This window comes from Hwangdonia seohaensis (genome assembly GCF_031932625.1).
GTDB lineage: Bacteria > Bacteroidota > Bacteroidia > Flavobacteriales > Flavobacteriaceae > Hwangdonia > Hwangdonia seohaensis.
Map to the genome: position 1 here is coordinate 1 of NZ_JAVSCK010000004.1, position 57,671 is coordinate 57,671.

The 57,671-nt window shown below is 35.7% G+C and carries 53 protein-coding genes, 2 tRNA genes and 1 rRNA gene (1 of these 56 running past the window's edge); 39 read left to right on the forward strand and 17 right to left on the reverse strand.

What is annotated here, in order from left to right; translation table 11 throughout:
• A 5S ribosomal RNA gene (rrf, locus tag RNZ47_RS16285) occupies positions 1–73 on the forward strand; the annotation flags it as partial.
• 263 nt (positions 74–336) lie between these two features.
• Here rrf and RNZ47_RS12660 read toward each other — a convergent pair.
• Positions 337–1,887 carry an FG-GAP repeat domain-containing protein gene (locus RNZ47_RS12660; protein ID WP_311940605.1) on the reverse strand — a complete coding sequence of 517 codons (1,551 nt, stop codon included), beginning with the start codon at positions 1,885–1,887 and terminating at the stop codon, positions 337–339.
• Positions 1,888–2,325: 438 nt separating this feature from the next.
• Between RNZ47_RS12660 and RNZ47_RS12665 the strand changes: the two genes are divergently transcribed.
• The 6 genes from RNZ47_RS12665 to RNZ47_RS12690 all read left to right on the forward strand — a co-directional run bounded on the left by RNZ47_RS12665 (position 2,326) and on the right by RNZ47_RS12690 (position 6,476).
• Entirely contained in the window at positions 2,326–3,672 is a 1,347-nt protein-coding gene (locus RNZ47_RS12665) for a site-specific integrase (RefSeq protein ID WP_311940609.1), read from the forward strand.
• 23 nt (positions 3,673–3,695) lie between these two features.
• On the forward strand, positions 3,696–4,469 hold the full coding sequence (locus tag RNZ47_RS12670) for a hypothetical protein (RefSeq protein WP_311940613.1): 774 nt from the start codon (positions 3,696–3,698) through the stop codon (positions 4,467–4,469).
• Between the two features lie 98 nt (positions 4,470–4,567).
• Complete coding sequence (locus tag RNZ47_RS12675) at positions 4,568–4,849, forward strand: helix-turn-helix domain-containing protein (protein WP_311940616.1); 282 nt, start codon at positions 4,568–4,570, stop codon at positions 4,847–4,849.
• Positions 4,850–4,852: 3 nt separating this feature from the next.
• Positions 4,853–5,371 (forward strand): hypothetical protein, encoded by a 519-nt coding sequence (locus tag RNZ47_RS12680; RefSeq protein WP_311940619.1) that lies wholly within the window; start codon positions 4,853–4,855, stop codon positions 5,369–5,371.
• Positions 5,361–6,002 (forward strand): hypothetical protein, encoded by a 642-nt coding sequence (locus RNZ47_RS12685; RefSeq protein WP_311940624.1) that lies wholly within the window; start codon positions 5,361–5,363, stop codon positions 6,000–6,002. The genes RNZ47_RS12680 and RNZ47_RS12685 overlap by 11 nt, the downstream gene beginning before the upstream one ends.
• 297 nt (positions 6,003–6,299) lie before the next feature.
• Positions 6,300–6,476: a hypothetical protein gene (locus RNZ47_RS12690; RefSeq protein WP_311940628.1), complete on the forward strand. Its 177-nt coding sequence runs from the start codon at positions 6,300–6,302 to the stop codon at positions 6,474–6,476.
• Between the two features lie 201 nt (positions 6,477–6,677).
• Here RNZ47_RS12690 and RNZ47_RS12695 read toward each other — a convergent pair.
• A tRNA-Phe gene (locus RNZ47_RS12695) sits at positions 6,678–6,750 on the reverse strand.
• A 173-nt stretch (positions 6,751–6,923) separates the two neighbouring features.
• On the opposite strand from RNZ47_RS12695, the gene RNZ47_RS12700 reads away from it, so the two are divergent.
• From RNZ47_RS12700 to RNZ47_RS12730, 7 genes are all read left to right on the forward strand, one after another.
• The gene (locus RNZ47_RS12700; protein WP_311940631.1) at positions 6,924–7,652 is read left to right on the forward strand and encodes a type III pantothenate kinase; all 729 of its coding nucleotides are present in this window, start codon (positions 6,924–6,926) and stop codon (positions 7,650–7,652) included.
• Positions 7,652–8,971, forward strand: coding sequence for a BamG family beta-barrel-assembly machinery protein (gene bamG / locus RNZ47_RS12705; RefSeq protein ID WP_311940634.1), 1,320 nt, complete (start codon positions 7,652–7,654; stop codon positions 8,969–8,971). Before RNZ47_RS12700 ends, bamG begins: the two co-directional genes overlap by 1 nt.
• An 18-nt stretch (positions 8,972–8,989) precedes the next feature.
• Positions 8,990–10,369: a tetratricopeptide repeat protein gene (locus tag RNZ47_RS12710; RefSeq protein WP_311940637.1), complete on the forward strand. Its 1,380-nt coding sequence runs from the start codon at positions 8,990–8,992 to the stop codon at positions 10,367–10,369.
• Positions 10,370–10,409: 40 nt separating this feature from the next.
• A complete protein-coding gene (lptC, locus tag RNZ47_RS12715) occupies positions 10,410–10,964 on the forward strand; it encodes an LPS export ABC transporter periplasmic protein LptC (RefSeq protein ID WP_311940641.1) in 555 nt (184 codons plus the stop codon).
• A gap of 68 nt (positions 10,965–11,032) precedes the next feature.
• Entirely contained in the window at positions 11,033–11,227 is a 195-nt protein-coding gene (locus RNZ47_RS12720; RefSeq protein ID WP_311940644.1) for a hypothetical protein, read from the forward strand.
• On the forward strand, positions 11,228–12,517 hold the full coding sequence (locus RNZ47_RS12725; protein WP_311940647.1) for a hemolysin family protein: 1,290 nt from the start codon (positions 11,228–11,230) through the stop codon (positions 12,515–12,517).
• Between the two features lie 214 nt (positions 12,518–12,731).
• A complete protein-coding gene (locus RNZ47_RS12730; protein ID WP_311940650.1) occupies positions 12,732–14,888 on the forward strand; it encodes a peptidylprolyl isomerase in 2,157 nt (718 codons plus the stop codon).
• 53 nt (positions 14,889–14,941) lie between these two features.
• Here the strand turns inward: RNZ47_RS12730 and RNZ47_RS12735 are convergent, their stop codons facing one another.
• A complete protein-coding gene (locus RNZ47_RS12735; protein WP_311940652.1) occupies positions 14,942–15,970 on the reverse strand; it encodes a helix-turn-helix domain-containing protein in 1,029 nt (342 codons plus the stop codon).
• A 6-nt stretch (positions 15,971–15,976) separates the two neighbouring features.
• Complete coding sequence (locus RNZ47_RS12740; protein ID WP_311940654.1) at positions 15,977–16,588, reverse strand: DUF2652 domain-containing protein; 612 nt, start codon at positions 16,586–16,588, stop codon at positions 15,977–15,979.
• A 192-nt stretch (positions 16,589–16,780) separates the two neighbouring features.
• Here RNZ47_RS12740 and RNZ47_RS12745 point away from each other — a divergent pair, with 192 nt between their 5' ends.
• The 4 genes from RNZ47_RS12745 (at position 16,781) to RNZ47_RS12760 (ending at position 18,474) form a co-directional block, all read left to right on the forward strand.
• Positions 16,781–17,218, forward strand: coding sequence for a hemerythrin domain-containing protein (locus RNZ47_RS12745; RefSeq protein WP_311940658.1), 438 nt, complete (start codon positions 16,781–16,783; stop codon positions 17,216–17,218).
• 165 nt (positions 17,219–17,383) lie between these two features.
• Positions 17,384–17,833 (forward strand): ferritin-like domain-containing protein, encoded by a 450-nt coding sequence (locus tag RNZ47_RS12750; protein ID WP_311940661.1) that lies wholly within the window; start codon positions 17,384–17,386, stop codon positions 17,831–17,833.
• Positions 17,834–18,132: 299 nt separating this feature from the next.
• Positions 18,133–18,294, forward strand: coding sequence for a DUF1328 family protein (locus RNZ47_RS12755; protein WP_311940662.1), 162 nt, complete (start codon positions 18,133–18,135; stop codon positions 18,292–18,294).
• A 42-nt stretch (positions 18,295–18,336) separates the two neighbouring features.
• Positions 18,337–18,474: a hypothetical protein gene (locus RNZ47_RS12760; protein WP_311940665.1), complete on the forward strand. Its 138-nt coding sequence runs from the start codon at positions 18,337–18,339 to the stop codon at positions 18,472–18,474.
• A 77-nt stretch (positions 18,475–18,551) separates the two neighbouring features.
• Here RNZ47_RS12760 and RNZ47_RS12765 read toward each other — a convergent pair whose 3' ends face one another.
• The 3 genes from RNZ47_RS12765 to RNZ47_RS12775 all read right to left on the reverse strand — a co-directional run bounded on the left by RNZ47_RS12765 (position 18,552) and on the right by RNZ47_RS12775 (position 21,243).
• Positions 18,552–19,538, reverse strand: a complete 987-nt coding sequence (locus tag RNZ47_RS12765; protein ID WP_311940668.1) for a GYDIA family GHMP kinase — start codon at positions 19,536–19,538, stop codon at positions 18,552–18,554.
• Positions 19,539–19,659: 121 nt separating this feature from the next.
• On the reverse strand, positions 19,660–19,893 hold the full coding sequence (locus tag RNZ47_RS12770; protein WP_311940671.1) for a GIY-YIG nuclease family protein: 234 nt from the start codon (positions 19,891–19,893) through the stop codon (positions 19,660–19,662).
• A gap of 27 nt (positions 19,894–19,920) precedes the next feature.
• The gene (locus RNZ47_RS12775) at positions 19,921–21,243 is read right to left on the reverse strand and encodes a hydroxymethylglutaryl-CoA reductase, degradative (protein WP_311940674.1); all 1,323 of its coding nucleotides are present in this window, start codon (positions 21,241–21,243) and stop codon (positions 19,921–19,923) included.
• 150 nt (positions 21,244–21,393) lie between these two features.
• Between RNZ47_RS12775 and RNZ47_RS12780 the strand changes: the two genes are divergently transcribed.
• From RNZ47_RS12780 to RNZ47_RS12795, 4 genes are all read left to right on the forward strand, one after another.
• Entirely contained in the window at positions 21,394–23,625 is a 2,232-nt protein-coding gene (locus tag RNZ47_RS12780; RefSeq protein ID WP_311940677.1) for a S9 family peptidase, read from the forward strand.
• 26 nt (positions 23,626–23,651) lie between these two features.
• A complete protein-coding gene (locus RNZ47_RS12785; protein ID WP_311940680.1) occupies positions 23,652–25,040 on the forward strand; it encodes a peptide MFS transporter in 1,389 nt (462 codons plus the stop codon).
• Positions 25,041–25,105: 65 nt separating this feature from the next.
• The gene (locus RNZ47_RS12790) at positions 25,106–26,890 is read left to right on the forward strand and encodes a peptide MFS transporter (protein ID WP_311940684.1); all 1,785 of its coding nucleotides are present in this window, start codon (positions 25,106–25,108) and stop codon (positions 26,888–26,890) included.
• 88 nt (positions 26,891–26,978) lie between these two features.
• Entirely contained in the window at positions 26,979–27,527 is a 549-nt protein-coding gene (locus RNZ47_RS12795; RefSeq protein WP_311940687.1) for a thioredoxin family protein, read from the forward strand.
• Between the two features lie 72 nt (positions 27,528–27,599).
• On the opposite strand, the gene RNZ47_RS12800 is transcribed toward RNZ47_RS12795, so the two are convergent.
• From RNZ47_RS12800 to surE, 5 genes are all read right to left on the reverse strand, one after another.
• Positions 27,600–29,639, reverse strand: a complete 2,040-nt coding sequence (locus RNZ47_RS12800) for a ComEC/Rec2 family competence protein (protein WP_311940690.1) — start codon at positions 29,637–29,639, stop codon at positions 27,600–27,602.
• A gap of 188 nt (positions 29,640–29,827) precedes the next feature.
• Positions 29,828–30,328 (reverse strand): C40 family peptidase, encoded by a 501-nt coding sequence (locus RNZ47_RS12805; protein ID WP_311940694.1) that lies wholly within the window; start codon positions 30,326–30,328, stop codon positions 29,828–29,830.
• Between the two features lie 2 nt (positions 30,329–30,330).
• Positions 30,331–31,446 carry a lipid-A-disaccharide synthase gene (gene lpxB / locus RNZ47_RS12810; RefSeq protein ID WP_311940698.1) on the reverse strand — a complete coding sequence of 372 codons (1,116 nt, stop codon included), beginning with the start codon at positions 31,444–31,446 and terminating at the stop codon, positions 30,331–30,333.
• Positions 31,447–31,482: 36 nt separating this feature from the next.
• Complete coding sequence (locus RNZ47_RS12815) at positions 31,483–31,764, reverse strand: hypothetical protein (protein ID WP_311940701.1); 282 nt, start codon at positions 31,762–31,764, stop codon at positions 31,483–31,485.
• Between the two features lie 66 nt (positions 31,765–31,830).
• Positions 31,831–32,607: a 5'/3'-nucleotidase SurE gene (gene surE / locus RNZ47_RS12820; protein ID WP_311940704.1), complete on the reverse strand. Its 777-nt coding sequence runs from the start codon at positions 32,605–32,607 to the stop codon at positions 31,831–31,833.
• 199 nt (positions 32,608–32,806) lie between these two features.
• Between surE and RNZ47_RS12825 the strand changes: the two genes are divergently transcribed.
• Entirely contained in the window at positions 32,807–34,942 is a 2,136-nt protein-coding gene (locus tag RNZ47_RS12825; RefSeq protein WP_311941905.1) for a carboxy terminal-processing peptidase, read from the forward strand.
• A 91-nt stretch (positions 34,943–35,033) separates the two neighbouring features.
• On the opposite strand, the gene RNZ47_RS12830 is transcribed toward RNZ47_RS12825, so the two are convergent.
• From RNZ47_RS12830 to RNZ47_RS12845, 4 genes are all read right to left on the reverse strand, one after another.
• Entirely contained in the window at positions 35,034–36,239 is a 1,206-nt protein-coding gene (locus tag RNZ47_RS12830) for a C40 family peptidase (RefSeq protein WP_311940707.1), read from the reverse strand.
• 190 nt (positions 36,240–36,429) lie between these two features.
• Positions 36,430–37,074 (reverse strand): DUF1801 domain-containing protein, encoded by a 645-nt coding sequence (locus RNZ47_RS12835; RefSeq protein WP_311940712.1) that lies wholly within the window; start codon positions 37,072–37,074, stop codon positions 36,430–36,432.
• 112 nt (positions 37,075–37,186) lie between these two features.
• A complete protein-coding gene (gene yihA / locus RNZ47_RS12840) occupies positions 37,187–37,798 on the reverse strand; it encodes a ribosome biogenesis GTP-binding protein YihA/YsxC (RefSeq protein WP_311940715.1) in 612 nt (203 codons plus the stop codon).
• 66 nt (positions 37,799–37,864) lie between these two features.
• Complete coding sequence (locus tag RNZ47_RS12845) at positions 37,865–38,629, reverse strand: alpha/beta fold hydrolase (protein ID WP_311940718.1); 765 nt, start codon at positions 38,627–38,629, stop codon at positions 37,865–37,867.
• 295 nt (positions 38,630–38,924) lie between these two features.
• On the opposite strand from RNZ47_RS12845, the gene mraZ reads away from it, so the two are divergent.
• The 15 genes from mraZ (at position 38,925) to RNZ47_RS12920 (ending at position 55,456) form a co-directional block, all read left to right on the forward strand.
• Positions 38,925–39,395: a division/cell wall cluster transcriptional repressor MraZ gene (gene mraZ, locus RNZ47_RS12850; RefSeq protein ID WP_311940722.1), complete on the forward strand. Its 471-nt coding sequence runs from the start codon at positions 38,925–38,927 to the stop codon at positions 39,393–39,395.
• Entirely contained in the window at positions 39,382–40,278 is an 897-nt protein-coding gene (gene rsmH / locus RNZ47_RS12855; protein ID WP_311940726.1) for a 16S rRNA (cytosine(1402)-N(4))-methyltransferase RsmH, read from the forward strand. The genes mraZ and rsmH overlap by 14 nt, the downstream gene beginning before the upstream one ends.
• Before the next feature lie 132 nt (positions 40,279–40,410).
• A complete protein-coding gene (locus RNZ47_RS12860; RefSeq protein ID WP_311940730.1) occupies positions 40,411–40,728 on the forward strand; it encodes an FtsL-like putative cell division protein in 318 nt (105 codons plus the stop codon).
• 64 nt (positions 40,729–40,792) lie between these two features.
• Positions 40,793–42,754, forward strand: a complete 1,962-nt coding sequence (locus RNZ47_RS12865) for a PASTA domain-containing penicillin-binding protein (protein WP_311941910.1) — start codon at positions 40,793–40,795, stop codon at positions 42,752–42,754.
• Positions 42,751–44,214: a UDP-N-acetylmuramoyl-L-alanyl-D-glutamate--2,6-diaminopimelate ligase gene (locus RNZ47_RS12870; RefSeq protein WP_311940733.1), complete on the forward strand. Its 1,464-nt coding sequence runs from the start codon at positions 42,751–42,753 to the stop codon at positions 44,212–44,214. Before RNZ47_RS12865 ends, RNZ47_RS12870 begins: the two co-directional genes overlap by 4 nt.
• Before the next feature lie 69 nt (positions 44,215–44,283).
• Positions 44,284–45,525 carry a phospho-N-acetylmuramoyl-pentapeptide-transferase gene (gene mraY / locus RNZ47_RS12875; RefSeq protein ID WP_311940736.1) on the forward strand — a complete coding sequence of 414 codons (1,242 nt, stop codon included), beginning with the start codon at positions 44,284–44,286 and terminating at the stop codon, positions 45,523–45,525.
• A complete protein-coding gene (gene murD / locus RNZ47_RS12880; protein ID WP_311940739.1) occupies positions 45,526–46,857 on the forward strand; it encodes a UDP-N-acetylmuramoyl-L-alanine--D-glutamate ligase in 1,332 nt (443 codons plus the stop codon).
• 5 nt (positions 46,858–46,862) lie between these two features.
• Positions 46,863–48,056 carry an FtsW/RodA/SpoVE family cell cycle protein gene (locus RNZ47_RS12885; RefSeq protein WP_311940743.1) on the forward strand — a complete coding sequence of 398 codons (1,194 nt, stop codon included), beginning with the start codon at positions 46,863–46,865 and terminating at the stop codon, positions 48,054–48,056.
• 58 nt (positions 48,057–48,114) lie between these two features.
• Entirely contained in the window at positions 48,115–49,218 is a 1,104-nt protein-coding gene (gene murG, locus RNZ47_RS12890) for an undecaprenyldiphospho-muramoylpentapeptide beta-N-acetylglucosaminyltransferase (RefSeq protein WP_311940746.1), read from the forward strand.
• On the forward strand, positions 49,219–50,571 hold the full coding sequence (murC, locus tag RNZ47_RS12895) for a UDP-N-acetylmuramate--L-alanine ligase (protein WP_311940749.1): 1,353 nt from the start codon (positions 49,219–49,221) through the stop codon (positions 50,569–50,571). It abuts the gene before it with no gap.
• Between the two features lie 16 nt (positions 50,572–50,587).
• Positions 50,588–51,283 (forward strand): cell division protein FtsQ/DivIB, encoded by a 696-nt coding sequence (locus RNZ47_RS12900; RefSeq protein WP_311940753.1) that lies wholly within the window; start codon positions 50,588–50,590, stop codon positions 51,281–51,283.
• A 63-nt stretch (positions 51,284–51,346) separates the two neighbouring features.
• The gene (gene ftsA / locus RNZ47_RS12905; protein ID WP_311940757.1) at positions 51,347–52,657 is read left to right on the forward strand and encodes a cell division protein FtsA; all 1,311 of its coding nucleotides are present in this window, start codon (positions 51,347–51,349) and stop codon (positions 52,655–52,657) included.
• Positions 52,658–52,713: 56 nt separating this feature from the next.
• The gene (gene ftsZ / locus RNZ47_RS12910; protein WP_311940760.1) at positions 52,714–54,702 is read left to right on the forward strand and encodes a cell division protein FtsZ; all 1,989 of its coding nucleotides are present in this window, start codon (positions 52,714–52,716) and stop codon (positions 54,700–54,702) included.
• A gap of 215 nt (positions 54,703–54,917) precedes the next feature.
• Positions 54,918–55,367 carry a GatB/YqeY domain-containing protein gene (locus RNZ47_RS12915; RefSeq protein WP_311940765.1) on the forward strand — a complete coding sequence of 150 codons (450 nt, stop codon included), beginning with the start codon at positions 54,918–54,920 and terminating at the stop codon, positions 55,365–55,367.
• A gap of 15 nt (positions 55,368–55,382) precedes the next feature.
• Positions 55,383–55,456, forward strand: a tRNA-Arg gene (locus RNZ47_RS12920).
• Positions 55,457–55,702: 246 nt separating this feature from the next.
• Here RNZ47_RS12920 and RNZ47_RS12925 read toward each other — a convergent pair.
• Entirely contained in the window at positions 55,703–57,352 is a 1,650-nt protein-coding gene (locus tag RNZ47_RS12925) for a sodium/sugar symporter (protein WP_311940767.1), read from the reverse strand.
• A gap of 141 nt (positions 57,353–57,493) precedes the next feature.
• On the opposite strand from RNZ47_RS12925, the gene RNZ47_RS12930 reads away from it, so the two are divergent.
• Positions 57,494–57,671, forward strand: the start of a protein-coding gene (locus RNZ47_RS12930) for a GntR family transcriptional regulator (protein WP_311940770.1). 815 nt of this gene lie beyond the right edge of the window; the window shows 178 of its 993 coding nt (coding positions 1–178); the start codon lies at positions 57,494–57,496; its stop codon lies beyond the right edge, outside the window.

The following is a 57,671-nucleotide window of genomic DNA, read 5'->3' on the forward strand; positions in this document are numbered from 1 at the left end:
ATTCCGAACAGAGAAGTTAAGCCCGTTAGCGCCGATGGTACTGCATTTGTGGGAGAGTAGGTCGTTGCCTTTTTTGATCCTAAACCCGGTTTGGGATTTGTAAATCCCCAACATTGATTTGTTGGGGATTTTTTTTGTGCCAAACCGAAGCGGAAACGAGGGCACGTTAATCAAGCACGGGCCCTGGCGGACGGGCGCGGGAGCGATAGCAGTGGTCAGCTTTTGTAAAACTTCCATTTAAGGTTTTGCAAAACTGGTAACGGATAGCGCGGTTTTAGTTTTCTTAAAACCCGCCATAATAAATAATTCTGAAACCTTTACTTTGTGATTAAATGCTTATTCTTCTAAATTGTTTGTAAGAACCAATAATTGCGGGAAATCTGAAACTCCTTTTGAAACTTGTTTGAAGTATTCCCCAAATGTATGGAAATAGGATCCTAAAAAAATATCGATATCGCCATCATTATCATAGTCTGCGGCATCCATAGTTAGCCATTTTCCCGAGGCTGCTTCGGGGGTGGCATGCGCTTTAAACCCCATGTTTCCTTCGTTTGATAAATATATAAAGGACTGTTCTGGTTTATCGTGATCGTTGTAAAAGGCCGAGGCGGCAATATCTAAATCGCCATCGTTGTCGAAATCCCTTGCCAAGGCTTTACTTGCACCGTATAGTGGGTAAAAAAAGGTGTTTTCGAAATTGTCGTGGCCATCATTTATATATATTCTAACGCCATGGTAGTTTTTCCTAATTATGGAATAATCCCAATTATCGCCATTTGTCAACAGAATATCTTGATGGCCATCATTGTTGAAATCTGCCAATTCCAAATAACTCACGCCGTAAACTGGAGGAAATTTTAAAACCACCTTTTCTTCAAACATATTATTTCCCAAATTATAAAAAACGGATACTTGCTCGAATGCCTGCGCCATTAAAACGACAAGGTCTGGTTTGCCATCATGGTTTAAATCGGTAATTTCTACTTTTCTTGCTCCGGGCACGTTCTTTAATACATGTTCTTTTTCTGGGTTAAAGTTGTCGTACCAAAACAGTTTGCCCGTGTTATGGCCAAAACCGCAAATTACAACATCTTCTTTGTGGTCAGCATTTAAATCGGCCGTAGTAAAACTTACAGGTCTGGGTAAATTTTTAAGACTAGTGCTATTATAGAGTAGGCTCCCTAACTTTTGGTCGGAAGGACTAAATTTACCAATAGTTAATATTCTTGGAGAATTATTGGCTGGAAAGTCAATGTCTACCGCAGGACTTGGCATTTTCCAGGTTTTTTTGACAGACATTGTATTATCCAAAACATAAATTAAGTTGCTGGCATCGCCCACGTACAATAGGTTTTTTGACTCATCGAATTTCAACATGGACGTTCTTGGGAAGCCTTTGTTGTTGATAAAAACCTTTTTGGTTTGGAATAAAGAAAGGTAGTCAATTTTTTTAGATTCTAAGTTTTGTTTTAGGGGTTTATTCGGAGCTTCGTTTAAATAGTAGTCCGTAATTTTTGCCCATTGTTCCTCGGTTATTATTGGCTCATCGGGGTAAATGCCTAACGATTTTACTAAATCGAGATCTTCTTTTGGTGTGCCCGCAAATGGATCTACGCCGGGAATTTTAATCCCCATTCTCATTCCCATATTGGGAAGCACATGGTTAGCCCAAGTGCCTTTATCAAGTAATTCTGGTTCTGGAAATTGATGACAGATTTTACAATAAATTTGTGCTAATTCCTTACCGGAACGTACAGTGTCTTGCGTGTATATCCTGTTTTGTAGGCTATATATTTCGGTTGTTTTACGGTTGTTAAAGAAAAATAAGTTTATTAAAATTAGAATAAAAATTATAAAAGCAAAATTTGCTGTTTTTAAAAATGCCATTGGTATGCTTATTTATAATTTAAATATAAAATAAAATTATTCAAAATGGGCTACTTAAATATATTTAAAACATATAAACCGGCTTTGACTTATTTAGAGTTTGTTGGGAAATTAGGAATAGATTGCTTGGTGCTTAATGAAGTGCTTTTTGCTTGTCCAAACAAGAAGGCGTATTTAAAAACAAAAAATCCCGTAAACATAAATGTTTCGGGATTTTTTTGTGGTACCTCCAGGAATAAAACCCTATTAATTATATCTTTTTTTGAAACAGGTATATAATGCCTTAAACCCCTATAAAATTAAATACTTTAGAGGGGTTTTTATTTTATTTACATTAAGTAGCATTAATAAATATTAAATGTTTTTAATAAAATGTAACCCCCAAACGTAACCCCCAATTAATATTTTGATTATATTTAAATGTTCAAAACTTATATTATGGCAAAAGTTAATTTTTACATTAATAAAAAGAATCCTGACAAGGAATACACTATTAATGTTTTTCTGCAAAATGGCAGAAAAGGAAAGTTTAAAAAATCTACAGGATTAAAAATTATTGGGAAGCATTGGGATGATTTGAAACAAGCTCCACTACCTGAATCTAAAACAGGGGAAAGAAATTATTATCAACTTAGACGAAAGTTGCCTAAACTAAAGGCGAAAATTTTAGAATCAACTATTGAAGCTAATTATAACAATGAAACCATAAATAGTGAATGGTTATCAAAAGTAATTGAAGTATTTTTTGGCAGGTCATCTGCAGATATCGATTTTATTTACTTGTCTGACTATGCTAATCACTTTATAGATATTTTGCCTTATCGTATTCAAAAGAATGGTGTTACTGGAGTAAGTGAAAGTACAGTTAAATTATATGTAACTACACTTAATAAAATTATAGAGTTTGAAAAACTAAAAAGAAAACGTTTTAAAATTGAGGAGGTAAATCTTAAATTTCATACTGACTTTATACAATTTTTAAGTAAAGTTCAAAAGCTTAACTTAAACACTATAGGCAAGTATATTAAATGTTTAAAAACTATTTTAAAAAATGCTAAGCAATACGGTCTTAAAATTAATAAGGAAGTCGAAAGTGATGCGTTTAGAAGTACTAAAGAAGATATTTATTTTGTAACACTAAATACTGATGAGATAGATAAAATATTTAATCTCGATTTGACTAATACTCCATATTTAGACAATGCTAGAAATTGGTTAATAATTGGGGTTTGGACTGGTGCAAGGGTTAGCGATTTATTAAAGTTAGATAATTCAAATATCAATAATAACTTCATAGAGTATAAATCACAAAAAACAAAGCAAAAAATAATACTACCAATTCATTGGCAAGTGCAAAGCGTTATTGATCGAAACGAGGGAAATTTTCCACACAAAATATCTAACCAACGTTATAACGATTGGATAAAAGAAGTTTGTAAACTAGCAGGAATTAACGAAGTATGCAAAGGATCTGTTTTTATTACTAAGAAAACAAAAAGCAATAAAAAAGAGAAAACACCTCAACGCAAAAAAGTAGGTACCTATCCAAAATGGAAATTAGTAAGTACTCATACTGCAAGAAGATCGTTTGCAACTAATCATTATGGAGTTTTACCAACTCCAGTCATAATGTCTGCCACCGGTCATACTACAGAAAGAATGTTGTTAGCTTATATTAGGAAAACCGCAAAAGATAATGCTTTAGTATTCCAGGAGTTTTGGAAAAAAGAAAAAATGAAACAACAAAAGGAAACAAAACTAAAAGTTATAAAAACCGCTAATTAATTCTAATCGTTCAAAACATAATAATGAGCTTAAAAAAAACAGTGGAAGATTGGAAACGTCAAAACAATGATCCATTAGGGTATTGGTTATCTCAACTGGATGAAAATCAATTAAAGTTAATGGAGGAAGTTAAAAATCGTTTTAACTCGCGTATAGATTGGTTTAGTGAATTAACATTACAGGAGTTAAGGTGTAAAATAGATATGCACATATCTTATGAAGCAAAAAGGCAGGTTTTAAATAAAATTCATTCAAAAATAATAGATAAGGAGGAGTTTATTCCTCGTTTTAGAGATATTATAAATAGGGATGATTATGGGTTAATTAATGAAGAGTTATACCCGGAGTTTATATTTGATAAACAGGTTATAGGTTTGTCGTCGCCTTGGGTATTTGAAGAAAACGAAATTATAGCTATTGAGTATTTAGAAAATGTTATAGTGGTTAATGCAGTAGAGAGATTACTTGATATTTTAAAGGATGAGGAAATCAATGGGGATACAAGATTTATGGATTTACCTAAATGGAAAAAAGTTTTACTAAAATTAGGCAATAGATTTACATATAGGGAGGGGAAATATCCAACTGCTAAATATTCTATTATACATATTTGGATGAATGATAATAAATTATTAAATGAAGTTACTTTTAATGATTACAGACAATTTTTAAAGGTAAATTTTAAAGAAGAATTAGTAGATTATGAATTTACTAGATTGGATAAAAATATAGAAAGAAGTAGTGCTCAATATACTAATAATGAAAAAGAGTTAAGCTTTATTTATAATAATAAATAATTATATAAAATTACTCATTAAGAAATGAGTAAAGATGAGTTTTAATAAAGTAAATCGTCGCGCACCTTTGATGTTAAATTTTAAAAACATTAAAAATTATGGCAGACGTAACACAAACACACAACACAACTCCGGAGGAATTAATAGAGAAATTTTTAAAGGGAGTAGATGAAAGATTTGAAGATCTTAAGAAAAACTTCACACCGCGTGAACCAGATGAATTATTAACAACTAAGGAGTTAGAGAAAGAATTAAAAATTAGTGCAGTAACTCGTTGGAATTGGGAAAAAAAGAAAATACTAACCCCTAGAAAAATTGGAGCGCGCACCTACTATTTAAGAAGTGAAATAAAGGAACTTTTATTAAACTCTAATAAGTAGGTTATGGATGCACAATTAAAAAACTTTCATTTTACGAGGTGGGTATATGATGTTAAATATTTAGGTAAGGTTTTTATCGAATTTAGATTAGATCAACGTATTGATATTTATAGCACACTTAAACACGAAAGGTATGAACTAGCAATACGAACAGAATTAGAACCTTTTAAAAAAATTAACTCAAAAACTAAAGGAGCTAATTTATATTTTAGGAGTTGTTTTCCGCATGACCCTAAGGATGAAACCGCCTTGTTTCCCACACAATATGAAAATATTTTTTATGGGGATATTATATATTTTACAAATAATGAAAAAAGAAAAGTGTTAGTGTTTTTTCAGTTGGTTTTTGATGAAAACAGAATGATAGTTGATGTCTTTGATGATTTTTATACAAAAGCAGCTGCAGAAAGAAATAAGCTTTTAAACTGGCATCCTTGGTATGTAAAAAAAGCACCCCTAAGGAGTGCTTTGAAGTCGTTCAAAACTTTAATGGCCTATAATAAAAAACCATATGCAAGATAATAAAAACAACGGAGCAATACCACAAACACATTATTATTATGGAGGGTATATTAATTTTAAAGCTTTTAGAGATTACCATTTAAATAATGGATTGGATGATAATTATTTTAAATCAAATCACTGTTTAGTTTTAGCATTTATAGTTGAGAAGTTTCATAAACATGATAATACCCCGCATATAATTCATAACAATAAAAAATACATCTTAGTAAACACTAATTTTATAGTGGATAATCTAATTTATTTAAAGGTAAAAAGTAGAACAGTAAAAAATTATTTAGAAGCTTTCAAGAAGAATAACTTAATTAGTGTAGAAGTTAGAAATGAAAATAGTCGCTATGTCAATGTTAATAGTGAATTAATAAAGCTTTGTTATGATATTCATTATGCAATAAGGCCAATTAACTTTTTACAAAAGAATAAACCGGAGTTGTGGAAAATGTTTATGAATGAATGGGAAGTTTATTTTGAATCTAAACAAAGCTTTAAAAAGTTTGTGGATGATTTTAATGATACTAGAGATATTGAAGAATATAGTTATAATACAAAAACTATATACGAACATCTTTTAAATTCTGTACATTATCATATCTATGGGAAAGGAAAAGTAAGGGAGTTAAAAAATAATTAGCTATGCAAACAAATGCACACCTCCTATGCAATGAAATGCACACCTCCTATGCAATGAAATGCACCAATAATATATATATTAAATAAGTAAATAAAAAGGAGTATATAAAAGGTTTGATGCACATCTTTTAATGTTTTAAAATTAAAAGGGGGGGTAAGGTAAAATCCTTCGAATTGAATAATAGTGTACATCGCCACTTAATCAAAATTTTACTCGGTGTAACTTTTGAGGGGGGGGTTGTAAGCAGTGAATATATCTTTAAATTATGAATAATTATTAATCTTAAATATTATATCTATGAAAACACAAAACACAAAAAACAATGATGTTATTTTCTTTGAAAATTTTTATAATCATTTGCCATTTTGCCGAACAGTACATGAAGCGTTTTTTAAGGCAAATAAAGACTATTTTAATTTACATAAGTCTTTCAAATATTTGTCATATGAACAATTTAAAAAAAACAATGCTTAATATCTTAATTTAAGTAAAACCGTTGTTTAAACGAGCGTTTTAAACAATGCTTTAACGTTGTTTCTTTTTGATTTGGATATATTGTATGCTAGCTCCAACAAAATGCAGACAAATTAACGCTAAAGAAGAAATTTAAAAGAATGTAACCCCCAAACGTAACCCCTAAACAACAAAAAACCCCTATAAATAGGGGTTTGTATGTGGTACCTCCAGGAATCGAACCAGGGACACAAGGATTTTCAGTCCTTTGCTCTACCAACTGAGCTAAGGTACCTCGCCAAAGCGGTTGCAAATATATATTCATTTTTGTTATTCGCCAAAATAAAAATACAAAAAATTATGGTTTTGTGGTATATAATTGATGCAAGAGTCTTTAAAAATTAATATTATAATATAATTAAGAATTTAATTGTTACCGGTTTTGTAAATTTAGCGTTTTAATTGGATATGAATTTAATTGTAGATGTTGGTAATACTTATGTGAAACTTGCTGTTTTTAAGGGTGATGCTATTAAAAGAAAGGATGTGATTAAACTTAATCACCTTTTAAACCATATTGAATTATTGAAAAAGGAATATAATTCGATTACAAAAGTAATTATATCCTCGGTAGGAAAGTTAAAGAAGGAAACCGTTAATCACATCGATAAACACTATAATGTAATACTCTTAAATTCTGATACCAAACTGCCTTTTACAAATTTATACAGCACACCAAAAACCTTGGGCATAGATAGAATAGCATTGGTTAGTGCATCGGTACATCAATTTCCGGATAATAACGCTTTAATAATTGATGCGGGTACCTGCATTACTTATGATTTTGTTAGCAACAAAAACGAATATTTGGGAGGCGCCATATCGCCAGGGATTCGGATGCGCTATAAATCGTTACATAATTTAACGGCCAATTTGCCGTTATTAGAAACAGAAATCCCAAATTCCATAACAGGAAACTCCACAAACGCTTCAATACATTCTGGAGTAGTGCATGGCGTTTTAAAAGAAATTGAAGGGGTGATAAAGGAATATGAACAAAAATATTCAGATTTAACAGTTATTTTAACAGGAGGCGATGCTAATTTCTTGTCAAAACAATTAAAAAGTAGCATATTTGCCAACTCTAATTTTCTTTTAGAGGGACTAAACTATATTTTACAATTTAATTCAAACTAATGATAAAAAAACTTGTAATAGTTTTTATTGCGTTTTTTGCAATTCAGAGTTACGCTCAACAAGGTACTGCTTCGCCATATTCGTTTTATGGAATTGGGAGCCTTAAATTTAAAGGCACTGTTGAAAATAGAAGTATGGGCGGATTGAGCATTTATACCGATAGTATTCATATTAATTTACGAAATCCGGCGTCGTATGCGAGCGAAAATTTAGCTTTTTACAATAACGAAACACGACCTGTTAAATTTACGGTTGGCGGCAGTTATTCAAGCATAGATTTAAAAAGCAATTCGGGCAACGATAAAGCTACGGCAACCACATTTGATTATTTGGCCTTGTCTGTGCCTATGGGCAAGTTCGGTTTGGGTTTTGGTTTAATGCCATACACGGCAGTGGGCTATAAGCTGGAATCGCTTAACGATTCCGGAGATCCCGTAAACAGGTTTAGAGGCGAAGGCGGTGTTAATAAAGCATATATAGGACTTGGGTACTTGCTCGCAAAAGGTTTGAGTGTTGGCGTTGATGCCCATTATAACTTCGGAAATGTCCAGAATGCAACCATTGAGTTTCTTTATGATGATGAAGGCGTGCTTACCCAATATCAATCCCGTGAAGCTAACCGATCGGATTTAAGCGGATTGAGTTTTAATATTGGTTTATCCTATAAAAAGATGTTATCGGAAAAACTAGAGCTGGTTTCCGGTATTACATTTTCACCCGAAAGCAGTTTAACATCGCAAAACAAGCGTACGTTTTCTGCAATAACAATCAATCCCACTACCGGACAGGAATTTGCAAACCCGGGAAGCACTATTGATGTGGACCTTGAAGCCATTGGTTTAAAAGAAACCGATTTAATTATTCCATCTAAATTTTCATTTGGTGCCGGAATTGGCGAACCGAGAAAATGGTTTATTGGTGGTGAGTATACATCTCAAAAAACCAGTAATTTTTCTAATGCACTTTACAGTAGCAGCGCTACCCAATATGAAGATGCATCAACAATTTCGTTTGGTGGATTTTTTATTCCTAACTACAATACGCTCGACGGCTACTTTAAACGCGTTGTTTATAGAGCAGGTATTCGATCGGAAAAAACAGGATTAAATATAAATAACGAATCCATAAAAGAGTTTGGCATATCTTTTGGAGTAGGTTTACCAGTTGGAGATATTAGAGTGTTTTCTAATGCCAATATAGGTTTCGAAATAGGTAAGCGCGGAACCAAAAACAGTAACTTAATTCAAGAGAATTTTGTAAATTTCCAATTAAGCTTATCTTTGAACGATAGATGGTTCAATAAAAGGAAGTATGACTAACAACATAAAACTATTATCATGAAGGCGAAAATTACACTATTAACATTATTATTCTTAGGATTGAGCATTGGTTTTGCCCAACAAAATGAAGAGGATATGGCTACCCTGTCGATTATGACAGAGTACGCTAAAGCAAAAAACTACGAGGCCGCTTATAAACCATTTATGGAGCTTAGGCAGCGTAATCCTAAATTTAACAGGGCTATTTACGTATACGGTGAGAAAATTTTAGATGATAAAATTGAAAAATCTACCGGAGCAGACAAAGTAGCCTATGTAAACGACCTTGTAAAACTATGGGAAGAAAGAGGCACGTACTTTGCCAGCAAAACGCCTAAAGGTGAATATGCTGCAAAAGCTTGTCAACTCATGTACGATAATAAGGATATTTTAAATAAAACTGATGCAGAGCTTTACGAGTGTTTCGATGCGGCTTATAAGCTAGATAAAGCCACATTTACAAACCCTAAAAGTTTATACACCTATTTTTCTTTAATGGTAGAATTGTTTGATGCCGGTAAAAAACCCGCTCAAGATTTATTTAATAAATACGATGATGTTGTTGAAAAGATTGAAGGCGAAATTGAAAACTACTCTGAAAAACTAAATAAATTAGTTGAAAAAGAAGATGCCGGAACTCCATTAACAAGTAAAGAAGGCAGATATAAAAAATCGTATTCTAGCTATTTAAGAGCTTACGATAAAATTTCAGAAAGTGTTGATAGTAAATTGGGTAAAAGAGCAAATTGCGAAAACCTAATTCCGCTGTATCAAAGAGACTTTGAAACCTTTAAAAATGATGCCGTTTGGTTAAGACGTGCCGTAAGCAGAATGTTTAATAAAGAATGTACCGATGACCCTTTATATATTAAACTGGTAAAAGCTTATGATGAAACGGCTCCTTCTGCAGACACAAAATACTTTGTTGCAGGATTGTTATTAAAAGAAAACAAAGAAACCGAGGCAATTAGCTATTTCAAACAGTCGTTCGATTTAGAAAAGGACGATTATAAAAAAGGTAAATTGGCTTATAGAATAGGCACTATTCTTAAAAGCAAAGGGAGATATGGGCAAGCCAGAGGATATTTTAGAGATGCTTTAAAACTCAATCCTTCAAATGGCCGTCCGCATTTATCAATTGCAGCTATGTATGCAGCAAGTGCCAATAGTTGTGGCGATACCACTTTTAATAAAAGAGCCGTGTATTGGTTAGCAGCAGACGAGGCAAGAAAAGCAGGACGTGTAGACCCAACATTAAAAAGTGCAGCAGCACAATCGGCTACAAGTTATTCGGCCAAAGCACCTTCTAAATCAGATATATTTAGTGCCGCCAATTCTGGTGAAGTTATTAAAATTGGTTGTTGGATTGGGGCTTCTGTTACCGTGCCATCGGTTTGAAAAAAGAACTAAAGTATTGAATATGTATTCAATATAGTTAATGAAAAGAACATATAAATATTACATTTTAAACATAGTCACAGCAATTGTTGTGGCTATGTTTTTTTCGTGTAAAGACAACTTTAAAGAGGTGCAGAAAATGGGCATATCTGAAAACGAGCCCATAGGCATTGCCGAAAACATTAATTTAGTACACACAGATTCTGGTAAGGTTAAGGCCATTCTATTAAGCCCGAAAATGTTAAACTATCAAAACAGGGATTTCCCTTTTTTTGAATTCCCCAATGGAATTACTTTGGATTTATTGGATGACGAAAACAAAAAAAATGTGGTTGTGGCCGATTACGCCATTAATTACAGTGAAACTAACCTTATAGATTTGCAAGGCAATGTAAAAATAACAACCAGTACAAACGACACCTTGTATGCCGAACAATTGTTTTACGACCAGAAAAAAGAATGGTTATTTACAAATAAACCAGTAACTTTTATAACGGGTTTAGACGTAATAAACGGCAATGGTTTCGATTCCAATAAAAATTTTACTAATGCCGAAGTCCTTGAGGTAACGGGTACAATTACACTTGACGAATAAGTGGGGCTCATCAAATTCCGCATCCCTATTTTAATTATCTTTGCGGTAATTTAATTTAAGATTCAAAAATGAAATATTCTAAGATTTTTCAATACGCTTATTTAGTATTTGCCGTTTTATTTATTTACGATGGGATTTCAAAATGGAATGACGGCACAAACGGCGCCTATGTTTCATTTGCGTTGGCAGCATTGGCTGTTTTTATATTCTTCTTTAGAAGAAAATTTGCCAAAAAAATCGAAAAAAGCAACAACTCAAAATAAATGAGCATTTATGCCATTATCATAATTGTATCATTATTGCTATCGGCCTTTTTTTCGGGTATGGAGATTGCTTACATATCGTCAAACAAAATCCATATCGAAATTGAAAAAAAGCAAGACGGTATCCTCGCAAAGATATTAAGTAGGCTTACGGCAAAACCATCAAAGTTTATTACAACCATGCTAATTGGCAACAATATAGCGCTGGTGGTATATGGCTTTTTTATGGGCGATGTATTGGTTAATTGGTTTCAGTCTTTACTGCCCACCACTTCGGGTTTTGTAAATTACATGCTTACCGATTTAAGTTTATTATCGCAAACCGTTATATCAACCCTTGTTATTTTAATAACTGCAGAGTTTTTGCCCAAAGTATTCTTTCAAATTTATTCAAACACACTTATTAAAGTGCTGGCAGTTCCTGCTTATATTTTTTATGTGCTGTTTACCTTTATTTCAGATTTTGTTATTTGGATTTCAGATTTTTTACTCAAACATCTTTTTAAAACCGAAGGCGATCAAATTCAATTGGCTTTTACAAAAATAGAATTGGGCAATTATATTAGTGAGCAAATGGAATCGGTTGAAGCGCATGACGATGTGGATTCCGAGATTCAAATATTTCAAAACGCCTTGGAGTTTTCCGATGTTAAAGCACGCGAAGTGATGATACCCAGAACCGAGATTATCGCCGTGGAAATTAACGAGTCGATTAAAACCCTTAACGCACTTTTTACCGAAACAGGTTGCACCAAAATTTTGGTGTACAAAGAAACGGTGGACGATATTTTAGGCTACGTGCATTCCTTCGAGCTGTTTAAAAAACCCAAAACCATAAAATCTGCCATGTTACCGGTGGAGTATATTCCGGAAACGGTGCTCATAAAAGATGTGCTAAATGTACTCACTAAAAAGCGCAAAAGTATAGCTGTTGTTTTGGATGAATATGGCGGAACATCGGGCATTATGACGGTTGAGGATATTGTTGAAGAGCTTTTTGGCGAGATTGAAGATGAGCACGATACCGTAGATTTAATTGAAGAGAAAATTGATGAGGATACCTTTACGCTTTCGGCGCGATTGGAAGTCGATTATTTAAATGAAACCTACAAATTGAATCTTCCCGAAAATGAAAATTACGAGACTTTAGGCGGTTTGATTGTTAACCAAACCGAACAAATTCCGGCTCAAGCCGATATTGTTATTATCGAGGGGTTTCAGTTTACTGTTTTAGAGGTATCAACCACTAAAATCGATTTGGTAGAGCTAAAATGTTTGGATGAAGATTGATGTTGTTGGCAGTGTTCAGTAAACGGTTTTCAGTCATCGGTCTTCAGTCAATCAATCTTCCATCTTATAAGTAAACAAATCCCAAATAACGCTTTCATTATTAAATAGAAAATGGTATTTTCGCGCACTGTATTTTATCAATATAACAGATTTTATATACTAACAACTTAATAAGCTAAATCCCAAATCAGGATTTTTTAAATTTTAATTACAAATGGCAGTTTTAAATAAGATTAGACAACGTTCACTATTTTTAATATTAATTATAGCATTGGCATTATTTTCTTTTGTTTTGGCAGATTTATTTAAAAATAGCGATGCGCTAACATCTAAATCGCAAAATATCGTAGCGACTATAAACGGTAAGGATATTACTCGCGAAGACTTTTTACAAAAAGTGGAAATAGCACAAAAACGTGCAGGCGCATCGGCGACAAATACACAAGTAATGAACAGTGTTTGGGAGCAAGAAGTGAGACAAGCCGTAATGGAAACGCAATACGAAGCCTTAGGGATTTCTATTGAAAAAGATCAAATGCGTGATTTGTTAAAAACAGCTATGGCAACCAATCCTGAGTTTTTAAATGAAGCGGGTATGTTTGACGAAAACAAGTTAAACGAATTTATTGCCAACCTTAAAGAGCTTTCGCCGCAACCCGGTTTTATTGGTGGTCAGCCATTAACCTTTGCCGATTGGGTAAATTACGAGAAGCAATTAGCTAACAATGCCCTAAATCAAAACTACTTTAACTTGGTAAAAGCAGGTTTAACAGGTACGCTTGCCGAAGGTGCAATAGAGCATAAGTTACAAGGCGATAAAGTAGATATTAAGTATGTGCAAGTGCCTTTTTCATCGGTTGCAGATAGCACGATTAAGGTTTCAAAATCTGATATTTCAGAGTATATCAAAAAACACAAAAAGCAATTTGAAGTTGAAGCTTCAAGAGACATCAGATATGTTGAGTTTAAAGAGGCGGCAACCATTGAAGATGAAAATGCTATAAAAGAAGAATTAACAAAACTATTAAACGATAGAGAAGAATATAGCGAAGGCCTAAAGGCTAACGAAACCATTGCAGGATTTTCTAAAACAGAGGATAACGAAAGGTTTGTTAACTCAAACTCCGATATTAAATTTGATAGTCGTTTTGTTTTTAAATCGTCGTTACCAACAAGCGTTGCCGACAGTATTTTTAACCTTAACGAAGGTGAGATTTACGGGCCATATAAAGACAATGGGTATTTTAAAGTATCTAAAGTTGCGGCGGTTAAACAAATTCCAGATTCAGCAAAAGTACGTCATATATTGATTCCGTTTTTAGGAGCCCAATCGGCTGCACCGGATGTTACACAATCTGAAGCGCAAGCTAAAGCTACTGCCGATAGTCTTTTAACTGTTTTAAAATCTAACAAATCTAAGTTTGGCGATTTTGTAAAAGAATATTCTTCAGACCAAGGAAGCATTCAAAACGAAGGACGTTACGATTGGCATCCGTACAACACCATGGTGCCGGAATTCAACGATTTTGAATTTGAAGGTAAAGTAGGTGATTTGGGTGTGGTTAAAACGATTTTCGGTTATCATATTATTGAAATCGAAGGACAAAAGAACAAAAAGAGAGCCGTACAAGTTGCTACCATAGCACGTAAAATCGAACCGTCTGAAGCCACAATTTCAAAAGTGTTTAGAGATGCCGCCAACTTTGAAAGAAAAGCAGCAGAAAACGATTTTCAAGAGATAGCCACCGAAAACAAATTTACGGTGCGACCCGTAAACGGTATAAAAGCATTGGACGAAAATATCCCTGGCGTCGGTAACCAACGACCAATTGTACGTTGGACTTTTGAAGAAGGTGTAGAAGTAGGCGCGATTAAGCGTTTTAACGTGACTGACGGTTATGTTATTGCACAATTGGTGGCAAAGCATAAAGAAGGGCTGCAAAGCGTTGAGGATGCGTCGGCAATTGCTATACCTGCGATACGTAAAGAGAAAAAAGCTAAAATTATTAGAGATAGAATAACCGTAAATACTTTAGAGGATTTGGCTGCTGCCGAAAACACCACGGTAAGAACGGCTTCGGCGGTTACCATGAAATCCCCAACCCTTGCGGGTGCCGGTAGAGAGCCTATTATTGTTGGGGCTGCTTTTGGATTGAACGAAGGCGAAACTTCTCAGTTAATTGATGGCGCCAATGGTGTTTACATGATTCAAGTTACAAAGGTAACACCAGCGGTTGAGTTGGACAATTACCAAACCTATGCCAATCAAGTAGAAGCTCAAAAAGTAAGTGTTGTAACGGCTAAATTATATACTGCTTTAAAGGAAGCTGCTGCTATTGAAGATAATAGAGCTAAAACTCAAATTCAATAAAAAAATAGCACATAGATTATATAAAAAAGCCTCGTTTATCGAGGCTTTTTTTATTAAACAGCTATCGGGGTTACTATTTGTTTTTTGTATTCATTTGGTGTTATATCGTATTTTTCCTTAAATATTTTCGAAAAATAGCTTCGGCTGGTAAAGCCAATGGTATAAACTATTTGAGAAATGTTTAAGTCTGTTGTCAATATTAAATTTCGTGCGGATTCTAACCTAACATGTCTAATATATTCTGTTACGGTTCGCGTGTATAAAAATTTAAAACCATCTTGGAGCTTTGCTTGAGATAAGCCGGTGTCTGATGCCAATTGTTCTAAAGAATAATTTTTTGCAGGATTTTTTAATATGGCTTCACCAAGTTTTCTAACCTTAATAAGCTCACTTTTAATTAGCGAAGTTGGTAAGGGCACACCTTGCTGAAGTTTGTTATGTCGCTGAATGTGCAAGGTTAAAATCTCATAAACCTTAGCTTCAATTTTTAAAACCCGGAGCATGCCTTTGGCTTTAAGATTTCGAGTTTTTTTAACCAGGTCTGCCATTTTTAGGTTTAAAGTACCATAGTGGATAAACCTGTTTTCATGATCTGTGTCCAGAAAAATTTCATAAAGCTTTTTGTTTAGTGTAGAGACATTGGTGGTCCGCTTTTTCAAAAAGCGTTTTCGTATAATTTGAATAACATTAATTTCTAGTTTGGTATCCTTAGGAAAATGAATATAGTTAATGCCGCTGCTTTTGTTTGTGAATATTAAAGAATGGTATGGTTCTACCAACTCTTCTCTGTTATCTACGCCAAATCGATGTTTAAAGCTACCGCTTAAAGCATAAATAAACCTAATGGGGTTGTAGGCATCGGCATGCATTTTAAGCCTTATTTCATCTTTAAATGTAATGTTGTAATCCAAAAGGTTTACGCCCCAATCGTAGGGTATAAAACGGATGCTGCCTTCTGCCAAATCGTTATCAACAATTAAGGTACATTCGCTCCACAGTTCAAGTATGGTGCCGCCAATATGGTTCTGAATGTCTTCAAGAATTTCTTTTGAATTGTTGGCTTTGATTTCAATTTCTATCATAAAAAACTATGTGTTTAAATGTAACAGAGGCTCTAAGTCTATATACGTGTAATTAATTTCTCCCAGATGTTCATATACATTTTCACCTTTTTTTAAATCGCCCCAATATAAATTATTGTCCAATTCATTCATATCGTATTGCCGCAGTAAATTTTCAGATATTAATAAATATTCGTCTTTTGGCACTTTATTTTTAAGTAGCTTATGGGCAATAATAACATCTTCTCCCATAAGTTTTATGTGTTTTCCTATTTGCACGGTATCAATCTCATGCCCATAGTGCAAAATAATTTTTAACCCCAGGGTTTTTGGTGTTTTATGGCTGTCTTCGTTGTTATCGTGCGTTACTTTTAAGATATGTAATTGCTTGTAAAATTCTTTGTAAAAATAAATGCATTGATTTACCAATATTTTTAAAGGCGGTAATTTACCGGCTTTATAAAACAAAACAGCATCGCCTTCAATTTCTGAAACCTTTAAACCAATTTCGTTTGAATAAATAATTTTATTCAATAAAGCAGGAATAATTTTAGAGCTTAAATCAGAATCTGTTTCGCTCATAAATTGTGTAAAACCACTTATATCCGGAATACATATTAACATTGGGCTTTGCTTCATTTAATTGCTTATTTAATAAAAAATAAGCTAAAGATAGTTTATTAAACGATTAATAAAAGTGCAAGTTCGGAAAAAGCTAATAAAAATAGCATTAGAGTTAATCATTATTTTGATTGAACAAAGCCTAAACTACTAAGTGTTTTAATTTTGGGTAATAAGCAAAATGAGACAAGAAAACATAAATAAAACAAAATGAAGAACATATTTGAAGCCATAAGAAAAGACCACGACACGCAAAGAAAATTACTCAAAAAATTAGTTGAGACCTCTGGAGATACAAAAGAAGGGAAACAAACTTTTAAAGCGCTTAAAAACGAATTGGAAGTGCATGCCAATGCAGAAGAGCGTCATTTTTACAAACCCTTAATTAGTAATGATATGATGCAGGAAAAAGCGAGACACGGTATTGCAGAGCATCATGAAATTGACGAATTAATTGAGAAGTTGGAGGAAACAGAATTTGATTCTCCAGCTTGGTTAAAGTATGCCAAAGATTTAAAACACAAAGTAGAGCACCATTTAGAAGATGAGGAGCATACGTTTTTTCAATTAGCAGGCAAGGTATTTTCTGAAACCAAAAAGGAAAGTTTAGCAAAAGATTACACCAATTATATGCATGCTAATCTGTAGCATTTTATTGATATGAGTTAATAACTAATGGATTTGCACTAAATAAAAGCCATGCCATTAGCTAATTTTACAATAGCAAACAAAAGTAAATGTGTTGTTATTAACACAGATGTAAACCAGTAGGCATCTTAAAATAAATTACTGCTAATATAAAAACATATAATTATGAGTACTTACACAGAAGAAATTGGAGATAAGTTAAATGACTTATTGGAGAAAACCTACGATGCCGAAAAAGGGTTTAAAAAGGCAGCAGATAAAGTTGATAACGCGGCTTTGAAATCTTATTTTAAACAAAAAGCACAAGAGCGTTATGGTTTTGGGCACGAATTAAAATCTGAAATAAAAACTTTTGGACAAGATGTAGACAAAGGCGGAAGCCTTAAAGGATCGGCACACAGAACCTGGATGGATGTAAAAGCCTTATTCTCATCCGATAATGAAGAGTCGATGCTCGAAGAAGCCATTCGAGGTGAAAAATCGGCCATTGAAGAGTATAGCGATGTTATTAATGAAACAAGCTTGCCCATGAGCACAAAATCAATTTTAGAGTCCCAAAAAAATAAAATTGAAAACGGCTTATCTAAAATTAAAACTTTAGAGGATTTAAGCTAAAATCCGCATAAATTTTAAAAAGACAATTTATTATTTTATTACAGTTAAAAGTTTGGCTATTTGAGTCAACAAAAACTATATAATAACACTAATATTGAACTTGGTTGGTTAGTGAATGAGACCTTGGTGTATTTCTAATATATCAGGGTCTTTTTGTATTTCAATAAAAAGGATATTCTTTTTATTTGCGTTAACATCAACCTTATAAGAGTTAACCTAACTTTAAATAAAATGCCACATTTGTAATATGGAATTCGATAGTCGGATTTCTTAATATTAACCATTAAAACCATATAATTATGTTACGTTGGACAATAATATTTATAATCATCGCAGTAATCGCTGGAGTTTTAGGATTTGGAGGCATCGCGGGAGCATCTGCAGGTATTGCAAAAATTTTCTTCTTTATTTTTATAGTTCTTTTTATTTTATCATTACTAAAAGGTGTTATTAAAAAGTAGATAGAACACTAAGCCAATTATTAACTTTAAAACACAATCACAATGAAAAAAATAGCAAAAGTATTTTTAATTTTATTTACCATTTCAACGGTATTTACAAGTTGTAGAGAAACAACAGGCGACAAGGTAGAGGATGCCGTAGAAGATGTAGCCGATGATGTTGAAGATGCTGTAGATTAATTAAACAATAAAAACAAAGCATATCAAATAGAACTTATTTTTAATAGGTTCTATTTTTTTTATGCACATGCTGTAATTTATAAAATCATATCCTCAAACGGAATGATGGTTTTAAATCCTTTTTGGCTAAAATAATGTGTAGGATTGTTAAGGGAAGCCACTAAAATAAAATCGCCTCCCCAAGCGCCAAGGCTTTTTATGCCGCCATTAAAATCGTTAAACAAGCTTGCTTTTACAGGACTTTGTTTTATGATTTTTGAAATGATGTTTTCGTGTTTTTCGATAAGAAATATAAAATTTTCAAGTGTTTTACAAGAGATGATATTTTGGGTAATGTCGTTTATTTCTGAAATAGAGTCCGATAAATTTGATCTATAGTTTTTATATTGCGCAATCCCATCCCGACTATTTTGTTTTTCATTGAGATACACAAAATATAGGTGGTTTTTAAATGAAGGATTAAAATCTATTTCGTCAATGTTTCTCTTTTTGTCGTGTTTTATCGTGTCACCTTGAGCGCAGTCGAAAGGTTTTTTTAGTATTCCTTCGTTAAATAATTGATAGGTAATTGCAGTATTGTGTTGCGCACAAGCAATATCGTAGCCGCTACCGCCAAAGGTGTTTTCTAAAAGTTTATAGGCATCAACTTGCGCCCATTGTGCCATATTGTTTACTAAGGTAGAGGAGGTGCCCAACCCCCAATGTCTTGGAAAATCTAGTTTTGTAGTGATTTTGAATCCTCCATTACTATTTAAAAAATCAGGGTTGAGTTGTTTTGTGGCATTTAATATTTGAAGCAATCTATCTGAAATAGTGTTGTTATTTCGAACGGAGTGAGAAATCTCATTTTTTATAATTTCAAAAGTATCCTCAAACCAAACACTTCCTTTTTCATCCAAACTTCTCCAAATAAGTTTGGATTCGTTTATGGGTTCAACCTCTAACGATTGTCCGTATTTAGTTGGTATGGCTAACGATAAAGCACCGTCGAGCACCACGTATTCGCCCGTTAATAAAAGTTTTCCGTTTGAATTAAATGTTATATTGTTTAAGTTTTCAGCCATTTGAGGTGTTGTATTTGAAATTTTCGTGGTGTCTGAGGCACTCGTGGTGTCTGAGGCACTGAAGACACCTTATCTCGATAAGCTAAAGATAAATAAGGCAATTTTTCAAAATTATTTTCTATTAAAGTTTCTTTCTTTTCTCTACTCCATCCTTGTATTTGTTTTTCCTATAAAACGCTTCGCCTATGTTTTCAAATTCCTCACAATAAACTAGTTTTATTGGGAGCCTTTTTCTTGTATGATTTGCACCTAAACCGTTTTGATGTTGTTGAATTTTTAGTTCTAAATCAATAGTGCTTCCAGTGTAATAACTTCCGTCGCTACATTCTAATATGTAAACGTATCCTTTTTGCATTTTAGTTGGTTTGTGCCTTCGAGAGCCTCAGGCACCATTACGTAACTTATTTAAAGCCTCAACAACTGCACTATGGGTTACCGTATTGGTTTTAAAATGTTCGGTTAATAAGATCTTTTCGTTATCGCTAGCTTCAAATTGGTTTAGGATATTCATCAAATGCATTTTCATGTGGCCCTGTTGGATGCCCGTTGTGGTTAACGAACGCAGTGCCGCAAAATTTTGTGCTAAACCAGCAACGGCAACAATTTGCATCAACTCTTTAGCAGAGGGTTTATGTAACAATTCTAAAGCTAGTTTTACTAACGGATGCAAGCCTGTAAGGCCGCCAACAGTACCGAGCGCCAAGGGGATTTCCATCCAAAATGTAAATATGCCACCCTCAATTTTTGAATGCGATAAGCTGCTGTATGTTCCATGCCGCGATGCGTAAGCGTGCACCCCAGCTTCAACAGCTCTAAAGTCATTTCCGGTTGCCAAAACCACAGCATCAATACCATTCATTATACCTTTGTTGTGCGTTACGGCACGGTAGGGTTCTATCTCGGCAATGTTAACAGCTTGCACAAATTTAGTGGCGAAATCTTCTCCCGAAATCGAATCGTCTTCCTTCAAATCTTCAACCTTACAGCTAACTTCGGCGCGCACTAAACAATCGGGAACGTAATTGGATAAAATGCTCATAACGATTTGAATGTGCTTTTCATCTTCAGAAAAACCGTCAAATACTAAAGCTTCGTTTTTAAAAGTATCCGCAAACTGTTCTAAACACGAATTTATAAAATTGGCGCCCATGGCATCTAAGGTCTCAAAAGATCCGTGCAATTGGTAATACCCTTTTATATCGTTGGTTTTATCGCGCAATTCAATATCAATAATACCACCGCCTCGGGCTTCCATGTTTTTGGTAATGGGTTTTGCATCCTCAATAAGCTTTGGTTTTACATGCTTAAAAAAACGTTGTAATTTATTAAAATCGCCATGGTACATAAAGTGGACTTGCCCAATTTTGGTTGTAGACATAACGGTGGCTTTAAAGCCGCCTCTATCCAACCAAAATTTTGCCGCTTTACTTGCGGCTGCCACCACCGAACTTTCCTCGATTGCCATGGGTATGGTATAAAGCGTGTTGTTTATTAAAAAATTTGGCGCTACACCAAGTGGCAAATAATAATTGGTTATGGTGTTTTCGATAAACTCGTCGTGCAATTGTTGCAGTTTTTCGTTGCTGCTCCAATACTGTTTTAAAACGCGTTTTGCTTCTTCGGTATTTGAAAAATAGGTGTTTACAATCCAATCAATTTTTTTTGATTTTGAAAGCTTAGAAAACCCAGAAATTGTTTTGCTCATTTATTAACTCATTTACAGCACAAATATACCATTCTTGGTATGAAAATTGAAGGCTTAGTTTTCACATTCGTCCATTTAACTGTTAATAGTGTCGGTTTTTTGCATAATTTTTAGTAAACTTGACATCGTTTTGTCAAAAAAATAATTTAAATGAAAATTCTACGATTGCCCTTATTTATTTGTCTTTTCACTACCTTAATCTTATCGGCTCAAACTAAGCAAATTACACTTAACGAAATCTGGGATGGCACCTTTAGCACCAACAGTATGGATGTGTTGCATTCCATGAAAAACGGGAAGCAATATTCGGTGTTGAATTTTGATAGATATACGAGGTCGACTTCAATAGATATTTACGATTATAAAACGTTGAAAAAGATAAAAACGCTGGTAAATTCTTCCGATATCAACGAGCTTAATTATTTTACCGATTACACCTTTAGCGAAGATGAAAGCAAAATTATTTTGGCCACAAATGAAGAATCTATTTATAGAAGATCGACATTAGGAAATTATTATGTGTTTGATATTGATGATAAATCCATAACCTTAATTTCTGAAAACAGAATTCAAGAACCCACGTTTTCTCCCGATGGTACTAAGGTTGCCTATGGGTTTGAAAACAATTTATACTTTAAGGATTTACATACCGGTAGCACGACCCAAATTACTTTTGATGGTGAAAAAAACAAAATTATCAACGGGATTACCGATTGGGTTTACGAAGAAGAATTTGCTTTTGTTCGCGCTTTTGAATGGAACGCCGATAGCAATAAAATCGCTTTTATAAGGTTTGATGAAACCGATGTCCCAGAGTTTTCAATGGATGTTTACGGCACCGGATTATACCAAACACAGCAGGTGTTTAAGTACCCCAAAGCAGGTGAAAAGAATGCTGTGGTTTCGCTTTATATGTATCATTTGGATGCCAATAAAACAAACCCGGTTAAAGTAGGTAAGGCGTATTACGATTTTTATATTCCTAGAATTGAATGGACAAATAACCCCGATATTTTAAGTGCACAATACATGAATCGTCACCAAAACGAATTGGATTTATGGTTGATAAACGCCAAAACCAGCACCTCCAATTTAACACTTGCTGAAAAAGACGATGCCTATATTGACGTTACGGATAACCTAACTTTTTTAGAAGACAATAGTTTTATTTGGACCAGCGAAAAAGATGGTTACAACCATATTTATCATTATTCTGAAGAGGGCAAACTCATTAACCAAGTTACCAAAGGCAATTGGGAAGTCACGGATTACTATGGTTATGATGAAAAAGCGAATAGGATTTTTTATCAATCTGTTGAAAATGGTTCAATAAATCGCGATGTGTATTCTATTAAATTAAACGGTCGCGATAAAAAGCGATTGACAAAAAGCGAAGGCACAAACAATGCTTCATTCAGTGCGGATTTCTCATATTTTATCAATACCTTTTCAAGCGCCACTACGCCACCGGAATACACGTTAAACAGTGCATCTTCAGGAAACCTCATTAAAAGCATCAAGGATAACGATGTGTTGTCCAAAAAACTTTCCCACTATAAAACCTCAAAAAAAGAGTTTAGCACCATTCATGTAAACGGTAACGATTTGAACATGTGGATGGTTAAACCAGCCGATTTTGATGCTACAAAACAATACCCGTTGTTAATGTATCAATATTCGGGTCCAGGGTCTCAACAGGTGGCTAACCGTTGGAATAATTCAAACGATTATTGGTATCAGCATTTAGCGCAACAAGGATATATTGTGGGTTGTGTTGATGGTCGTGGTACCGGTTTTAAAGGCGCACAATTTAAAAAGATGACTCAAAATGAATTGGGCAAATACGAAGTTGAAGACCAAATTGATGCCGCAAAACAATTGGGAGCATTACCGTATATTGATGCCAGCAGAATAGGTATTTGGGGCTGGAGCTACGGTGGTTTTATGAGTAGCAATGCCTTGTTTAAGGGTAACGATGTATTTAAAATGGCCATAGCCGTTGCTCCCGTAACGAGTTGGCGTTTTTACGATACCATTTACACAGAACGCTACATGACAACACCACAGGAAAACCCAAGTGGCTACGACGATAATTCACCAATTAACCACGTCGATAAATTAAAGGGCGATTATTTGTTAATTCACGGTTCTGCCGATGATAACGTACATTTGCAAAACACCATGCGATTGGTTGAGGCTTTAATTCATGCTGATAAGCAGTTTGAATGGGCGGTTTACCCTGACGATAATCATAGTATTTACGGTGGAAACACAAGGTTACACCTCTATAAAAAAATGACTACTTTTATAAATTCTAAACTTGGCGATAAACGAGAAAAAGCCAAAGTAAACGAAACAAAAAAAGTAGATATAAAAGGATAAAATAATAACTAACTAACAATAAATTTATGGCAAATTCAGCTACAATTAAACAAAAAGAATTATTTGGACATCCGGTTGGGTTATATGTTCTGTTTTTTACCGAAATGTGGGAACGCTTTTCTTATTATGGAATGCGAGCTATTTTGGTGCTTTATTTAGTGCAGACAACATCTGATACAAACCCTGGATTGGGATGGACCAACGGAGAAGCTTTAGCGCTTTACGGCTGGTATACCATGCTGGTTTATGTGATGTCAATTCCCGGAGGATGGATTGCCGATAAGTTTCTTGGGCAGAAAAAATCTGTACTTTATGGCGGAATAATATTAGTTGCAGGCCATAGTATTTTGGCTGTTGAACAAATGTGGGCTTTTTATTCAGGTTTGGCTTTAATCATAGCTGGAGTTGGGATGTTAAAACCGAACATTTCTACTATGGTTGGTGGGTTGTATAAGCAAGGGGATATTCGAAGAGATAAGGGATTCACTATCTTTTATATAGGAATAAACGTTGGTGCCTTTTTATCTAGTTTAATTGTTGGTTATGTAGGCGAAGTACATGGTTGGCATTACGGTTTTGGATTAGCCGGAATTGGTATGACATTAGGGTTAATTCAGTATGTTGTAGGACAAAAACATTTAAGGCACGTGGGTAACTTTCTTGGGGCTTCTCAAAATTCAGATGATAAAGAGCTGATGAAAAAACCTTTAACTAAAATAGAAAAGGATCGCGTGATTGTTCTGTTTATATCATTTTTATTGGTAATTGTTTTTTGGGGTGCATTCGAACAAGCGGGTGGATTAATGAATATTTATGCCAAAGAAAATACCAATAGAATGCTCATGGGCTGGGAAGTGCCTGCATCTTGGTTTCAATCCTTAAATGCCATGTTTATTATTTTCTTAGGAACATCGGTGGCTCTTTATTGGGCAAATAGAAAATTAAAAGGAAAAATATCAACTTCTTTATTTAAAATGATAGTTGGGTTAATTATAATGGGAACAGGGTTTTTCTTTATGTCGGCTGCAGCTTCAGAATTTAACAGCACGGGTTCTTCCGCTATGTATTGGTTAGTGCTGGCTTACTTGTTTCACACAGTTGGTGAATTATGTATTTCTCCAGTTGCATTATCATATATAACAAAACTTGCTCCAGTGAAGTATGCTTCGTTAATGATGGGAGTTTATTTTGCCATGACTGGTTTTGGTAATAAACTTGCGGGATTATTAGGCGAATCGGCTGAAGGTTTGGGAGAGCTTACGGTATTTACGGGAATAGCTGTTTTCTGTGTGGTGTTTGGAGTTCTAGTGATGTTATTCAGGAAGAAACTGGAAACTTTAACCCATGGCGCCGAAGATAATGAAAGAACAATGCATGAGGAGGCTGAAGGTTTCGAATTAGCAGATAATCAATAAACTATTTAAAAACCTCATAAATTTTTATGGGGTTTTCTTCATTAAAACCATTAAATATTCTTTTTATGAATACCGATATCGAAAATCTATTTAAAGACAAGGTAATAGGGCATCCAGCAGGATTATTTGTATTGTTTTTTACCGAAATGTGGGAGCGCTTTTCCTTTTATGGGATGCGTATTTTATTGGTGCTGTTTTTAACGGCGCCTATAATAAGTGATAACCCAGGTTGGGAATGGCCCCGCGAACATGCTTTGGCTTTAATTGGTACTTATGCTTCGCTGTTATACTTAACGCCAATTATAGGTGGATGGATTGCCGATAAAATTACAGGATATCGTGTAGCCGTTGTTATTGGCTGTTTAATAATGACGCTTGGCCACGCTTCTATGGCCTTAGAAACTACCTCGTCTTTTTATATAGGTTTAGCCTTGCTTGTTATTGGTACCGGTTTTTTCAAACCAAATATTACATCGATTATTTCTGAAATGTACAAGGGGAAGGAGTCTAAAAAGGATGGCGCATATACCATTTTTTATATGGGTGTTAATGCCGGGGCATTTTTTGGGATGATGCTTTGTGGCTATTTGGCTGAAAATTATGGTTGGCCTTGGGGCTTTGGTTTAGCTGGGATTTTTATGTTTTTAGGCATGTTGCAATTTTGGTTGGCTAAAGATTTGTTTGGAAATGTAGGGGGAAAACCGTCATTGAAACACGTGGTTGAAATTCCTCAGAATATTAATGAAGAAGCCCCTAAAGAACAAGAAGAATCCGCTGTTGATGAAAAACTGAATCCGTTTACCGCTTTCGATAAAATATTAATTGTTTTATCTTCCGTAGGAGGCTTGCTCTATCTTTTTAATGACCCTTTAGAGAAAATAGAAGGAACTAGTTTAATGCCTTTTGAAGTTGGTGGCTTAAGTGGCTCTAGCTTTATAGTGCTTTTAGCTTTGGCATTGTTCTTAGTTTTACTGGTAACGCGTATTGCCAGATATTTGCCTATTGTTAGAGATAGAATTATTGCTGTATCTATTTTTGGTGTGTTTACCGTGTTCTTCTTCGCCTTTTTTGAGCAATCTTTAGGGTCAATGACCTTGTTCGCTAGAGATTACACTGATAGAACCTTAGTTGGAAACTCTGCCATGATCTTTAAAATAGTTGACGCCTTATTAACTACTGTACCTTTAATTATTATTACTTGGGTGCTTTACTTGTTGGTAAAAAAGACCTTTGCTAAAATCGGACTATCTAACGTTGTATTAGCTATTGCGTTCGCTGGAATTTGGTTTTTGGTTATTTTTAGATTGGTAAATAAATTCACCGAAGAAGGTCACGAAATTGAAGCCACTTGGTTTGGTATTCTAAACTCGTTCTTTATAATAACATTGGCGCCCTTGTTTTCTAAATGGTGGGAGAGTAAATACAACCCCAGTGCCGCAATGAAGTACGGTTTAGGTTTAATCTTGTTAGGTTTAGGTTTTGCGATTTTATCCTACGGAGCATCTGGCATTCCTTCAGGAGCTCAAACAGCATCGGTTAGTATTGTATTCTTAATATTAGCATACTTATTACATACTATGGGAGAACTGTGTTTATCACCAGTTGGGTTATCGTATTTAAGCAAATTGGTGCCTGCCAGAATGATTGGTTTTATGTTTGGAGTTTGGTATTTAGCCATTGCAGTAGGGCAAAAGGCTGCCGGAACTATGGGTGGCATGATTGATAAAATATCCGAACAATATTCACTTGGTACTTTCTTTTTAATATTTACCTTAATTCCGATGGGAGTTGGATTAATTTCCATTTTGTTAAACCCATTACTCAAAAAACTAATGCATGGTGTTCGTTAATCGAAAAAAGTGTTAAAAATTATTCAAAAAGCTCCTCTTTAGGAGCTTTTTTTGTAAGTTCGGAACAAATTTTGCAACTTAGATTACTATGAAAAATACAGTACTTATATTACTATTGGCCGTTTTAACATCGGCTAGTGGTTTCGCACAAAAAATAAATTGGGTTACTTTTCAAGAGGCTTTAGAGCTTCAAAAGAAAAGCCCTAAAAAAATTATGATGGACGTTTACACCAACTGGTGTGGCCCATGTAAATTGTTAGATCGCAACACCTTTCAAAATAAAGAAGTTGCCGATTATGTTAATGCACATTATTATGCCGTTAAGTTTAATGGCGAAGGGAACGAAAGTGTAAACTACAAAGAAAAAACATTTTCTAACCCTAGATATAATCCTGCAAATGCGAATAGACGTAACACGCCACATGAATTGGCGGGATATTTTCAAGTTAGTGCATACCCAACCATCGTATTTATTGATGAAAAGGGTGAATTGATTTTTCCATTACGTGGTTACCAAACTCCGGCACAATTAGAGTTATATCTAAAAATGTTTAAAGAAGACGACCATAAAACGATAAAGACCCAAGAAGAGTTTAATGCCTATTACAAAGCGTTTAAGTCTGAATTTGAAGGTTGAAAATTAGCTTCTTGAAATTTTTTATTTCAAGATTTCAAAAATTTGTCATTCCCGAGACATCGGGAATCCATTTTAATAATCAATAATAAAAGCTCCCTTTTTACTGGTTTGGTGAAAAGGGAGTTTTTTCTTTTCGCAAATAGCTTCCCATTGCTTAATGTAAGATTTGTAATTACTGCCATCGGCAATGATGTTTTTCGGTTTTATGGAATCAATTAGTCTATTCAAATTTATTTTAGGCGATTGTCTCAACAACACATAATCGGGTTGAAACGATTTGATATTGTAAACACCTAAACTATCAACAACTAAAAGCGTTTTATCATTTAAAATATAAATAGATTTTAGCGTATCTTTTTTAATGGTTTTTATATGATTTCCAACCGTGTAATCTTTTATTATTTTATTTTTTGAAGCCGTTAAGCTATCAAAATCGTGAGCAACCAAAAGGCTGTGGTTTACGCTGTTTCCCAGTAAACTATACCGACTTTTATGAAACACTATAAATTCATTTGAAGTGTTTTTGTAATGTGTATAAATAAAAGCACATTGAATGCATATTACCGAAACGAGTAGCAATTTTAAATTTGAGAAGCTGCGTTTCTTCAAAAATTTCACAAGTGCAATAATGCCTAAATAGAAAGTGAAAACATAAACTAATCCAAAAGCAATATCTTTTAAAAGAAAAGCTTCTTGTTTAGAGACCCAACCCACAAAACCGTTCATACCGCTAATAATATAACCGTAAATTTCGGCAAAAAAGTTTGGGAGTATGTTTATTGCTGCCAATAGAATCACTAGAATTCCCAATCCTAGAATGAGCCCTAAAAATGGAATAATGACCAAATTCGAAATAAAAAACAACCCCGGAAACTGATGGAAGTAAAATAAACTAACCGGTATTATTCCAAATTGTGCCGAAACCGTTACGGTAAGCGTGTGCCAATATTTGTCGAGAAACCAGTTTTTTGGCCGCCATAAATTATACAGCATCGGGTCTATGGCAACAATGGCAAAAACGGCTAAGTAGCTTAACTGGAAACCAACATCGAATAAAAACAAGGGTTTAAAAAGTAAAATGACAAACATGGAAATGGCCAAAGTGTTGTAAACATTGGTAGGCCGCTTTAAATTCATGGCAATGGCAACAATGCTAAACATGGTTACGGCCCTGGTTACCGACGCCGACAAACCAGCAATTAAAGCAAAACACCACAAGCATAAAACGAGTAAAATGGCTTTAATAAGTTTGCCGTGTTTTAAGCGTTCAATGGGTTTAAAAACAAAGGTTAAAATGAGTAAAATAATACCCACATGCAATCCAGAAACAGCTAAAATATGTATAGCACCGGCATTCGTGTAACTGGTGTAAACTTCTTCGCTAATGTCTTGTCGTTGCCCAAGTAATAAAGCGTTAATTATAGCGAGTTCATCGGGTTTAAAATGATAGGGTTCGAGTTTTAAATTGATGTGTTCGCGAATATTATCGGCCATCCCAAATAAGGTGTGCCTATCGGAACTTATCTTTAAAAGCGATGTGTTTACAGTAAATATTTGATGGTAAATGTATTTCTTTTCGAGGTACTTTTTATAATCAAATTGATGTGGATTTAATGGATGAATAAGATTCTGAAAAGCGATATTCCCAATAACGATATCGTCTACTTTTAATGCGGATTGCGTCGTGTCCTTTTGAATGTTTAACAATGATTTTCCCGAAACCATTTTGTCGTTGATTTTTAATATGTCAATAACGTATTTATCGTAATAATTCCCCGGTTTTAAAACTTCTCTAATTCTAAATGTTACGGTTTCCAGTGAATCTTTTTCAACTGAAATAAATTTTGAATAATGATTCGAAAAGTTTTTTTGATTATGAAAAGACGTGGTTAAAACCCCAATAAAAATCATTAAAATGTAAGCAGCAATACCAAACCAAATGGTTTTGACAAATTGTTTTCTTGCCATTAAAAAAAAGATAGATAAAATAACCAGTAACCCCACCGTTATGTATATACTTAAACGGATGGAAATAGGGAATAAGTACGAAATGAGGATTCCTAAAATTAAGAAACACGTTAATTTAATAATGGTGAAATTGAGTAACTTCATACAACCGAAAGTTACTAAAAAAACTATAATCCCAAATGAATTTTGAAATCAACAATATCCGAGTAAAATTGTTCGATACCGAGAAAGACCTAATCTAATTGGCTTAATTTGGTGTTGCCGTTGTTTGTTAAAGTCAGAGACAAGCCTTGATTCTAAATTCTTAAAGCGTAGCACTGTAAAATATTTTTTTAAAGAACACGCCTTGCTTGAACAAAGGCGTAATACCAATAGCGTTCGGATAGCTCCGAAGTTATAACGCCGTTGCTTGTGGTTGAATGAATAAACTCTACGCGCCCCACTTCCGACGTTGTTACAATGCCCACATGGTTCACTTTTCGGCTGTTTTTTTTGGTAGCAAAAAATAGCAAATCGCCTTTTTTAACTTCTTTTAGGTCTATCCAATCGCCAGTAATGGCCAAGGCTTTTGTGGTTCTGGGAAGCGAAATGGCTTCACTTTTAAACGCCGTATAAATTAAGCCCGAACAATCCATTCCTTTTTTTGTGGTGCCACCATATTTATAGCGTGTGCCTTCAAATTTTTTAGCGTAATCGATAATGTTTTCAGCTTTATAAAGTGGTTCGGTTTCGGGTTTTTTAACAACTACTTTCGGTTTTTTTGTTACAGATTTCGAAGATTTGCAGCCGCTAAAGCCTGCCATTAACAAAAGTATTAAAAGAAACTTCTTCATATTTATGCTTTAATGGATTTGTAAATAAGTTTAGCCGTTTTCTCGCTAGCACCTTTACCTCCAAGTTTTTTTTCTAAATCGTAATAATCTAAAAATAGCTGCTTTCTTTTTTCAGAGCTCAGTATTGATTCCAATTCTTTTTTCAGTCTTTTTTTATTGAAATCATTTTGGATAAGCTCCGTAACCACTTCTCTGTCCATAATTAAATTAACCAAAGAAATAAATTTTAAAGTAATAATCCGTTTTGCTATTTGGTACGAAATATTACTGGCCTTATAGCATACCACTTGCGGTATTTTAAACAAGGCCGCTTCAAGGGTGGCGGTGCCAGAAGTTACCAACGCCGCTGTGGAAACACTTAACAAATCGTATGTTTTATTGTCGATAAACCGAACGTTGGGGTTTTTAATAAAGGTTTTGTAGAACGCATAATCCTGACTTGGTGCCCCCGCAATAACAAATTGATAATCTGTAAAATGGTTAGCTAAACTAAGCATTACAGAAAGCATTTTTGTGATTTCCTGTTTTCGGCTGCCCGGTAAAAGTGCAATAATTGGTTTGTTGCTTAGGTTGTAAGTGGTTCTAAAATCAAATTCGTTAACCTGTGTTCTGTCGGCAATGGCATCAATTAAAGGATGCCCAACAAAAGTAACATCGTAATCAAATTTGTTTTTATAAAACTCTTTTTCAAAAGGCAGGATAACGTACATCGCATCAATGTCCCTTTTAATAGCGTGTACTCTATTGGCCCTGGATGCCCAAACTTGTGGCGAAATGTAATAATTGGTTCTAAAACCTTTTTGTTTTGCCCATTTTGCAATACGTAAATTAAACCCCGAATTGTCTATAAAAATGATGACGTCCGGATTAAAAGATTCGATATCTTTTTTACAAAACGAAATGTCTTTAAATATCTTATTGAGATTCAAAATTACTTCAATAAACCCCATAAAAGCACGCTCTTTATAATGCTTTACCAAAGTACCGCCAACATTTTGCATAAGGTCGCCGCCCCAAAACCTAAAGTTAGCATTAACATCTTCTTTTTGCAGTGCTTTCATTAAGTTGGAGGCGTGTAAATCGCCCGATGCTTCGCCAGCAATAATATAGTACTTCATGCGATTATTTTATATTTTTAAGCAAATCGCTTTGATTTAAAAAAGTTTAAATACAAAGGTAAAAACAGCGATAAAAACAGTGATTAACAAAACGCCCCTGGCGCGATAATCCTGTTTCTTTTTTATAAAGATAAAAAAAGCAGCCAGATTTAAAATAGCTCCTAAACTTATTAATTTACCCAAAAAACCTTCGGCAGCGGCACTTTTTATTACGGTAGTAAAATCGTCACCGCCGCCTAAAAAAGTTGCCGCTAAAATGAGGCCGATAGCGTTAGCGATCAATCCTACAAACATGCCTATAAAAATTTCTTTTTTCATTTACTTAAATTTTGAAACAATCCGTTATTTAGTAATTCAATTGGTATGGGTTTTCAGTTTATGCCATTACCGGTTTAAATTCCAGTTGTTTAATGTTTTTATATGTTTGTGCGCCGTTAAATCGAATTGTGTTGGCACTACCGAAACATAATTGTTTTCCAATGCCCATTCGTCGGTGTCTTCGCCGCTATCCAAATTAACAAATTTGCCCGAAAGCCAATAATAGTCCCTCCCTTGGGGATTTTGTCGTTTGTCAAATGCTTCAACCCAATTGGCTTTTGCTTGTCGGCAGATTTTTATGCCTTTTATTTGTTCTTTTGAAACATTTGGGATGTTCACATTTAAAACCACACCTTCAGGGATGCCGTGTTTTAAGGCGTTCTCGGTAATGGTTTTAACAAACGGTTTACAGGCTTCAAAATTAGCTTTCCAATTGTAATCCAATAACGAAAATCCAATAGCAGGAATGCCCTCAATACCGGCCTCAATGGCGGCACTCATCGTACCAGAATAAATCACGTTAATAGAAGAGTTGGAGCCGTGGTTTATGCCAGAAACGCACAAATCGGGTTTTCTGTCCAATATTTCCCTAACGCCAAGTTTTACGCAGTCGGCAGGAGTTCCGGAACAGCAATATTCCAATTGTGACTCGTTATCGGAATTTATTTGCCAAACGTACAATGTCGAGTTTATGGTAATGGCATGCCCCATGCCACTTTGCGGGCTATCGGGTGCAACAACTACAACATCGCCAATGGTATTTATTACTTCAATTAAAGCCCTAATGCCCGGAGCATTAATGCCATCGTCGTTAGTTACTAAAATCAGAGGTCTTTTTGTCATATTTTGGTTGTAAATACACCGCTAAAATACATAATTTAGTCAGCAAACACTTAATTTCTTTGCTTTAACAAAAAATTAGTAGCAAATGTCTGTGTTGGCATGGTTTTTTCTTTATTTTAGTGAAAAATAACAATTGATTTTTTCTAAATCGGAGTTGTTTTTTAAAATTCAAGAAAAAGATAAACAGATGAAAAATATTATGAAGAGGAATTATAAAGTATTGCTGTTAATGGTGTTGCTGGCATTTGCATCATGTAGTTTTACCACTAAAACATTTGATGATTCTGATAAAGATAAATTGCTAATCCACATTATTAAAAATGTTTTGGAACAACTTCATTTCGATCCTATTGCTATGGATGATGAATTTTCGGAAGCCTTATTTTCAGGTTATATAGAAACCGTCGATCCCCTAAAACGTTATTTCTACGAATCGGACATTAAAGATTTTGAAAATTATAAATTTACGATAGATGATCAGTTAAAAGTTTCAGACATCACCTTTTTTAATGTGACGCACGAGCGTATGTTAAAACGAATTCAGGAAGCTAAATCGCTTTACAAGGAAGTGCTAGCACAACCCTTTGATTATTCCAAAGATGAGGTTTTCGATACGAATTCGGAAAACACCGCTTACGCCAAAAACCGAAAAGAATTAAAAGAGCGTTGGAGGCAACAACTTAAGTTTTCAACACTTACAAATTACGATGACATCTTTACACAGGAACGGCAAGCTAAAGAAAAGGACCCATCCTATGTTATGAAAACCGAGGAAGCTATTGAAAAGGAAGCGCGAGAAGCTACCTTAAAATCCCTTGATATATATTTTAACGATAATATCGACGACTTAAAACGCGACGACTATTTTGCCGTTTATGTAAATGCTATTGTGGAAGAGTTCGACCCGCACACCTATTATTTGGCACCTCGTAGTAAAGAAGTTTTCGATCAGCGTATGTCTGGAAAACTCGAAGGTATCGGTGCCGGACTTCAAAAACGTATGGACTATATAAAAGTAACGTATTTGGTATCCGGTGGTCCCGCATGGCGAGGCAAAGAGCTGGAAATGGGCGATGTTATTTTAAAGGTAAAACAAGAGGATGAAGACGTGGCGGTTAGTATTGTTGGTATGCGAATAGACGATGCCATTAAGTTGATTAAAGGGCCAAAAGGCACTAAAGTAACCTTGACTATTAAAAAAGTTGATGGCTCCATTAAAGATATTACCATTACCAGGGATATTGTTGAGTTAGGCGAAACTTATGCCAAATCGTCATTGGTAGAGAAAAACAATAAAAAGTTTGGGGTTATAAATTTACCTTCGTTTTATTTGGATTTCAATGATTACAAAAAGCTTAACGCTGCAACCGATGTTAAAGAGGAAATTGAGCGTTTAAAGGCTGAAGGCATGCAAGGTTTGGTACTCGATTTACGTAACAACGGCGGTGGTTCGTTGCCGGCCGTGGTAGATATGGCAGGTTTGTTTATTGAAGAAGGCCCTATTGTGCAAGTACGCTCAACAGCAAAGCCCAAAGAGGTTTTAAAAGATAAGGATAAATCCATTACTTGGGATGGTCCATTGGTTATTTTGGTAAACGAAATATCTGCGTCAGCATCCGAAATTATGGCAGCGGCCATGCAAGATTACAAGCGCGCCATTATTATTGGAAGCAAACAAACGTATGGAAAAGGAACCGTGCAAAATGTGGTAAATTTAAACAATGTAGTTAGAAATAGTTCCAGTGGCGATTTGGGTTCGTTGGCCTTAACCACTCAAAAATATTACAGAATCAATGGCGGTTCGGTACAGTTGGAAGGTGTAAAAAGCGATGTTACGGTGCCCGGGCGATTCAGTTTTATAGATGTAGGCGAAAAAGATAAGCAAAACCCTTTGCCTTGGGACGAAATAGATGCTGCCAATTATACCGTTTGGGATGGTTATTTTGATTACGACGAAACCATTAAAAGAAGCAATGAGCGCATGCGTAATAACGAACAGTTAAAGCTTATTGAAGAGAATGCCAAATGGGTGAAAAGTAAAATTGACGATACCGTTGTGCCCTTAAAATATGAGGCTTATAAATCGGCCAATGATTTAAACGAAATGGAATCAAAACGCTTTGATGCGATATCAAATTACAAAACAAACTTAACCTTTACATCACATGCTTTTGAGAGAAATCTTTTTGAAAGTGACACCACGGATTTAAGGGAAAAACGCGAAAGATGGCATCAAAGCTTAAGTAAAGATGTCTACATTGAAGAGGCTTTAAATGTTCTTGAAGATTTAAAAATGTCATACACGATTAAAAAAGTAGCGACTGTAAAAGATTAGTTTTTGCAAGTGTATTGATTTTCGAATTCATTAAAATAAAAAACGCTCCAAAAGCTTAAAAACTTTTGGAGCGTTTTTGGTTTGTACTTAGTTATAGTTTTAAAGTGGTGTCTTTTTTTAAATCGATTATCATAGCATCTTCAACACCCAAATAACGTCTTGCACCTAAATACCTGTTTTTGTTGAAGGCGTCATAATTATCTGCTTCAGGGTTTATGGAGTTTATTCTAACTTGACTTGCGGCATGTATAAATTCGTTTTTATCATTGCCTAACCAAATGCCGACGTGGGTGGTACGCTGTTTGGTGCTATCGGTTGCTTTTTTGCCAAAAAACAATAAATCGCCTTTTTGTAAATTTTCAAAAGCCAAATTTGAATCCACAACTTCACCGGCGTTAATTTGTTGTGAAGCATCTCTCGGGATTACAAACCCATTCATTAAATACACTGTTTTGGTAAAGCCGCTACAATCCATTCCTTTGGTTGATGTGCCGCCCCATAAATAAGGCGAACCCACAAAACGTTTTGCGGTATTTTCAATTAAATCGCCGGAAGGCTGCACGGTTTTAATCCAATGGTTGTAAATAACAGCTTCCTTTTTATTGATGTAGCCCACACGACTATCAGGATAAGCTACTTTGTAAAAGTTTTTACCCGTTTCCAAAAGCGCTAATTGAGCACCTAAAACCAGGTCTGAAACAATAGGCGCATTTGCGTTTTTTGATGCGTAAGCATGCCCGAAAGTTTGGGTATATATTATTTTAGGGGCGGTTTGCCATGTATTTAGTTCTGCAGCGGTCATTAGCTTAACGCCACCGTGATCTACCCAAGAAATATAGCGATCGGGGGTTTGTATTAAATAAAAATCACCATCAATTTTCAGTACGTTTAAAACCGTTCCTAAAATGGCTTGTGTTGCCAATTCTGCCGAATGTTTGGGTTTTGAGCGTATGTTGGCTACCGAGTTATTAACAACGGCATATTTGGTTTTTCCAACAGATTTGTTGGGTAATAAATCGATGGTGTAATCAATATGAAACGCTCCGGTTTTATCAATTAAAGGCGTGAGTTGGTCATTAAAAATCGAAACAACGTCAGCGTTGGTGGTTTCTCCGGTAACGGATAAGGTTTTATCTTTTTTTTCTAGCTTAATATCAAAAACTTCAACCCGGGTATCTGGTGCATAAATGGTTTTTAGGCTGTCTTTTACCGCTTCAAAATCGTTTTGAAAGTTGCTTTGTTGTTTGTTGCAAGAGACTAAAAAAAGCACTGCGAATAGAATAATGTGATTTTTCATCAATTATAAATTTAGTAAGCTAAAATACTAAAACAAACTAAAATTACAGCTCCAGTTACCGTAATGATTTTGCTATGTATTGAAGGCCTAAAAGATAATTTATTTAAAGCTATTGAATACGAATAAGGTTGTGGTTGGGACCTTGGTAACTAAAAAGGATGGACCTGAAAAATTTGTATAGTGCAGCAGCTCACTTTTTTTTCAATTGTTTATGAGAGCCATCACAATTTGGAAATCTATTTGAAAGGCCACAAACGCAATCGTTCAGCCCTTTTCCTTTAAAGATTTTATCGGTATTTTCTATTATTCTCGAAATTCGGGTTTTTGCTTGTTTCGGCTTATAAAAATGTAAAAGATAGCCTCTTTTCCTACCTTCAGTTAGGTTATTAAAGGCATTTTCGAAATCTGGATTTTCTATGAATTTTTGTTTTAATTCTTCGGGTGTTTCAAAGTCTGAAGTTTTTTTCTTCCTTACTTTTAATCCCGCTTTTTCAACTTCAATGGCTTCATAGATATAGGCTTTAATTACGGGTTTAAGTGTTTCAATTTCCGATAGATTGGTGAATCGGATTTGTCGGGCGGATTGGGTGTTTTCTGTTTGTTGGATGAGAATACGATTTGGATCTTTCAATAATGCGCCCTTGTGGAAAAGTATAGCACAGTAATCTTTAAATCCATGAAGTAATGCAATATTCTTTTTGTTATAAGTATAGCATGGGTGCATCCATTTAATTTCCTCGGTCAATCCACAATTGGCTACGATGTCACGGAGTCTTGATAGCTCCTTTTGCCATTTGTTTAAATTGTCGAGATATGTATCAACTTCAAGGTTCATTTGCTCTCTATTATAAGGGTTTCTCAAATGTTGTACATAGCTTTTTGTTGCAAGACCTAAACGAAGTTCAGTTTTTTTTTCAACAAATCAAAAAAGAAAAGTTTAAGGAACTTTAGCTAGAAGATAACTCCATATTCCCATTCAACTCATCTATATAGTTTAAAACTTCATCTTTGCCGATGTCTTTGGTTGATGAGGTTATAAAGTAATTGGGCATGGTTTCCCAAGTTTCTAAAAGCACCTTTTTATAAGCTTCAACATATCTTTCGATAGCTTTGGGTTTCAGCTTGTCGGCCTTGGTAAAAATAATTGAAAACGGAATACCATTTTCACCCAGCCACTGCATAAATTCTAAATCGATAGGTTGCGGGTCATGCCTAATATCAACCAAAACAAAAGCGGTAACCAATTGCTCGCGCAACCCAAAATATTGGGTTATAAATTTTTGAAAAACCTTTTTTGCACTTTTTGAAACACGCGCGTAACCATAACCAGGTAAATCGACTAAATGCCAGTTTTTATTAATTAAAAAATGATTGATAAGTTGCGTTTTTCCTGGTCTGCCCGAAGTTTTTGCTAAACTTTTTCGGCTGGTTAACATATTGATTAACGACGATTTCCCAACGTTACTTCTACCAATAAATGCATATTCCGGCAACATACTTTTTGGGCATTTTGCAACATCGGAATTGCTCATTACAAATTCGGCAGTCTTGATTTTCATTTTTTGTCATTCCCGAGAATCCCGATAACTATCGGGATTCTCATTAATTATACTCGTTATGGTAATTTAAATTTTGCGTTTTTGCAACCAAGCATCGAGAATTTGGTTAAATTCATCGGGGTGTTCCATCATAGCGGCGTGTCCGCATTTGTCAATCCAAAACAACTCCGAATCCGGTAAAAGCTCGTTGAATTCCTCGGCAACCTCTGGCGGTGTAACCGTGTCGTTTTTACCCCAAATAATACAGGTTGGTGTTTGCATTTTCGGTAAATCCTTAGCCATATTGTGCCTAATCGCACTTTTGGCAATGGCCAGTGTTTTAATAAGTTTGTTGCGGTCGTTTACTGTTTTGTAAACCTCGTCGACTATGTCTTTTGTCGCAATTTCAGGGTCGTAAAACACATCTTGCGCTTTCTTTTTTATCACCTCGTAATCACTGCGTTTTGTATAGCCGCCACCCATAGCGCTCTCGTATAGGCCTGAGCTTCCGGTAATTATTAGGGCTTCTACTTTTTCTGGAAATAATTTGGTGTGGTATAAACCAATGTGTCCACCAAGCGAATTGCCTAACAAAATAACATCTTCATATCCCTTAAACTCAATAAAATCATGCAGATATTTGGCGAAACTTTTTACGTTGGTCTTAAGTAAAGACATGCTGTAAATTGGTAATTCGGGGATAATAATTTTATATCCTTTTTTGCTGAAAAAATTTGTGACAGAATCAAAATTGCTTAATCCGCCCATTAAACCGTGTAGAACAATAATGGGTTTGCCTTCTCCAACTTCAATATAGCTATAGTTCTTTTCTTTTCTTAAACGATGCGTCATTAACTGGTTAGTCTTTTTTCGTTTAAACAAATATAGTTATTTCATTCATATTTCAGCCATTTTAATTTAAGTAGGGAATAATTGTTTTTAAATGAAGATGTTAACAGTGTGTTTATAAAATTAGATTTTTTTGTAAGGGACTGATAGCAAGTGGTTAAAATATTTCCAGCCATTTATTATCTATTTAAAATGGTATTTAATCGAAAAATTATTAACAAAGTGCAACAAAGTGGTAAAATGTGGTAAAATTTTCGATATATTTGAAACTTAAACCTTAAAACGATTATAAATCGCTTTGAACTCATTAATAGGAACATACGATTGTAAAGTAGATGCCAAAGGCAGGCTTATGATGCCTTCTGGCATGAAAAAGCAATTGGCATCTGTTATAGAAGATGGGTTTGTGCTAAGGCGTTCGGTGTTTCAGCCGTGTTTGGAATTGTATCCCATGAGCGAGTGGCAAACCGTGATGCAAAAAATAAATAAGCTCAATAGGTTTAAAAAGAAGAACAACGATTTTATCCGTCGGTTTAATGCCGGTGCACGCATGGTGGATATTGATGGGAGTGGGCGTTTGTTGATTCCGAAAGACCTCATTGGATTTGCGGGTATTTCAAAAAACATCGTGATTTCTCCAGCGGTAAACATCATCGAAATCTGGGATAAAGATAAATACGAGCAAGCTATTGATGATGCCGCGATTGATTTTGCGGATTTAGCTGAAGAAGTTATGGGACAAGACGATGACGACCATGGAATATCATAACCCAGTTTTATTAAAAGAAACCGTTGATGGTTTAAATATAAAAGAAGATGGTGTTTATGTCGATGTCACTTTTGGCGGCGGCGGGCACAGTAAGGAAATCTTAAAACGACTTGGTAAACACGGAAAGTTGTTTGCTTTCGATCAGGATTTGGATGCTCTTGAAAACGCAATTAATGATGATCGGTTTACCTTAATACATGAGAATTTTAGATTCGTAAAACGGTTTTTAAGATTTCACGGTGTAAAAGAAGTGGATGGCATTTTGGCCGATTTTGGTGTGTCGTCACATCAATTTGATGTTGCCGAACGTGGTTTTTCAACACGTTTTGAAGCCGATTTGGATATGCGCATGAACCAGCAAAACGAGCTGTCTGCATTTAATGTGGTTAACGAATATGGAGAAGATCGCATAAAGCAAGTGTTGTTACAGTACGGTGAATTGCGCGCTGCTCCGGCCATGGCGAGATTAATTGTGGAGCATCGGGATAACGAGCCGATAAAAACAAGCGAGCAATTAAAAAAAGTATTGAAAAAGTTTTTGCCACCGCGAAATGAAAACAAAGTGTTGGCACAAATTTATCAAGCGATTCGGATTGAAGTGAATCAGGAAATTGAGGCGTTAAAAGAGTTTTTGATGCAAACACCGGAAATATTAAAAGTTGGTGGCCGTTTAAGTTTTATATCCTATCACTCTTTGGAGGACAGGTTGGTAAAGCGTTTTATAAGAAACGGATTGTTTGAAGGCGAACCAGAACGCGATATGTTCGGGAATTTTGAAGTACCGTTAAAAAAAGTAAACGGTTTAATTGTGCCATCAAAAGAAGAAATTAAAATAAATAGTAGGGCAAGAAGTGCGAAACTTCGAATTGCTGAAAAACTTTAATAGGGTGTCATTCTGAGGAGCATTTTTTGAGACGTGAGAATCTCTTGAATTGAAAAACGTTTATTAATAAATAAAAAGAAACAGATTGCCACGCCTAAAAAGGCTCACAATGATGAAAATTAAAAAGCTAGAATGAAAAAAAACATTTACAGTATATTAAAAGGAACATTTTTAGTGAGCGACGATTCGTTTAAAAATTGGCGCATGATTCTTTTTGTATCTGGTTTGGCTATTGTTATGATTGCAAGTTCGCACAGTGCCGATAAAAAGGTGTACGAAGTTGCACGATTAAAAAACGAAGTAAACGAAATGCGTTCGGCATTTATTGATGGCAGATCAAAACTGATGCGCCTCAAAATGGAATCGGCAGTCGTTAGTAAAATGAAAGAAAAAGGGCTGTCGCCATCGGTGATACCGCCCAAAAAAATAAAAGTAAAATCCCAAAATTAAAAAGCGAACCTTGGCAGTAAACGAGAAAGGCATATTAAACCGATTGTATTTTATAGCAGGATGTATGTTCATCTTCGGGGTTGCTGTGGTGTTTAAATTGCTGAGTATTCAATTTATACAAGGCGATAAATACAAAGCCATGGCAAGCGAGCGCATAATTAAAGATGTTGTTATTCCTGCCAACAGAGGCAATGTGTATTCGGCAAACGGGAATTTGTTGGCCACCTCGGTTCCTAAATACGATATTAGAATTGATGCCATTACGCCAACCTCAAAAACCTTCGAGAAATATTTAAAGCCATTGTGCGATTCACTATCAAAATTCTCGGGGAAATCGTCTAATTATTATCAAAAGGAAATCAGAAAAGCCCGAGCGAATAAAAACAGATATTATTTGTTGGCCAGAAATATTGGGTATTCGGATTATATCAGAATCAGAAACTTTCCATTGTTAAATCTTGGTGCTTTTAAAGGCGGATTAATTGTAAAACAAACTACAAAACGCGAGCATCCCATGGGTGGCATTGCACAACGTACCATTGGTTACGAGCGTTTTGATGAGGATGGTAATGTAACACGACCAGGGATTGATGGCGCGTACGGTATTCAGTATTTACGAGGCACGCCCGGAAAAAGAAAAAAACAGCAAATAGGAAAAGGTCAATGGAAACCGTTAAGCGACGCTAATGAAATTGAACCCAAAGATGGTTACGATGTGTACACCACCATTAATGTAAACATTCAAGATATCGCGCATCATGCACTTTTGGAGCAGTTGGAAAAATACAAGGCAGACCACGGTTGCGTGGTGGTCATGGAAACAGAAACGGGCGAGGTGAAAGCTATTTCTAATTTAGGTAGAAATAGTAAAGGCTATTATTACGAACGTTTGAATTATGCCGTTGGAGAATCTCACGAATCGGGTTCAACATTTAAACTCATGGCGCTCGCTGCAGCTCTTGAAGATAAGGTGATTGATACCAGTGATGTGGTTGATACCGAAAAAGGGATCTTGTCATTTTATGGAAAAAAAGTAAGAGATTCAAAACATGGCGGCTATGGTAAAATATCGGTAGCCAAAGCTTTTGAAGTGTCGTCAAATACAGGAATCGTTAAGATTATCGATGAGGCTTATGGGAAAAATCCAAGCAAGTTTGTCGATAGGCTTTACAGTATGAGCTTGAATGAAAAATTAGGATTGCCCATTATTGGCGAACCCAGTCCGATTATTCCAGACCCGAGAATAAAAAACAAACGCTGGAGCGGTATTGCATTGCAATGGATGGCGTATGGTTACGGTGTGTCGTTTACGCCACTGCAAACCCTAACATTTTATAACGCGATTGCCAATGATGGCGTAATGGTAAAACCGCAGTTTTTAAAAGAGGTTAAAGAGTTTGATGAAACCATTGTGCCTTTTGAAAAAGAGGTGATAAACGAGCGTATATGCTCGAAAGAAACTGTAGCCAAAGTGCAGCAATTATTAAAGAACGTGGTTGAGAAAAAGCACGGAACGGGTAATAAATTGTACTCTGAAAATTTCTCGATGGCAGGGAAAACGGGGACTTGTCAAAAAGATTACAGCGATAAGGAAAAACTGAATTACATCTCGTCGTTTGCGGGGTATTTTCCAGCGGATAACCCTAAGTATTCTTGCATTGTTGTTATCCACGAGCCAGATAAAAGTGTTGGGTATTACGGTGCCGATGTATCTGGGCCTGTTTTCAAAAAGATTGCTCAAAAAATATTTACCGATACGCCCATTATTGATGAGGTTGCGTCATTAGAAGTTAAAAGCGCATCAACTGAAAAAGAATACGAAAGCTTTTATAAAACAGCGCAGACCTATAAAACCATTATGCCAAACGTAGTTGGGTTGCCCGCTATGGATGCCGTGGCCTTATTGGAAAATATGGATGTAAACATTAAAGTGAAACTAAACGGTAGTGGCACTGTAAAAGAGCAATCTATCAGTAAAAACATAAAACTAAAAAACAATCAAACCATCGTTTTAAAAGCATCATGATAGTATTAAAGGACATACTGTACAAAGTAACCATCAACGCCGTTGTTGGGAGCACGAGTGTGTCTATAAATGCTATTCATTTCGATTCGCGAAACATTAAAAAAGCTGACTTGTTTGTCGCTATTAAAGGTCATGTGGTTGATGGGCATAAATTTATTGATGTCGCTATAAAAAACGGAGCCGTAGCCATTGTTTGCGAAACATTGCCGGAACATTTGGTTGATGGCGTTACCTATGTTGAAGTGGATAATTCCAACAGAGCTTTGGCGTTTATGGCATCAAATTTTTACGGTGCGCCTTCAGAAAATTTGAAGCTTGTTGGCGTTACGGGAACCAACGGAAAAACCACCGTGGCAAGTTTACTGTATCAATTGTTTAAAAAAGCGGGGTTTAAGGTCGGTTTGCTTTCAACGGTAAAAATAGTAGTCGATAATAAAACGTACAAAGCATCTCATACCACTCCAGATTCGTTAACCATAAATAGGTATTTAAAGGAAATGAACGAAGCCGGTGTCGAGTTTTGCTTCATGGAGGTGAGCTCTCACGGCATTCATCAAAATAGAATTGAGGGATTGTATTTTGAAGGCGGCATTTTCACCAATCTGTCTCACGATCATTTGGATTATCACAACACATTTTCGGAATACCGCGATGTAAAAAAAGTGTTTTTTGACAGTCTCTCGTCAAAAGCATTTGCACTTGTGAATACCGATGATAAAAACGGATTGGTCATGCTGCAAAATACAAAGGCGAAAAAGTACACCTATGCTTTAAAAGGCTATGCCGATTATAAAGCGCAGATATTGGAAAACCAGTTTGGTGGTTTATTGCTAAAAGTGAACGACAGTGAAGTATGGACGCGGCTTATCGGGAATTTCAATGCGTATAATGTATTGGCAATTTACGCTACCGCGGAATTATTGGGCTTGGAAAAAGTGGAGATTTTAAGGTTGATTAGTGAATTGGAAAGTGTTAGCGGGCGGTTTCAATACATCATTTCAGATGAAAAAATAACGGCCATTGTAGATTATGCACATACGCCTGATGCCTTAAAAAATGTGTTGGAAACCATTAATAGTATCCGTACCAAAAACGAAGCATTAATAACGGTTGTTGGTTGCGGTGGCGATAGAGACAAAACCAAGCGTCCAAAAATGGGACACATAGCCTCGGCATTAAGCACTAAAGTGATTTTTACAAGCGATAATCCGCGAAGCGAAAAACCGGAGGCCATTCTTGAAGATATTGAAAAAGGGGTCGAGCCTCAAAATTTTAAAAAAACAGTAACCATAACCGATAGAAAACAGGCTATTAAAACGGCCTGCCAAATGGCGCAACCTAACGATATTATTTTAATAGCGGGAAAAGGGCACGAAACCTATCAAGAAATTAAAGGCGAACGCTTTGATTTTGATGATTATAAAATAGTACAGGAATTTTTAAAACAATTACAGAAATAATTTTTGTCATTCCTGCGAAGGCAGGAATCCACAATAAATAATAAAAATAAGCAATAAAAAATAGTATAAATGCTGTATTACCTATTTGAATATTTAGAAAGCGAATTCCAAGTGCCGGGAGCAAGACTCTTTAGTTATTTAACTTTTAGAGCAGCATTGGTTATGATTTTATCATTGCTAATTTCTACTATTTACGGAAAAAGAATCATTCGTTTTCTTCAAAAAAAACAAATGGGAGAAACCATTAGGGATTTAGGATTGGAAGGTCAAAAAGAAAAGGCAGGCACGCCAACTATGGGTGGTATCATTATTATTCTTGCCACATTAATTCCGGTTTTGTTGTTCGCCAAACTAGAAAATATATACATTATTTTACTGATTATTACCACGCTTTGGATGGGGGTTATTGGTTTTCTAGACGATTATTTAAAGAAGTTTAAAAACGATAAAGACGGTTTAAAAGGACGTTTTAAAGTACTAGGGCAAATAGGTTTGGGAATCATTGTTGGAACCACATTGTTTTTTCATAGCGATGTGACCATGAAAGAAAAACTTCCGTTAGAAGTGCGGCAAGAGCTTTTAGCCGAAAATCCAAAAATAGAACCTTCAAAATTATTTGAAGACGAAATAAAATCAACCAAAACAACCATTCCTTTTGTAAAAGGAAACGAATTTGATTACGCAAAATTAATCACTTGGATAAGCCCGGATTTAGAAAAATACGCTTGGGTTATTTTTATTCTAGTTGCCATTTTTATAATAACTGCCGTGTCAAACGGTGCAAACCTTACCGATGGCATTGATGGATTAGCAGCCGGAACATCGGCCATAATTGTGCTCACTTTGGGCATTTTTGCTTGGGTTTCGGGTAATATTATTTTCTCTGAATACCTCAATATTATGTACATCCCACGAGTGGAAGAAATTACAATTTACATCGCCGCCTTTGTGGGTGCGCTCATTGGGTTTTTATGGTACAATGCTTTTCCGGCACAAGTGTTTATGGGCGATACGGGAAGTTTAACCATTGGCGGCATTATAGCGGTAATCGCCATAGCGGTGCGTAAAGAGTGGCTGATCCCTGTATTGTGCGGTATATTTTTAGCAGAAAATTTATCGGTGGTTATGCAAGTGAGCTGGTTTAAATATACCAAAAAGAAATACGGAGAAGGACGTCGCATTTTTAAAATGTCACCATTGCACCATCATTATCAAAAATCGGGGTATCACGAAAGTAAGATTGTAACGCGATTTTGGATTGTGGGCATACTGCTGGCTATTCTATCGATTGTAACATTGAAAATTCGATAGATGACACGGTTGGTGATTCTTGGCGGAGGAGAAAGTGGTGTGGGAACAGCGCTTTTGGGAAAAGCAAAAGGATACGATGTTTTTGTTTCCGATAAAGGAAAAATAAAAGAAAAATATAAACAAGTTCTTATACATAATGAGATTGAATGGGAAGATGAAAAGCATTCGGAACGTAAAATTTTGAAAGCCGATATCGTCATGAAAAGTCCGGGAATTCCAGATAAAGTGCCTTTGGTAAAACAAATTCGCGAATATCAAATTCCGGTGGTTTCAGAAATTGAGTTTGCATCAAAATTCACCGAAGCAACCATAGTAGGAATTACAGGAAGCAATGGTAAAACCACAACGGCAACCTTAACGCATCATATTTTAAAACAAGAGTTAAATGTGGGGTTGGCCGGCAATATTGGCGACAGTTTTGCAAAACAGATTTTAGAAGACGATTTTAAAAATTACGTGCTTGAGATTAGTAGTTTTCAGTTAGATGATATTATCGATTTTAAACCAAAAATAGCTGTGATTACCAATATAACGCCCGATCATTTAGATAGGTATAATAATCAATTTGAAAACTATATCGCTTCAAAATTTAGAATAGCGATGAATCAAACAAATAACGATTATTTGATTTACGATGCCGATGACGACGTGATTACCAATCATTTAAAAAACCATCCAGTTCAATCCACATTATTGCCATTTTCGTTGACAAAAACAATAAAAAATGGCGCGTATTTAGACAAACAAAATATAATAATAACAATAGATAACAACCAGATAATTATGCCAACAACAAATCTAGCATTAGAGGGAAAACACAACGTTAAAAATGCTATGGCTGCCTCGACAGTAGCACATTTATTAAAAATTAGAAAGCAAACCATTCGCGAAAGCTTAGAAAATTTTCAAGGTGTCGAGCATCGTTTGGAGAGTGTATTGAAAATCAATAAAGTGCAGTACATAAACGATTCAAAAGCAACCAATGTAAACGCGACATATTATGCTTTGGAAAGTATGGATGCACCTACGGTTTGGATTGTTGGCGGAACAGATAAAGGCAATAATTACGAAGAATTGTTTCAGTTTGTAAACGAAAAAGTAAAAGCCATTATTTGCTTGGGTGCCGATAATGAAAAGCTGATGCGCACGTTTGGAAATATGGTTGACATCATCGTTGAAACACAGTTTATGTCTGAAGCCGTAAAAATAGCTTATAAAATTGCCGAATCTGGAGATAACGTATTGTTGTCGCCAGCTTGTGCCAGTTTCGATTTGTTTGAAAATTACGAAGACCGAGGTCGTCAGTTTAAAAATGCAGTAAGAAATTTATAATAAAAGTGCAAACACTATTTAAAAACATAAAAGGAGATCGTTTGATTTGGGCTATTGTGGCGCTGTTGGCTATACTGTCGTTTTTACCAGTGTATAGTGCTGCAAGTAATTTGGCTTATCGGGGCGGAAACGGTAACACGTTTGCGTTTTTTGTCAAGCACTTTATGCATTTGTTTTTAGGGTTTGTTATTATGTATGGGGTGCATAAAATTCCATATCGATATTTTAAAGGCCTTTCGTTGGTGTTGGTTCCTGTGGCCTTGGTGTTGTTAGGCATTACCATGTTGCAAGGCACCACCATTGAAGGCGCAAATGCTAGTAGATGGATACAAATACCCATTGTGGGCATGTCGTTTCAAACTTCCACATTTGCATCGGTGGTATTAATGGTTTATGTAGCGCGTTATATGTCTAAAATAAAGGACAAAGCGGTAACATTTAAAGAGTCTATATTGCCGCTTTGGTTGCCGGTTTTTTTGATATTGGTGCTCATACTTCCAGCTAACTTTTCAACGGCAGCCATTATGTTTTTAATGGTGGTTATGTTGGTTTTTTTGGGCGGATACCCCATTCGGTATTTAGCCGTAATTATAGGCTCGGGTGTTTTGGTGTTGGTGATGTTTGTGTTGATAGCAAAAGCATTTCCCGATGCTATGCCAAATAGGGTGGATACTTGGATGAGCCGAATAGAAAGTTTTTCCGACCCTGAAGATACCGTGGCCGATTACCAAATTGAAAAAGCCAAAATCGCCATTGCTTCTGGGGGTGTAAAAGGTGTTGGTCCGGGAAAAAGCATACAAAAGAATTTTTTACCGCAATCCTCATCCGATTTTATATTCGCCATAATTATCGAAGAATACGGGTTGTTGGGTGGCTTTACCATCATGATTTTATACATGTGGCTGTTGTTCAGAATCGTAATAGCAGCGCAGAAATCAGACACCATTTTTGGCAAACTATTAGTGCTTGGTGTGGGCTTGCCCATTGTGTTTCAGGCGTTAATTAATATGGCCGTGGCAGTAGAATTGTTCCCCGTTACAGGGCAAACCCTGCCGTTAATTAGTAGTGGAGGCACATCTATTTGGATGACCTGTTTAGCTATTGGTATCATACTAAGCGTAAGTGCAAAACGAGAAGAAATAAAAGAACAAGAAAACAGTGAAGATAATCCGTTAGAAATTCTATCGGAAGCGATTTAAGTTATCCTGCAAGGTTTCAAAAACCTTGTAGATTTATAAAAAAAACATTCGTGAATTAGTGGCAAAAAAAGACACATATAAAATTATCCTTTCCGGAGGAGGCACAGGCGGACACATTTATCCTGCTATTGCCATTGCAAACGAAATTAAGTCTCGTTATCCCGATGCTGAATTTTTATTTGTTGGTGCAAAAGACAGGATGGAAATGGAAAAAGTGCCCCAAGCAGGATATGATATTAAAGGCTTGTGGATTTCTGGAATTCAACGAAAACTGACTCTAAAAAACCTATCGTTTCCTTTTAAAGTGAACAGTAGCCTTTTTAAATCCAGAAAAATCATTAAGGCCTTTAAACCCGATATTGCCATTGGCACAGGTGGTTTTGCAAGCGGGCCATTGTTGTATGTGGCTGCTTCAAATAAGATTCCAACTTTAATACAAGAGCAGAATTCTTTTCCGGGCATTACAAATAAACTGTTGGGAAAAAAAGTGGATAAAATATGTGTGGCTTACGATAATTTAGAGCGGTTTTTCCCAAAAGATAAATTGATTAAAACAGGAAATCCAGTACGCCAGGATTTGTTGGATATTGACACTAAAACGGTTGAAGCCAAAAACCATTTTAATTTAAAACACGCAAAATTCACGCTTTTGGTCATTGGCGGCAGTTTGGGTTCAAGACGGATTAATGAGTTGATTGAAAAAGAATTGGATTTTTTAGATACTCAAAACGTGCAAATAATTTGGCAATGCGGCAAGCTGTATTACCAGCAATATAAAATTTACGGAAACACAAAAAACGTACAGGTCTATGAGTTTTTAAATAATATGGATTTTGCCTATGCCGCTGCCGATATTGTGATTTCCAGAGCTGGAGCCATTTCGGTATCGGAGTTGTGCATTGTGGGCAAACCCGTAATTTTTATACCGTCGCCAAATGTTGCCGAAGACCATCAAACCAAAAACGCCATGGCTGTGGTTAAAAATAATGCGGCATTAATTATAAAAGAAGAAGATTTAGATGCCGATTTCGAGAACAAGTTTTCGCAGTTAATCGCTTCCGCAGAAAAACAAAAAGAACTGGGGAAAAACATAAAAAAACTGGCATTGGTTAATGCCACAAAAGAAATAGTAGACGAAGTAGAAAAACTGCTCAAAAAATAAATGAATTTAAAAAGCAAACATAACATCTATTTTATTGGCATTGGCGGCATTGGCATGAGTGCTTTGGCGCGCTACTTTCACGCCAATAACAAACATGTGGCTGGTTATGATAAAACGCCAACTGCAATTACTGATGCGTTGTCGGCTTTAAATATTCAAATTCATTTTGATGATGACGTTGCAAACATTGATGCTAGTTTTTTAAACCCCGAAAACACTTTGGTGGTGTACACGCCGGCAATTCCTAAAAAGCACACCGAATTAAATTATTTTAAAGCGCATGGTTTTCAGGTGTTAAAACGCTCTGAGGTTTTAGGGTTGATAACCGAAAACACCTATTGCTTAGCCGTTGCAGGTACACACGGAAAAACAACAACAACTAGTATTCTAGGGCATTTAATGTATGAATGCGGTGTTGAATTAACGGCATTTTTAGGAGGCATTAGCGAAAATTATAATTCGAATTTAATATTAAAAGGAACTGAAGTTTCCGTGGTTGAGGCTGATGAGTTTGATAGATCATTTTTAACCTTATCGCCAGATTTGGCATGCATAACCTCCATGGATGCCGACCATTTGGACATTTATGGAGAAGCTTCAGAATTAATACATTCATTTAAGGATTTTTCAAAACGAATCAAGACCAACGGAAAGCTGTTTGTTAAAAACGGATTGCCATTAAAAGGCATCACTTATGGTATTGAAGACCATTCAGACTACAGCGTTCAAAATTTAAAAATAGAAAACGGTACCTATGTTTTTGATGTAAAAACACCAAAAACGGTACTTGAAAATTTAGAATTTAACCTACCTGGTAGACATAATTTGTCGAATGCATTAATAGCCTTGGCGATGGCTGTAGAATATGGTTGCCCACACCAACAGCTCGCCAAAGCTTTAGCATCTTATAAAGGTGTTAAACGTCGGTTTACCTATCAAATAAAAACCGAGGATTTAGTGTTTATTGACGATTATGCGCATCACCCAGAAGAAATCAATGCGGTGCATCAAGCGGTTCGGGAAATGTATCCTAAAAAAAGAATATTGGCTATTTTTCAGCCTCATTTGTACTCACGAACACGCGATTTTGTTGACGATTTTGCTAAAAGCCTAGCGCAGTTCGACGAAATTGTATTGTTAGATATTTATCCAGCTCGCGAAGCGCCCATTGAAGGCGTAACATCCAAGTGGTTGTTGGGTAAAATAAAAAATGAAAACAAGCAGTTGGTTAGTAAAGCCAATTTGTTAAAAACCATACAAAAAAGTCATGCCCAAATCATATTGACTATGGGGGCTGGCGATATTGGCGAAGAAGTAAAACACATTAAAAAAGAATTGAGCCTTGCGAGTTAACTGGAATTACATAAAAATGATTTGTCTGCTAGGGTTGGTAGTGTTTTTGTTTGCTTTTTCTTCAAGTAGAAACGGACAAAGAACAATTAGCAAACCGCAGGTGAAATTTATTGGCGAAAACAACCTTTTTATTACTAATGAGGCTGTTAGTAAATTGTTAATACAAAATTACAAAGGGGTTAAAAATGTACCCAAAGAAACTTTAGTTTTGAATGAATTAGAAAACGCCCTAAAATCTAATCCCATGATAAAAACTGCGGAAGTGTATGTTGCTGTTAATGGTACACTTAACGCGGAAATTGAACAAAAAACACCTATTGCAAGAGTAAGCACAAATGCGTCTTATTATATTGATGACGAAGGTTCATACATGCCGTTATCAAATAATTATTCGGCAAGAGTGCCGTTAGTTACTGGTTATGTTGAAAAAAATAATTTAAAAAATGTCTATAAAGTAGCCCATAAAATTAGGAACGATGATTTTCTGAAAAAGAATGTTATTGAAATTCATCAAAGTGCCAATAATAAAATCTACTTAAAACTTAGGCAATGTAATTTTATAGTTCAATTAGGCAACGTTGATTTTTTAGATAAGAAAATCAATAACCTAAAGGCGTTTTATCAAAAAAATCAAAAAGACAAAACGCTTAATAGCTATAGCAAAGTCAATTTGCAATTTGAAAACCAAGTAGTGTGCAGTAAACTAAATTGAATAAGTTAATAAACGGTGAAAGCATTGAATGTAAAACCTCAATGATTGAGCAAAACGTAAACCATGGAGCATAATTTAGCAGTAGGATTAGATATAGGAACCACAAAAATTGTGGCTATGATTGGTCGTAAAAACGAATACGGCAAAGTCGAAATTTTGGGTATTGGTAAATCTAAAAGTTTGGGTGTGCATCGTGGTGTGGTAAATAATATTACCCAAACCATTCAATCTATCCAACAGGCCGTTCAAGAGGCCGAAGCTGCAGCCGATATGAAAATTATTAGCGTAACCGTTGGTATTGCGGGGCAACATATACGCAGCCTTCAACATAGCGATTATATCACCCGTTCTAATTCTGAAACCGTTATTGACGATAACGATATTGACAGACTGATTAACCAAGTACACAAATTGGTGATGCTTCCCGGTGAAGAAATTATCCATGTGTTGCCACAAGAATATAAGGTTGATGGGCAAGCCGAAATAAAAGAACCCATCGGGATGTACGGCGGACGATTGGAAGCTAATTTCCATGTGGTTGTTGGGCAAGTATCGTCTATTCGAAATGTGGGGCGTTGCATTCAAAGTGCTGGTTTAAATTTAGAAGGCATCACCTTAGAACCATTGGCCTCATCAAATGCGGTATTGAGTCAAGAGGAAAAAGAAGCGGGCGTAGCATTAATCGATATTGGTGGCGGAACCACCGATTTAGCCATTTTTAGAGATGGTATCATTCGGCATACAGCGGTAATCCCATTTGGAGGCAATGTGATAACTGAAGATATAAAAGAAGGATGCTCCATCATTGAAAAACAAGCGGAGCTTTTAAAAATAAAATTTGGTTCGGCATGGCCCGGGGAAAATAAAGACAACGAGATTGTGTCTATTCCGGGGTTGCGAGGTAGAGAGCCAAAGGAAATCACTTTAAAAAACCTATCCAAAATAATTCATGCGCGTGTTGTTGAAATTGTAGAGCAGGTTTATGTTGAGATTAAAAACTACGGTCACGAAGAGCAAAAAAAGAAACTCATTGCGGGCATTGTGTTAACAGGCGGCGGCGCGCAGTTAAAACATTTAAAGCAATTGGTGGAATATATAACGGGCATGGACACCAGAATAGGCTACCCGAACGAGCATTTGGCAGGCGATAGTGATGAGGATATCACAAGCCCGCTGTACGCTACCGCAGTAGGTTTGGTTTTAGATGGCTTAAAACGTGAAGACCGAAAAAAGATTGAGCAACAGCAACAAAAAGAAATTGAAGAGGCTGAAGCTCCTAAAGAAGAAATAAAGGAAAAACCGGTTAAAGAACGACGCTCGTTCCTTGATAAGTTAACAGAACGCGTTAAAGATTTTTTAGATAACGCAGAATGATTATAAATCCATTGAATTAAAAATATAAAGTACAAAACCCCAGTAAAACAGAATTTATGAGCAGCAAAAAAGAATTCGAAAGCATTGCATTTGATTTACCGAAGAATCAATCAAATGTCATTAAAGTTATTGGCGTTGGCGGTGGCGGCAGCAATGCCATTAACCACATGTTCCAACAAGGTATTAAAGGCGTCGATTTTTACGTTTGTAATACCGATGCACAAGCCCTTCACAACAGTGGTGTTCCCAACAAAATCCAATTAGGCGTTAATTTAACCGAAGGATTGGGAGCGGGCGCGAACCCGGATATTGGCGAGCAATCGGCAGTTGAGAGTTTTGACGATATTTCAACCATGCTCGACACCAACACAAAAATGGTGTTTATAACGGCCGGAATGGGCGGAGGTACCGGAACCGGTGCGGCACCAATTATTGCTAAAATGGCAAAAGATTTGGATATATTAACCGTTGGTATTGTAACCATGCCTTTTGCTTTTGAAGGTAAAATGCGTATCGAGCAATCTCAAAAAGGTATTGAAAAATTACGGGATGTTGTCGATTCTTTAATCGTAATAAACAATAACAAACTTCGCGAGGTTTATGGAAACCTTGGCTTTAAAGCTGGTTTTTCAAAGGCCGACGAAGTGCTATCTACTGCTGCTCGTGGTATAGCTGAGGTTATTACGCATCACTACACACAAAACATCGATTTACGCGATGCCAAAACCGTTTTAAGCAATAGCGGAACGGCCATTATGGGGTCTGCCTTGGCATCCGGTCAAAACCGTGCGCAAGATGCTATTCGCAAAGCATTGGATTCACCATTATTAAACGATAATAAAATTACGGGCGCTAAAAATGTGTTGCTTTTAATTGTTTCCGGATCGCACGAAATTACCATTGACGAAATTGGGGAAATTAACGACCATATTCAAACCGAAGCCGGCCATGGTGCTAACATTATTATGGGTGTAGGCGAAGACGAGGCTTTAGAAGAATCCATTGCGGTTACTATTATTGCAACCGGTTTTAATATTGAACAGCAAGACGAGATTTCCAATACGGAAACCAAAAAAGTAGTGCACTCTTTAAACGAAGAAGAAGATATTAGCCTTAAAGCTAAAGATCCTGTAATTATTGAACCTATTGTTGAATTAGAAGAGAAAAAAGAAACACCGATTGTTAGGCATACTTTAGATTTAGATTTGGATGAAGAACCTGTAAAACCTACAAAAAAAGCGGTAGTAAAACAGGATATTGTTGACGATTTTTCAAAGGACATCAATTTAATTCCAACTTCAGAAATCATTAAAAATATCGATGTGGTTTATGATGAAGTAAAATCCAATCATATTGAAGAAGAGGATTTTATTATCAAGCCTGTAACAAAAATGTCTAGCGATGTTGAAAACATGACCGATGTTGAGGTGATTTCAGATTATATCGAAGAAGAACAACAAATCACACTAACTTTCGATTTGCCATTATCTTCAGATGCTGATGAAGACAGCAACAACGATGACGTTGTGTCGCATCAACTAAATGAAGAAGCAAAAAACATTCCGGTTAATGATTATGTGGAGCTTATAACCGTAAACGAAACCAACGAAAAAGGTGATATACGTTATGCTTTGGATGATTATGTTGAAGTGGAGTCTTCAATAAATAAAAAAGCATCAAAATCCAAGGACGTTGAAGAGGAAATTGACAACGATATTGTTTTTGAGAAAAAAGTTTTGCCTCAAGAAAATAATGAAGAATCGGCAAGCGAGGAGGTAGACCCATTGAATAGCCCAATTTCGGATTTATTGAAAGAACGCGCAGACGAACGCAGACGGAAGATGAAAGAGTTCAACTATAAATTCAATAGCGCTAAAATTGATGATATCGAAAAAACGCCCGCTTATAAACGTCAAGGCGTAAATTTAGAAGAAGCCAAACACTCCTCTGAAAACGATATGTCGCGAACCAGTATTGGTTTAGATGATAACGACGATATTCAATTGCGAAATAATAATTCTTTTCTACACGATAATGTAGACTAAAATTACACACATTGAACTTACTTGTTTATGCGCCCGAAAGGTTCCCTCAACTTTTCGGGTTTTTTATTTTATCATTTTTTTTAAAGCGATATAAACTTAGTTCTTTTATTAATTTGGAAAAGGATTTTTTTTGTTTTATAAATGATTTTTTAACTGAAGACAGTAAACTGAATACTGCATACTTTTTTATATCTTCGCATTTCAAATAAAAACCCATGAGTTTACAACACAATGTTATGTCGGCTTTAAAGGCAGCGATGAAAGCTAAAGACCAAACTGCTTTAACTGCGTTGCGCGCGGTTAAATCTGCTATTTTATTGGCGCAAACCGAAAGTGGTGCCAAGGCAGAATTAACCGAGGAGCAAGAGGTTAAAATACTTCAAAAACAAGTAAAACAGCGTAGGGACAGTGCTGCGATTTATTTGGAACAAGGGCGCGAAGATTTAGCTGCTCCCGAGTTGGCCGAAGCCGATGTTATTGCTCAGTTTTTACCGGAAGCTTTAAGCGATGAGGAAATAGAGAAAGTGGTGGTAATGACCATCGATTCAATAGGGGCAGAAGGCATGAAGGATATGGGGAAAGTTATGGGTATAGTTAGCAAAGAGTTGGCGGGACAAGCCGATGGAAAAACCATTTCTAATATAGTAAGACAAAAATTATCGTAATAGTACAATACAATTGGCTGCGTAGTTCAACTGGATAGAATATCAGATTTCGGCTCTGAGGGTTGGGGGTTCGAATCCCTCCGCGGTCACGAATAAATAGAAAAAGGATAAATAAAACTGAATTTACTCATAGTTTTATTTATCCTTTTTCTATTTTCAAAGCGGAGCTTTTAGGGATGCGCGCAGCGAATACTGTTCGTGGAAACTTAAAGTTTCACTTCATTCTTAATAAAAAAAAGTAAACCTAAAAGCGTAATTAATCCCTTTGGTGATTACAAATAAAAAAAGCCCTATAATGAAACTACAGGGCTTTTGGTTTTTTATAATTGTACCGTTTACCAGAATAAGGCGTATAAAACAGTTAGAATTATCATTACTGCAAACGACCCAATGTTAAACAATGGCGAGGTTTTAAACAGTTGCTTCGTAATTGGTATACCTTTTTCATCATCTGCGCCTTTGTGCTGTACATAACTAAATATCGCTATTACCAACATAGTTAAAAGTAACGTTAATCCCATTTGGTCCATAAATGGTACATCCACAAAGAACGGAGATGTTGACCATCCTTTTGGCGCTACTTTAAAGTACATCGCAATCGGAATTGAGGCCAATGCGCCAATAATAGCTGCTTTGTTTGTGGTTTTCTTCCAAAATAAACCTAATAAGAACACTGCTAAAATACCTGGACTCACTATTCCGGTGTATTCTTGTATAAACTGGAATGCTTGGTCTAGGTTTCCTAAGAGAGGTGCCACTATACAGGCGATCACCAAAGCGACAAACGCAGAGATTCTTCCCGTATTTACGGTAGCTTTATCGCTTGCGGTCTTATTGATGTATTGTTTGTAAATATCCATCGTAAAGATGGTAGATGTAGAGTTTAACATCGAGGCTAAAGAAGATACTATGGCAGCAGCTAGGGCAGCAAATGCTAGACCTTTAAGGCCGGTTGGCAAAAATTGCAATAACCAAGGGTAAGCTTTGTCCGCTTGCTCCAATGACGGTAGGTTTCTAGCGGCAACATCACCTAATCGTGCCATAATTTCCGGGTCATTAATCATTACATACGCAGCAATTCCAGGAATAACTACAATTAAAGGAATGATTAATTTTAATACCGCGGCAAATAAAATTCCTTTTTGAGCTTCTTTTAAAGATTTCGCCGCTAATGTTCTTTGAATGATATATTGGTTGAAACCCCAATAGTACAAGTTGGCTACCCACATACCACCAACAAGAACGCCAATACCCGGTAGGTTTTTGTATTCCGGATTGGATTTGTCAAGAATCATTTCAAAACGTTCAGGCACTTCTTCAAAAACAGTGGTTAATCCCGAAATAAATCCTTCGCCACCCGAAACGGTGTTTAGCGCTAAATAAGTGGTTACCAAACCTCCCAGTACCAAAAAGATAACTTGTATTACATCGGTCCAAGCCACGGCAGATAAACCTCCGTAAAGCGAATAGGCTGCAGCAAATAATGCTAATCCTATAACACCGTAAATTAATGGTATTCCTAAAATGGTGTTTAAGGCTAAGGAGCCTAAATATAAAACGGTGGTTAAATTCACAAATACATAAAGTGCAATCCAAAATACAGCGAGAATGGTTTTAAGGTTGGTAGAATAACGTTTCTCAACAAATTCCGGAATGGTATAAAGCCCTTTTTCAATAAAAATAGGCAAGAAATATTTACCGACAATTATAAGGGTAATGGCAGCCATCCACTCGTAAGATGCTATGGCAAGCCCTGATGCAAAACCAGAACCCGACATGCCTATAAATTGTTCAGCTGAAATATTAGCTGCAATTAATGATGCTCCAATAGCCCACCATGGCAGGGATTTGCTGGCCAAAAAATAATCTTCGGCGTTTTTTTGATGTCCTTTTTTGTCTCTAGAAACCCATAATCCTACGCCCAAAATTAAAATGGCGTATGAAATAAAGACCACATAGTCCCAAGTACCAAATCCTGCTGTCATAATGTAATAGTTAGTTTAGTTAGTATTAAAGCATCAAATATAGATATTTATTTTTAAAGACTTATAGTTTTAAATAAATAAAAAACAACTAGTAGGGTCTAGTAGGTTTTTATGATTTAAAATGCTACCTTTGTACTCGATATGATTTCAATTCAAGATAAAATAGGCATACCAAAATACAAGCAAATTGTATACTCCATTGAAGAGGCCATTACATCCGGTGTGCTTAAAAAAGGCGATCAGTTGCCATCGATTAATAAGGTTAAAGATGCGCATTCGCTTTCTAGAGACACGGTTTTAACGGCTTTTAACGAACTGA

What these genes read in the sequence shown, in the direction of transcription:
- RNZ47_RS12755 (WP_311940662.1), top strand. Translation starts at nt 18,133, where the DNA reads ATGTTACGTTGGACAATAATATTTATAATCATCGCAGTAATCGCTGGA.
- RNZ47_RS12800 (WP_311940690.1), bottom strand. Translation starts at nt 29,639, where the DNA reads ATGAAGTTACTCAATTTCACCATTATTAAATTAACGTGTTTCTTAATT.
- bamG (WP_311940634.1), top strand. Translation starts at nt 7,652, where the DNA reads ATGATAAAAAAACTTGTAATAGTTTTTATTGCGTTTTTTGCAATTCAG.
- lpxB (WP_311940698.1), bottom strand. Translation starts at nt 31,446, where the DNA reads ATGAAGTACTATATTATTGCTGGCGAAGCATCGGGCGATTTACACGCC.
- RNZ47_RS12770 (WP_311940671.1), bottom strand. Translation starts at nt 19,893, where the DNA reads ATGCAAAAAGGATACGTTTACATATTAGAATGTAGCGACGGAAGTTAT.
- mraY (WP_311940736.1), top strand. Translation starts at nt 44,284, where the DNA reads ATGCTGTATTACCTATTTGAATATTTAGAAAGCGAATTCCAAGTGCCG.
- RNZ47_RS12765 (WP_311940668.1), bottom strand. Translation starts at nt 19,538, where the DNA reads ATGGCTGAAAACTTAAACAATATAACATTTAATTCAAACGGAAAACTT.
- ftsA (WP_311940757.1), top strand. Translation starts at nt 51,347, where the DNA reads ATGGAGCATAATTTAGCAGTAGGATTAGATATAGGAACCACAAAAATT.
- RNZ47_RS12805 (WP_311940694.1), bottom strand. Translation starts at nt 30,328, where the DNA reads ATGAAGAAGTTTCTTTTAATACTTTTGTTAATGGCAGGCTTTAGCGGC.
- RNZ47_RS12845 (WP_311940718.1), bottom strand. Translation starts at nt 38,629, where the DNA reads ATGACGCATCGTTTAAGAAAAGAAAAGAACTATAGCTATATTGAAGTT.
- RNZ47_RS12785 (WP_311940680.1), top strand. Translation starts at nt 23,652, where the DNA reads ATGGCAAATTCAGCTACAATTAAACAAAAAGAATTATTTGGACATCCG.
- RNZ47_RS12675 (WP_311940616.1), top strand. Translation starts at nt 4,568, where the DNA reads ATGGCAGACGTAACACAAACACACAACACAACTCCGGAGGAATTAATA.
- ftsZ (WP_311940760.1), top strand. Translation starts at nt 52,714, where the DNA reads ATGAGCAGCAAAAAAGAATTCGAAAGCATTGCATTTGATTTACCGAAG.
- RNZ47_RS12660 (WP_311940605.1), bottom strand. Translation starts at nt 1,887, where the DNA reads ATGGCATTTTTAAAAACAGCAAATTTTGCTTTTATAATTTTTATTCTA.
- RNZ47_RS12680 (WP_311940619.1), top strand. Translation starts at nt 4,853, where the DNA reads ATGGATGCACAATTAAAAAACTTTCATTTTACGAGGTGGGTATATGAT.
- RNZ47_RS12730 (WP_311940650.1), top strand. Translation starts at nt 12,732, where the DNA reads ATGGCAGTTTTAAATAAGATTAGACAACGTTCACTATTTTTAATATTA.
- RNZ47_RS12720 (WP_311940644.1), top strand. Translation starts at nt 11,033, where the DNA reads ATGAAATATTCTAAGATTTTTCAATACGCTTATTTAGTATTTGCCGTT.
- RNZ47_RS12775 (WP_311940674.1), bottom strand. Translation starts at nt 21,243, where the DNA reads ATGAGCAAAACAATTTCTGGGTTTTCTAAGCTTTCAAAATCAAAAAAA.
- rsmH (WP_311940726.1), top strand. Translation starts at nt 39,382, where the DNA reads ATGGAATATCATAACCCAGTTTTATTAAAAGAAACCGTTGATGGTTTA.
- RNZ47_RS12900 (WP_311940753.1), top strand. Translation starts at nt 50,588, where the DNA reads ATGATTTGTCTGCTAGGGTTGGTAGTGTTTTTGTTTGCTTTTTCTTCA.
- RNZ47_RS12750 (WP_311940661.1), top strand. Translation starts at nt 17,384, where the DNA reads ATGAGTACTTACACAGAAGAAATTGGAGATAAGTTAAATGACTTATTG.
- RNZ47_RS12665 (WP_311940609.1), top strand. Translation starts at nt 2,326, where the DNA reads ATGGCAAAAGTTAATTTTTACATTAATAAAAAGAATCCTGACAAGGAA.
- RNZ47_RS12870 (WP_311940733.1), top strand. Translation starts at nt 42,751, where the DNA reads ATGATAGTATTAAAGGACATACTGTACAAAGTAACCATCAACGCCGTT.
- RNZ47_RS12740 (WP_311940654.1), bottom strand. Translation starts at nt 16,588, where the DNA reads ATGAAGCAAAGCCCAATGTTAATATGTATTCCGGATATAAGTGGTTTT.
- RNZ47_RS12925 (WP_311940767.1), bottom strand. Translation starts at nt 57,352, where the DNA reads ATGACAGCAGGATTTGGTACTTGGGACTATGTGGTCTTTATTTCATAC.
- RNZ47_RS12915 (WP_311940765.1), top strand. Translation starts at nt 54,918, where the DNA reads ATGAGTTTACAACACAATGTTATGTCGGCTTTAAAGGCAGCGATGAAA.
- RNZ47_RS12735 (WP_311940652.1), bottom strand. Translation starts at nt 15,970, where the DNA reads ATGATAGAAATTGAAATCAAAGCCAACAATTCAAAAGAAATTCTTGAA.
- RNZ47_RS12795 (WP_311940687.1), top strand. Translation starts at nt 26,979, where the DNA reads ATGAAAAATACAGTACTTATATTACTATTGGCCGTTTTAACATCGGCT.
- RNZ47_RS12690 (WP_311940628.1), top strand. Translation starts at nt 6,300, where the DNA reads ATGAAAACACAAAACACAAAAAACAATGATGTTATTTTCTTTGAAAAT.
- RNZ47_RS12815 (WP_311940701.1), bottom strand. Translation starts at nt 31,764, where the DNA reads ATGAAAAAAGAAATTTTTATAGGCATGTTTGTAGGATTGATCGCTAAC.
- lptC (WP_311940641.1), top strand. Translation starts at nt 10,410, where the DNA reads ATGAAAAGAACATATAAATATTACATTTTAAACATAGTCACAGCAATT.
- RNZ47_RS12670 (WP_311940613.1), top strand. Translation starts at nt 3,696, where the DNA reads ATGAGCTTAAAAAAAACAGTGGAAGATTGGAAACGTCAAAACAATGAT.
- RNZ47_RS12790 (WP_311940684.1), top strand. Translation starts at nt 25,106, where the DNA reads ATGAATACCGATATCGAAAATCTATTTAAAGACAAGGTAATAGGGCAT.
- RNZ47_RS12725 (WP_311940647.1), top strand. Translation starts at nt 11,228, where the DNA reads ATGAGCATTTATGCCATTATCATAATTGTATCATTATTGCTATCGGCC.
- RNZ47_RS12685 (WP_311940624.1), top strand. Translation starts at nt 5,361, where the DNA reads ATGCAAGATAATAAAAACAACGGAGCAATACCACAAACACATTATTAT.
- surE (WP_311940704.1), bottom strand. Translation starts at nt 32,607, where the DNA reads ATGACAAAAAGACCTCTGATTTTAGTAACTAACGACGATGGCATTAAT.
- yihA (WP_311940715.1), bottom strand. Translation starts at nt 37,798, where the DNA reads ATGAAAATCAAGACTGCCGAATTTGTAATGAGCAATTCCGATGTTGCA.
- RNZ47_RS12700 (WP_311940631.1), top strand. Translation starts at nt 6,924, where the DNA reads ATGAATTTAATTGTAGATGTTGGTAATACTTATGTGAAACTTGCTGTT.
- RNZ47_RS12865 (WP_311941910.1), top strand. Translation starts at nt 40,793, where the DNA reads ATGTTCATCTTCGGGGTTGCTGTGGTGTTTAAATTGCTGAGTATTCAA.
- murC (WP_311940749.1), top strand. Translation starts at nt 49,219, where the DNA reads ATGAATTTAAAAAGCAAACATAACATCTATTTTATTGGCATTGGCGGC.
- RNZ47_RS12830 (WP_311940707.1), bottom strand. Translation starts at nt 36,239, where the DNA reads ATGAAAAATCACATTATTCTATTCGCAGTGCTTTTTTTAGTCTCTTGC.
- RNZ47_RS12780 (WP_311940677.1), top strand. Translation starts at nt 21,394, where the DNA reads ATGAAAATTCTACGATTGCCCTTATTTATTTGTCTTTTCACTACCTTA.
- murD (WP_311940739.1), top strand. Translation starts at nt 45,526, where the DNA reads ATGACACGGTTGGTGATTCTTGGCGGAGGAGAAAGTGGTGTGGGAACA.
- RNZ47_RS12835 (WP_311940712.1), bottom strand. Translation starts at nt 37,074, where the DNA reads ATGAACCTTGAAGTTGATACATATCTCGACAATTTAAACAAATGGCAA.
- RNZ47_RS12860 (WP_311940730.1), top strand. Translation starts at nt 40,411, where the DNA reads ATGAAAAAAAACATTTACAGTATATTAAAAGGAACATTTTTAGTGAGC.
- RNZ47_RS12825 (WP_311941905.1), top strand. Translation starts at nt 32,807, where the DNA reads ATGAAGAGGAATTATAAAGTATTGCTGTTAATGGTGTTGCTGGCATTT.
- RNZ47_RS12710 (WP_311940637.1), top strand. Translation starts at nt 8,990, where the DNA reads ATGAAGGCGAAAATTACACTATTAACATTATTATTCTTAGGATTGAGC.
- RNZ47_RS12760 (WP_311940665.1), top strand. Translation starts at nt 18,337, where the DNA reads ATGAAAAAAATAGCAAAAGTATTTTTAATTTTATTTACCATTTCAACG.
- RNZ47_RS12745 (WP_311940658.1), top strand. Translation starts at nt 16,781, where the DNA reads ATGAAGAACATATTTGAAGCCATAAGAAAAGACCACGACACGCAAAGA.